General features: G+C 69.2%; 57 protein-coding genes (1 of these 57 running past the window's edge). 25 read left to right on the plus strand and 32 right to left on the minus strand.

Annotated elements, in window-relative coordinates:
* Window positions 1-315: 315 nt before the first annotated feature.
* The 3 genes from ACFPCV_RS09055 to ACFPCV_RS09065 are packed head-to-tail and all read right to left on the minus strand — an operon-like array spanning window position 316 to window position 1,422.
* Window positions 316-849: a helix-turn-helix domain-containing protein gene (locus ACFPCV_RS09055; protein ID WP_378055590.1), complete on the minus strand. Its 534-nt coding sequence runs from the start codon at window positions 847-849 to the stop codon at window positions 316-318.
* Complete coding sequence (locus ACFPCV_RS09060; RefSeq protein ID WP_378055591.1) at window positions 846-1,091, minus strand: AMED_5909 family protein; 246 nt, start codon at window positions 1,089-1,091, stop codon at window positions 846-848. Before ACFPCV_RS09060 ends, ACFPCV_RS09055 begins: the two co-directional genes overlap by 4 nt.
* Window positions 1,081-1,422, minus strand: coding sequence for a hypothetical protein (locus ACFPCV_RS09065; RefSeq protein ID WP_378055592.1), 342 nt, complete (start codon window positions 1,420-1,422; stop codon window positions 1,081-1,083). The genes ACFPCV_RS09060 and ACFPCV_RS09065 overlap by 11 nt, the downstream gene beginning before the upstream one ends.
* 421 nt (window positions 1,423-1,843) lie before the next feature.
* On the opposite strand from ACFPCV_RS09065, the gene ACFPCV_RS09070 reads away from it, so the two are divergent.
* Both ACFPCV_RS09070 and ACFPCV_RS09075 read left to right on the plus strand, forming a co-directional pair.
* The gene (locus tag ACFPCV_RS09070; protein ID WP_378055593.1) at window positions 1,844-2,731 is read left to right on the plus strand and encodes a hypothetical protein; all 888 of its coding nucleotides are present in this window, start codon (window positions 1,844-1,846) and stop codon (window positions 2,729-2,731) included.
* 19 nt (window positions 2,732-2,750) lie between these two features.
* The gene (locus ACFPCV_RS09075; protein ID WP_378055594.1) at window positions 2,751-3,236 is read left to right on the plus strand and encodes an NUDIX domain-containing protein; all 486 of its coding nucleotides are present in this window, start codon (window positions 2,751-2,753) and stop codon (window positions 3,234-3,236) included.
* Between the two features lie 13 nt (window positions 3,237-3,249).
* Here ACFPCV_RS09075 and ACFPCV_RS09080 read toward each other — a convergent pair whose 3' ends face one another.
* Window positions 3,250-5,622 (minus strand): hypothetical protein, encoded by a 2,373-nt coding sequence (locus ACFPCV_RS09080; protein ID WP_378055595.1) that lies wholly within the window; start codon window positions 5,620-5,622, stop codon window positions 3,250-3,252.
* A gap of 748 nt (window positions 5,623-6,370) precedes the next feature.
* Here ACFPCV_RS09080 and ACFPCV_RS09085 point away from each other — a divergent pair.
* On the plus strand, window positions 6,371-7,075 hold the full coding sequence (locus ACFPCV_RS09085; RefSeq protein ID WP_378055596.1) for a hypothetical protein: 705 nt from the start codon (window positions 6,371-6,373) through the stop codon (window positions 7,073-7,075).
* Between the two features lie 119 nt (window positions 7,076-7,194).
* Window positions 7,195-7,437 carry a hypothetical protein gene (locus tag ACFPCV_RS09090; RefSeq protein WP_378055597.1) on the plus strand — a complete coding sequence of 81 codons (243 nt, stop codon included), beginning with the start codon at window positions 7,195-7,197 and terminating at the stop codon, window positions 7,435-7,437.
* A gap of 31 nt (window positions 7,438-7,468) precedes the next feature.
* On the opposite strand, the gene ACFPCV_RS09095 is transcribed toward ACFPCV_RS09090, so the two are convergent.
* From ACFPCV_RS09095 to kstD, 6 genes are read right to left on the minus strand one after another with little or no spacing between them, the layout of a single operon-like run.
* Complete coding sequence (locus ACFPCV_RS09095) at window positions 7,469-7,603, minus strand: hypothetical protein (RefSeq protein WP_378055598.1); 135 nt, start codon at window positions 7,601-7,603, stop codon at window positions 7,469-7,471.
* A 60-nt stretch (window positions 7,604-7,663) separates the two neighbouring features.
* A complete protein-coding gene (locus ACFPCV_RS09100; protein ID WP_378055599.1) occupies window positions 7,664-8,524 on the minus strand; it encodes a MaoC/PaaZ C-terminal domain-containing protein in 861 nt (286 codons plus the stop codon).
* A 7-nt stretch (window positions 8,525-8,531) separates the two neighbouring features.
* The gene (locus tag ACFPCV_RS09105; protein WP_378055600.1) at window positions 8,532-9,536 is read right to left on the minus strand and encodes a 2Fe-2S iron-sulfur cluster-binding protein; all 1,005 of its coding nucleotides are present in this window, start codon (window positions 9,534-9,536) and stop codon (window positions 8,532-8,534) included.
* Window positions 9,529-9,849 carry a hypothetical protein gene (locus ACFPCV_RS09110; protein WP_378055601.1) on the minus strand — a complete coding sequence of 107 codons (321 nt, stop codon included), beginning with the start codon at window positions 9,847-9,849 and terminating at the stop codon, window positions 9,529-9,531. Before ACFPCV_RS09110 ends, ACFPCV_RS09105 begins: the two co-directional genes overlap by 8 nt.
* Window positions 9,846-10,979, minus strand: a complete 1,134-nt coding sequence (locus tag ACFPCV_RS09115; protein ID WP_378055602.1) for a Rieske 2Fe-2S domain-containing protein — start codon at window positions 10,977-10,979, stop codon at window positions 9,846-9,848. The genes ACFPCV_RS09110 and ACFPCV_RS09115 overlap by 4 nt, the downstream gene beginning before the upstream one ends.
* Window positions 10,976-12,634, minus strand: a complete 1,659-nt coding sequence (kstD, locus tag ACFPCV_RS09120) for a 3-oxosteroid 1-dehydrogenase (RefSeq protein ID WP_378055603.1) — start codon at window positions 12,632-12,634, stop codon at window positions 10,976-10,978. Before kstD ends, ACFPCV_RS09115 begins: the two co-directional genes overlap by 4 nt.
* Between kstD and ACFPCV_RS09125 the strand changes: the two genes are divergently transcribed.
* A complete protein-coding gene (locus ACFPCV_RS09125; RefSeq protein ID WP_378055604.1) occupies window positions 12,633-14,183 on the plus strand; it encodes an FAD-binding protein in 1,551 nt (516 codons plus the stop codon). The two genes, kstD and ACFPCV_RS09125, sit on opposite strands and share 2 nt — an antisense overlap.
* Here the strand turns inward: ACFPCV_RS09125 and ACFPCV_RS09130 are convergent.
* Window positions 14,180-14,524, minus strand: coding sequence for a hypothetical protein (locus tag ACFPCV_RS09130; RefSeq protein WP_378055605.1), 345 nt, complete (start codon window positions 14,522-14,524; stop codon window positions 14,180-14,182). The genes ACFPCV_RS09125 and ACFPCV_RS09130 overlap by 4 nt on opposite strands.
* 155 nt (window positions 14,525-14,679) lie before the next feature.
* Here ACFPCV_RS09130 and hsaA point away from each other — a divergent pair, with 155 nt between their 5' ends.
* From hsaA to ACFPCV_RS09155, 5 genes are all read left to right on the plus strand, one after another.
* Window positions 14,680-15,843: a 3-hydroxy-9,10-secoandrosta-1,3,5(10)-triene-9,17-dione monooxygenase oxygenase subunit gene (gene hsaA, locus ACFPCV_RS09135; RefSeq protein WP_378055606.1), complete on the plus strand. Its 1,164-nt coding sequence runs from the start codon at window positions 14,680-14,682 to the stop codon at window positions 15,841-15,843.
* On the plus strand, window positions 15,834-16,661 hold the full coding sequence (gene hsaD, locus ACFPCV_RS09140) for a 4,5:9,10-diseco-3-hydroxy-5,9,17-trioxoandrosta-1(10),2-diene-4-oate hydrolase (RefSeq protein ID WP_378055607.1): 828 nt from the start codon (window positions 15,834-15,836) through the stop codon (window positions 16,659-16,661). The genes hsaA and hsaD overlap by 10 nt, the downstream gene beginning before the upstream one ends.
* Window positions 16,661-17,563, plus strand: coding sequence for an iron-dependent extradiol dioxygenase HsaC (hsaC, locus tag ACFPCV_RS09145; protein ID WP_378055608.1), 903 nt, complete (start codon window positions 16,661-16,663; stop codon window positions 17,561-17,563). Before hsaD ends, hsaC begins: the two co-directional genes overlap by 1 nt.
* Before the next feature lie 71 nt (window positions 17,564-17,634).
* On the plus strand, window positions 17,635-18,198 hold the full coding sequence (gene hsaB / locus ACFPCV_RS09150; protein WP_378055749.1) for a 3-hydroxy-9,10-secoandrosta-1,3,5(10)-triene-9,17-dione monooxygenase reductase subunit: 564 nt from the start codon (window positions 17,635-17,637) through the stop codon (window positions 18,196-18,198).
* Between the two features lie 9 nt (window positions 18,199-18,207).
* Entirely contained in the window at window positions 18,208-19,074 is an 867-nt protein-coding gene (locus tag ACFPCV_RS09155; protein ID WP_378055609.1) for an alpha/beta fold hydrolase, read from the plus strand.
* Here the strand turns inward: ACFPCV_RS09155 and ACFPCV_RS09160 are convergent.
* Window positions 19,064-19,813, minus strand: coding sequence for a hypothetical protein (locus ACFPCV_RS09160; RefSeq protein ID WP_378055610.1), 750 nt, complete (start codon window positions 19,811-19,813; stop codon window positions 19,064-19,066). The two genes, ACFPCV_RS09155 and ACFPCV_RS09160, sit on opposite strands and share 11 nt — an antisense overlap.
* Window positions 19,810-20,346: a SigE family RNA polymerase sigma factor gene (locus ACFPCV_RS09165; RefSeq protein WP_378055611.1), complete on the minus strand. Its 537-nt coding sequence runs from the start codon at window positions 20,344-20,346 to the stop codon at window positions 19,810-19,812. The genes ACFPCV_RS09160 and ACFPCV_RS09165 overlap by 4 nt, the downstream gene beginning before the upstream one ends.
* Window positions 20,347-20,401: 55 nt before the next feature.
* Between ACFPCV_RS09165 and ACFPCV_RS09170 the strand changes: the two genes are divergently transcribed.
* A complete protein-coding gene (locus ACFPCV_RS09170; RefSeq protein ID WP_378055612.1) occupies window positions 20,402-20,746 on the plus strand; it encodes an MmcQ/YjbR family DNA-binding protein in 345 nt (114 codons plus the stop codon).
* On the opposite strand, the gene ACFPCV_RS09175 is transcribed toward ACFPCV_RS09170, so the two are convergent.
* Entirely contained in the window at window positions 20,717-21,658 is a 942-nt protein-coding gene (locus ACFPCV_RS09175; RefSeq protein WP_378055613.1) for an acyl-CoA dehydrogenase family protein, read from the minus strand. The genes ACFPCV_RS09170 and ACFPCV_RS09175 overlap by 30 nt on opposite strands.
* A gap of 113 nt (window positions 21,659-21,771) precedes the next feature.
* On the opposite strand from ACFPCV_RS09175, the gene ACFPCV_RS09180 reads away from it, so the two are divergent.
* A complete protein-coding gene (locus tag ACFPCV_RS09180; protein WP_378055614.1) occupies window positions 21,772-23,307 on the plus strand; it encodes a serine/threonine-protein kinase in 1,536 nt (511 codons plus the stop codon).
* Here ACFPCV_RS09180 and ACFPCV_RS09185 read toward each other — a convergent pair.
* The 3 genes from ACFPCV_RS09185 to ACFPCV_RS09195 are packed head-to-tail and all read right to left on the minus strand — an operon-like array spanning window position 23,285 to window position 26,122.
* On the minus strand, window positions 23,285-24,166 hold the full coding sequence (locus ACFPCV_RS09185; RefSeq protein ID WP_378055615.1) for an acyl-CoA dehydrogenase family protein: 882 nt from the start codon (window positions 24,164-24,166) through the stop codon (window positions 23,285-23,287). The genes ACFPCV_RS09180 and ACFPCV_RS09185 overlap by 23 nt on opposite strands.
* Window positions 24,163-25,293, minus strand: coding sequence for an acyl-CoA dehydrogenase family protein (locus ACFPCV_RS09190; protein ID WP_378055616.1), 1,131 nt, complete (start codon window positions 25,291-25,293; stop codon window positions 24,163-24,165). Before ACFPCV_RS09190 ends, ACFPCV_RS09185 begins: the two co-directional genes overlap by 4 nt.
* The gene (locus ACFPCV_RS09195) at window positions 25,283-26,122 is read right to left on the minus strand and encodes an enoyl-CoA hydratase (protein WP_378055617.1); all 840 of its coding nucleotides are present in this window, start codon (window positions 26,120-26,122) and stop codon (window positions 25,283-25,285) included. Before ACFPCV_RS09195 ends, ACFPCV_RS09190 begins: the two co-directional genes overlap by 11 nt.
* Before the next feature lie 41 nt (window positions 26,123-26,163).
* Between ACFPCV_RS09195 and ACFPCV_RS09200 the strand changes: the two genes are divergently transcribed.
* The 3 genes from ACFPCV_RS09200 to ACFPCV_RS09210 all read left to right on the plus strand — a co-directional run bounded on the left by ACFPCV_RS09200 (window position 26,164) and on the right by ACFPCV_RS09210 (window position 29,729).
* On the plus strand, window positions 26,164-27,306 hold the full coding sequence (locus tag ACFPCV_RS09200) for an acyl-CoA dehydrogenase family protein (protein ID WP_378055618.1): 1,143 nt from the start codon (window positions 26,164-26,166) through the stop codon (window positions 27,304-27,306).
* The gene (locus ACFPCV_RS09205) at window positions 27,303-28,043 is read left to right on the plus strand and encodes an SDR family oxidoreductase (protein ID WP_378055619.1); all 741 of its coding nucleotides are present in this window, start codon (window positions 27,303-27,305) and stop codon (window positions 28,041-28,043) included. The genes ACFPCV_RS09200 and ACFPCV_RS09205 overlap by 4 nt, the downstream gene beginning before the upstream one ends.
* Window positions 28,044-28,361: 318 nt before the next feature.
* Window positions 28,362-29,729, plus strand: a complete 1,368-nt coding sequence (locus ACFPCV_RS09210) for a WS/DGAT/MGAT family O-acyltransferase (RefSeq protein ID WP_378055620.1) — start codon at window positions 28,362-28,364, stop codon at window positions 29,727-29,729.
* On the opposite strand, the gene ACFPCV_RS09215 is transcribed toward ACFPCV_RS09210, so the two are convergent.
* The 5 genes from ACFPCV_RS09215 to ACFPCV_RS09235 are packed head-to-tail and all read right to left on the minus strand — an operon-like array spanning window position 29,730 to window position 34,118.
* Entirely contained in the window at window positions 29,730-30,773 is a 1,044-nt protein-coding gene (locus tag ACFPCV_RS09215) for an NAD(P)H-dependent flavin oxidoreductase (protein WP_378055750.1), read from the minus strand. It abuts the gene before it with no gap.
* Window positions 30,773-31,450 (minus strand): CoA-transferase subunit beta, encoded by a 678-nt coding sequence (locus ACFPCV_RS09220; protein WP_378055621.1) that lies wholly within the window; start codon window positions 31,448-31,450, stop codon window positions 30,773-30,775. The genes ACFPCV_RS09215 and ACFPCV_RS09220 overlap by 1 nt, the downstream gene beginning before the upstream one ends.
* Window positions 31,447-32,253 (minus strand): CoA transferase subunit A, encoded by an 807-nt coding sequence (locus tag ACFPCV_RS09225; RefSeq protein ID WP_378055622.1) that lies wholly within the window; start codon window positions 32,251-32,253, stop codon window positions 31,447-31,449. Before ACFPCV_RS09225 ends, ACFPCV_RS09220 begins: the two co-directional genes overlap by 4 nt.
* Window positions 32,240-32,998: an enoyl-CoA hydratase family protein gene (locus ACFPCV_RS09230; protein ID WP_378055623.1), complete on the minus strand. Its 759-nt coding sequence runs from the start codon at window positions 32,996-32,998 to the stop codon at window positions 32,240-32,242. Before ACFPCV_RS09230 ends, ACFPCV_RS09225 begins: the two co-directional genes overlap by 14 nt.
* A 1-nt stretch (window position 32,999) precedes the next feature.
* Window positions 33,000-34,118, minus strand: a complete 1,119-nt coding sequence (locus tag ACFPCV_RS09235; protein ID WP_378055624.1) for a steroid 3-ketoacyl-CoA thiolase — start codon at window positions 34,116-34,118, stop codon at window positions 33,000-33,002.
* A 106-nt stretch (window positions 34,119-34,224) separates the two neighbouring features.
* Here ACFPCV_RS09235 and ACFPCV_RS09240 point away from each other — a divergent pair, with 106 nt between their 5' ends.
* The 3 genes from ACFPCV_RS09240 to ACFPCV_RS09250 all read left to right on the plus strand — a co-directional run bounded on the left by ACFPCV_RS09240 (window position 34,225) and on the right by ACFPCV_RS09250 (window position 37,969).
* Window positions 34,225-35,442, plus strand: coding sequence for a cytochrome P450 (locus ACFPCV_RS09240; RefSeq protein ID WP_378055625.1), 1,218 nt, complete (start codon window positions 34,225-34,227; stop codon window positions 35,440-35,442).
* A gap of 281 nt (window positions 35,443-35,723) precedes the next feature.
* Window positions 35,724-36,623, plus strand: a complete 900-nt coding sequence (locus ACFPCV_RS09245) for a hypothetical protein (protein WP_378055626.1) — start codon at window positions 35,724-35,726, stop codon at window positions 36,621-36,623.
* 962 nt (window positions 36,624-37,585) lie between these two features.
* Window positions 37,586-37,969: a hypothetical protein gene (locus tag ACFPCV_RS09250; RefSeq protein ID WP_378055627.1), complete on the plus strand. Its 384-nt coding sequence runs from the start codon at window positions 37,586-37,588 to the stop codon at window positions 37,967-37,969.
* Here the strand turns inward: ACFPCV_RS09250 and ACFPCV_RS09255 are convergent.
* The 5 genes from ACFPCV_RS09255 to ACFPCV_RS09275 are packed head-to-tail and all read right to left on the minus strand — an operon-like array spanning window position 37,950 to window position 42,408.
* Window positions 37,950-38,387 (minus strand): nuclear transport factor 2 family protein, encoded by a 438-nt coding sequence (locus ACFPCV_RS09255; protein WP_378055628.1) that lies wholly within the window; start codon window positions 38,385-38,387, stop codon window positions 37,950-37,952. The genes ACFPCV_RS09250 and ACFPCV_RS09255 overlap by 20 nt on opposite strands.
* The gene (locus ACFPCV_RS09260) at window positions 38,384-39,250 is read right to left on the minus strand and encodes a TIGR03619 family F420-dependent LLM class oxidoreductase (RefSeq protein WP_378055629.1); all 867 of its coding nucleotides are present in this window, start codon (window positions 39,248-39,250) and stop codon (window positions 38,384-38,386) included. The genes ACFPCV_RS09255 and ACFPCV_RS09260 overlap by 4 nt, the downstream gene beginning before the upstream one ends.
* Window positions 39,247-40,401 carry a thiolase domain-containing protein gene (locus tag ACFPCV_RS09265; RefSeq protein ID WP_378055630.1) on the minus strand — a complete coding sequence of 385 codons (1,155 nt, stop codon included), beginning with the start codon at window positions 40,399-40,401 and terminating at the stop codon, window positions 39,247-39,249. The genes ACFPCV_RS09260 and ACFPCV_RS09265 overlap by 4 nt, the downstream gene beginning before the upstream one ends.
* Complete coding sequence (locus ACFPCV_RS09270; RefSeq protein ID WP_378055631.1) at window positions 40,401-41,414, minus strand: thiolase domain-containing protein; 1,014 nt, start codon at window positions 41,412-41,414, stop codon at window positions 40,401-40,403. Before ACFPCV_RS09270 ends, ACFPCV_RS09265 begins: the two co-directional genes overlap by 1 nt.
* Window positions 41,415-41,466: 52 nt before the next feature.
* On the minus strand, window positions 41,467-42,408 hold the full coding sequence (locus ACFPCV_RS09275; RefSeq protein WP_378055632.1) for a Zn-ribbon domain-containing OB-fold protein: 942 nt from the start codon (window positions 42,406-42,408) through the stop codon (window positions 41,467-41,469).
* A gap of 263 nt (window positions 42,409-42,671) precedes the next feature.
* Here ACFPCV_RS09275 and ACFPCV_RS09280 point away from each other — a divergent pair, with 263 nt between their 5' ends.
* Together ACFPCV_RS09280 and ACFPCV_RS09285 are read left to right on the plus strand one after the other, a co-directional pair.
* On the plus strand, window positions 42,672-43,712 hold the full coding sequence (locus tag ACFPCV_RS09280; protein WP_378055633.1) for an LLM class F420-dependent oxidoreductase: 1,041 nt from the start codon (window positions 42,672-42,674) through the stop codon (window positions 43,710-43,712).
* A 21-nt stretch (window positions 43,713-43,733) separates the two neighbouring features.
* On the plus strand, window positions 43,734-45,272 hold the full coding sequence (locus tag ACFPCV_RS09285; protein WP_378055634.1) for an acyl-CoA synthetase: 1,539 nt from the start codon (window positions 43,734-43,736) through the stop codon (window positions 45,270-45,272).
* Between the two features lie 167 nt (window positions 45,273-45,439).
* Here ACFPCV_RS09285 and ACFPCV_RS09290 read toward each other — a convergent pair whose 3' ends face one another.
* Window positions 45,440-46,210, minus strand: a complete 771-nt coding sequence (locus ACFPCV_RS09290; RefSeq protein WP_378055635.1) for a crotonase/enoyl-CoA hydratase family protein — start codon at window positions 46,208-46,210, stop codon at window positions 45,440-45,442.
* 57 nt (window positions 46,211-46,267) lie between these two features.
* On the opposite strand from ACFPCV_RS09290, the gene ACFPCV_RS09295 reads away from it, so the two are divergent.
* The 4 genes from ACFPCV_RS09295 to ACFPCV_RS09310 are packed head-to-tail and all read left to right on the plus strand — an operon-like array spanning window position 46,268 to window position 50,019.
* A complete protein-coding gene (locus ACFPCV_RS09295; RefSeq protein WP_378055636.1) occupies window positions 46,268-47,884 on the plus strand; it encodes an acyl-CoA synthetase in 1,617 nt (538 codons plus the stop codon).
* On the plus strand, window positions 47,871-48,968 hold the full coding sequence (locus ACFPCV_RS09300) for an NAD(P)H-dependent flavin oxidoreductase (RefSeq protein ID WP_378055637.1): 1,098 nt from the start codon (window positions 47,871-47,873) through the stop codon (window positions 48,966-48,968). Before ACFPCV_RS09295 ends, ACFPCV_RS09300 begins: the two co-directional genes overlap by 14 nt.
* Window positions 48,965-49,501: an NUDIX domain-containing protein gene (locus ACFPCV_RS09305; RefSeq protein ID WP_378055638.1), complete on the plus strand. Its 537-nt coding sequence runs from the start codon at window positions 48,965-48,967 to the stop codon at window positions 49,499-49,501. Before ACFPCV_RS09300 ends, ACFPCV_RS09305 begins: the two co-directional genes overlap by 4 nt.
* Complete coding sequence (locus ACFPCV_RS09310) at window positions 49,498-50,019, plus strand: NUDIX domain-containing protein (protein ID WP_378055639.1); 522 nt, start codon at window positions 49,498-49,500, stop codon at window positions 50,017-50,019. The genes ACFPCV_RS09305 and ACFPCV_RS09310 overlap by 4 nt, the downstream gene beginning before the upstream one ends.
* A gap of 66 nt (window positions 50,020-50,085) precedes the next feature.
* Here ACFPCV_RS09310 and ACFPCV_RS09315 read toward each other — a convergent pair whose 3' ends face one another.
* Genes ACFPCV_RS09315 through ACFPCV_RS09330 form a run of 4 tightly spaced genes read right to left on the minus strand, consistent with a single transcriptional unit; the run spans window position 50,086 to window position 54,219 of the window.
* Window positions 50,086-50,298 carry a DUF5302 domain-containing protein gene (locus tag ACFPCV_RS09315; protein WP_378055640.1) on the minus strand — a complete coding sequence of 71 codons (213 nt, stop codon included), beginning with the start codon at window positions 50,296-50,298 and terminating at the stop codon, window positions 50,086-50,088.
* Between the two features lie 4 nt (window positions 50,299-50,302).
* A complete protein-coding gene (locus ACFPCV_RS09320; protein WP_378055641.1) occupies window positions 50,303-51,898 on the minus strand; it encodes a long-chain-fatty-acid--CoA ligase in 1,596 nt (531 codons plus the stop codon).
* Between the two features lie 11 nt (window positions 51,899-51,909).
* The gene (locus tag ACFPCV_RS09325) at window positions 51,910-53,037 is read right to left on the minus strand and encodes an acyl-CoA dehydrogenase family protein (RefSeq protein WP_378055642.1); all 1,128 of its coding nucleotides are present in this window, start codon (window positions 53,035-53,037) and stop codon (window positions 51,910-51,912) included.
* 3 nt (window positions 53,038-53,040) lie between these two features.
* Complete coding sequence (locus tag ACFPCV_RS09330; RefSeq protein WP_378055643.1) at window positions 53,041-54,219, minus strand: acyl-CoA dehydrogenase family protein; 1,179 nt, start codon at window positions 54,217-54,219, stop codon at window positions 53,041-53,043.
* Between the two features lie 71 nt (window positions 54,220-54,290).
* Here ACFPCV_RS09330 and ACFPCV_RS09335 point away from each other — a divergent pair, with 71 nt between their 5' ends.
* Window positions 54,291-55,057, plus strand: partial view of a Zn-dependent alcohol dehydrogenase gene (locus tag ACFPCV_RS09335; protein ID WP_378055644.1) — the 5' portion only. The gene runs 316 nt beyond the window's last position; only the first 767 of its 1,083 coding nucleotides appear in the window; the start codon lies at window positions 54,291-54,293; its stop codon lies beyond the right edge, outside the window.

The raw sequence follows: 55,057 nt of genomic DNA on the forward strand, positions 1-55,057 counted from the left end.
ATAGGCAGACCAAGATCAGGCCGTCTCCAGGCCGTCAGAGGTCGGGCAGGGGTAAGAACCGACGAGAACTGTTGGAAGGCATTGAGCCAGGTCGGAGGCCGAACCATAGACCGATCGGCAGGTCGTGATCAAGACACCGCAAGATCATGGACATCTTCGAGGGGACACAGCAGATCCAGCAGCTCATCATCGCCCGCCGCCTGCTGGGAAAGACGAGCGCGCAGCTGAAGTGACTGTGGCGCCGGACCCGGCTGCCGCTGTCCATCCGGACTTGGCGGCTGGGTCCGTCGCTTCGTCCGCGTGCACCGCAGCCGTTCAGTCGCCTTTCTCCTCCTCGTCGTCGGTGGTACCGGGTGACGGCGTGAACTGTGCCAGGAATCCGGCCAGGTCCCGATGTGAGCAACCCGTGAGCAACGCGAGGTTCCGCACGACCTTGACGTCGACCTCGGCGATGCCGTGTGGGTTCTCGTTGAGGGCGTTGCCGGCCCACCGCAGCATTGCCCGGAATCTGCCCTTGCCCACGGTGGGATGGTGCAACACCGCGTACAGGTCCACGTGCAGGGTCACGCGCTCCAGATACAGCCGTGCCCGCTGAAGTCCACGCGTCACCAACACGCCGGGGTCGATGTCCAACGCCTCAGCCAGTTCCACCAACCGGGACAGGGTCAGTTGCCGCACGCCGTGTTCGTAGGCGAGCAACGTCCGGGCACCGACCCCCGAGGGCAACTGCTGCACGAACGCGACCCGCGAAACACCACGCGCCTCACGCACCGACCGCAACTCGGCACCCACCGCCCGACCGACAGCAGTACGCAGCGACTCCGCCTGCAACTCCGCCAGCTCACTCACTCGTCATCAACACCAATGCCGAGCCGGTGCTCGATCTCGCGAGCCTTGCGGATCTCCATCGCCGCCCATTGGCTCGCCTCATGCCGGTGGCGCGAATCAACCCGCGCTGTCCGCGCGTACACGTCGGCACTGTGCCGGTGGAACGCGATCCACGCCTGCGGCGCCGCATCGACGCTGGGCCGCTGGTGCACCAACGTCTCGTGTGCCAGCGCCAACGTGGAAGGCACATGATCAGACCGCATCGGGCACACCACCGTGCTTCGCGCGACGAGCCGAAACGGGATACGGCCTCGGCGGACTCGTGCCACCAACCGCGGCCGCCTCCCTGCTGTGCCGCGCACGGGCCGACCAGTCACGCGACTGGTACTCGAACGCCTGCGCCGCCGCACCCAACCCCGCGACGAACCACCACGGCAACTCCGGCTCGTCCGCCATCTCCCGCCACACGACCGCGACAGCCTGCGAGGCTCGCGCCATCCGCTCAGCCATGGCCACGTCACCGGGAACCGACGCGTTCAGCCGGTCCGAGACCACGCCGTACTCGCGATACGCGGTCTCCCAGAGAGCAACCAACCTCTCCGACACCATCACCACTCCAGCGCCTTCCCGCCACGGCATGGCCGAAGGTCGACCAGCAGGCGCAGGCCCACCGGTCAGCACTCCCGTCCCGCCACACCCGGCACGCATCTCGTGCCTCACGCGGCCTTGCTCGACGACTCGGACACCTTGTGGGCACCACTCGCAGCCTCAGTCACGCGGAAACCGATAGCCCGGAACATGTACGACTGGAACGCGTCCGCGAACTCGACCGGGAACCCGTGTCCCCTGGTAATCGCCATCTGTGTGAACCCTTCTTGTCGTGCGGCTCCGTCGAGCCGCGTTAGGTCCACATTCGGCGATCTTGAGTCTCTTCCAGATGCCCTTGAAGTCCCGTCTCGGACTTCCGTCCATCATCTGGTCTCATCTAGTCTCTTCTGCGTGCTACTCTGCTCGCGTGACCAGCGGAAACGGGGAATCCAGCGTCAGGTCGACCCTGCTCAAGGTGCTGCTCAAGCAGAAGCACCTACAGGCCCACAGCGCCTTCAAACGGGAGTACGACAAGGTTGCGGCGAAGGTCGACCGGGAACTGGTGGGCAGAGGCCCGGCGAAGGCCCAGTTCTACCGGTGGCTATCCGGGGACCTGACCGGCCTGCCGTACCCGCACCACTGCCGCGTCCTGGAGGCGATGTTTCCCGACTGGTCAGTCGAGCAACTCTTTCAGCCATACACCGGGAGCCTTGAGTTCTTCCCCGAGCCCGCGGCTTCCAGACCAGGCATGGCTGGGAGAGAGGCAGAGGCAGTCCAGATGAGCAATGGCACAGACGAGATCGTCGGTACGTACCCCTACCGATCGCGCTTCCCGTCCGAGAAGTGGTGGGAGCTGTTCTCCAACGCCACCGAGCACATCGACCTACTCGGGTACACGCTCTACTTCCTGCCGCTGGAGCACCCCGGCCTGGTCGACCTCCTGCGAAAGAAGTGCGAGAGCGGCTGTGTCGTCCGCGCCGCCATCGCCGACCCGGAGTCATCGCACGTCGCGTACCGGGACAGCGAGGAGAAACAGCCGATCACGCTCGTCGTCCGGATCCACTCGACGTTGCAGCACTTCGCACCACTCGCCGACTGCGAGAACTTCCAGTTCCGCTACCAGGACATCCCGCTCTACAACTCGGTCTTCCGCTTCGATGACCAGATGCTGGTGACGCCGCACTTGTTCGCCACGCCGGGGTCAGCCGCGCCGCTGATGCACCTACGCCACCGCAGCGACGAGGGCCTGTTCTCCAGGTTCATGGATCACTTTGAAAGCGTCTGGACCACCACGAAGGCCATCGAGCGGCTCTGACCAGTAGGGAGACCCAACCGTGGCCCGCAAGGACTATTACGACGACCCCAACGCACCCGCGCCCAACTCGATCGTGGCCGCAGCCTCAGCCATTGTCACCAACGACAATGGGGAAATTCTCGTACATCGCCGTGCCGACAACGACATGTGGGCGCTTCCAGGTGGAGGTATGGAATTTGGCGAATCCATCGCAGGTACGGTTATACGAGAAGTTCACGAGGAGACTGGCCTGCGGGTAAAGCCGAGTTATGTAGTCGCGGTCTATTCCGATCCCAAGCACGTCTTCGAGTACACAAATGGTGAGGTACGGCAGGAGTTCTCGGTGTGCATCGCGTGCGAAATTATCGAGGGCGACCTTAATGTTAGCGACGAATCGAAGGAAGTGAAGTTTGCTTCTCCAGATGAAATTACGGAACTTGCAATGCACCCGCGTATACGCGCCAGAGTTGAGGACTATCTTCAGAAAATGCGTGGCGGCCTAAATCCTGACGGACGAGCCACCTGAATATCTAAGTTACTCACTCAAGCGCGTCCGCGCTCTGAAGTCCAGCATTTTTTACAGGCGGGCGCTTGGGGAAGTCGTTCCACCGGTTTTGATAGGTCGAGTCGACCTTCCAGGTGAAACGAAGTGGTTCGCCAGTATTTCCTAAGCGGGAGCCGACAATCACAGACTGAGCCGAAGCAAGACGCGGGAACCCTGTGCGGTCCAGCCCGTTGGGTCTCACCAGGGTCACTTCTGGCCCATCTGCGGAAGTCAGTAACACACGTCTGCGTCCGTAACTATCAGACTCGGAACTCGCGATCCTATATACCAATGGATATAGACCGTTGCTTGCCAGTTCCGTGATCCTAGCTTCCACTGAATTAAGCGCATCGCCAATGATCGTACTATCGGGAACGTTTGGGGTGTGATGCATCAATCCGTTTCGGACCTCCAGCACCTTATCGCTGCTGAACGATGATGCTACGGCGGCCACAAGGCGAACGAGGTGCTCGCGAGACCTCTGGTCAAGATCGAGAAAAGGGTGCGTGTGCCGAAATGGAAAGTTGAAAGGATTGTCGTCTACAAGTCGAAAAGACCGAGGCAACGAATCCTTTGAACGTAGGAAGACTTCTGGCTTGTCGCCGATTTTGACGAGGTGCTTGCCAAGTGTGCCGAAGCACTCCATGAGGTCACCAAGTGCAAACTTATCAATATTTACCCCCGAAGCCTTCATGCTTTGCTTCTTTAGCCAGATAGTAAAGAACTCTGAGGCGCGGTTCCGCGAGTACTCTAGTCGGTAGCCATTCTCGAAGTGGTCATGCAAGAGTGTGTAGCAGATGAACGTAACCGCATGCTTGAGAACCTCTTCTAGATTAACAAACAAATCACTGGAAAGTTGTCTGATTTGGCTCAATGCGGCAGGTCCAAGGCTGCCCTCTGGTAGACCTCGAATGATTCGCTTCAGCGTGGCAAGATCATGAAGCAACTTGCTTAGTTCGGTGCTTCCTTCTGCAAGCGTGAAACCGATATGCCAACTGATCAGACGCGCGATCTCATCATCGGAAGAATTTAGGTGCGCATCATCGGGGATCGACAGTTCTCGCAGAGTAATACGATAGGCTTGCTCGTCAGGCGCGAGCAAGCGTTTCGTCGTGCTAAGCGGGTCTTCGTTGGTTAGCGCGTGTTCAAGCTTTCCGGCAGGTGACTCGCCATCAATTTCTCGCAGGAGCCACTTCAGTCGCTCTTGCCGTTCCGAATTATTGATTGGATAGCAGTGGTCGATAATACCTCGCATGCGTATTTGTGCTAACGCAGCTCCAGGTGTGTACCGCACGCCGAGGTGTGATGCTTCCATTCGTACGCCGAACGGACCCGTGCCAGCGTTGAGGATCTTCGTGGTTCGAATCTCACCTTCAGGTACCTGCACCTGCCCGGCCCAGATCATCTCGTTGAGAGTGCGGTGAATATCATTGTCCGAAACCAGTAGAAGAATCTGCAAGACTTCGGCATTGGACAGACTTGCCGCGAACTTCTCGGCACTCTGCACGGTTAGTTCTAATTCAGAGCATCGGTTGCGCAGCTTAGAACCGGGACCATTCATGAGCCGTACTAGCAGCGCTCGAATGTCAGAATCGTCAAAGCAATCGAATAAGAAGAAGGGTAAAGAGCGGCTGTCTGCCCAGGAGAATGGTGGATTCTTCTTGGCTTGAAATCTGACAACGGCGTCGGTGTACTTGACGTCCTGTGTATGTAATTTGGCTATTCGACGTCTGATCACTGAACGCGCCTTGGTCACGCCGTTCTCCCCTGGCGTGAGGTGTACTCCGTGTACTCTGTGGCAGTCCACTTCATCGCAGTGAAAACCCGGCACTACCAGATTGGGAGATATTAGTCGCCAGTGATCCGACTCTATCAACCCATACGGCCCGCAGACGTATGGGCCTAATTGAAACACGCCAGAGTGGAGTTTTTCGAGCAACTGAAAGGTCTCTTCATAGCTAGGATGCGGGTCGCCGTGGAACGTTGATTCCGCTATGGCATCATACAAAGTGCGACCATATATCCAAGGATATTTTATCTTTCCGCGCTTTATCTCTCCCGATATCAAGTCGCGGACGCCGTCAAGTTGCGTTTTTTCGGGATCAACGAGAAGCTCGTCACCGGCCCACATTGTCAGGAATGTCGCCAGGTGCGCCTCGAAGGGACTAACTCCATCTCCCTTACCGTGACTGGCAAGTGTCTTCCCCTTGGAAGTCAACGTAATTAGCGTGGCGATCGATGGCGGTGGCTTGTACTTGTCCTCTACAAAGCACTCCGAGAGAAAATCGGCCAAGTAGTAGCACCTAAGCAACGCTTCGACCAAGGCGTCCTCTGTAACCTCATCGCTGGCTGCGGCAACGCTACTCATACACCCTCCATGACGGTCACTGGTACATGTCCCTAATCGTCATCACCAGTCGAGTGTTACATTGTGTCAGCGACTATTGGTGCGCCGGGTTATGATGCTGCTGCCGAATCCGGCTCTATGGGATCAAGGCGCGCCGCCGGTGGCGGCGCGCGAGGCCCGCTCTGTTGGCGACGTGGTCCGCACCCATCGCGGCACGGGCGGCTGCCGCTCCGCTCACGCCGCCCGGCCCGCGCGGCGCAGTCCACGGCCACGGGTCGGCAGCGCCACCACCGGCGGCGCGACATGAACCACACGGGGCAGCTCCCTCAGCCTCCATCGTCGAACGCCGGGCCGACGGCATCAAGAGCGCTCCGCGTCGCTGACGCGATGGCCGCAAGCGACCACTCTTGACACCGCCGACCCGGCGCACGAGACGGCCTATACGAGGGAACGGGGCAGGTGTAGGCAGACCAAGATCAGGCCGTCTCCAGGCCGTCAGAGGTCGGGCAGGGCCGAGAACCGGCGAGAACTGTTGGAAGACGTTGAGCCAGGTCAGAGGGCCTACTGCGCGTCGATCGGCAGGTCGTGATCAAGACGCCGCAAGATCATGGAAATCTTCGAGGGCACCCAACAGATCCAGCAGCTCATCATCGCGCGTCGGCTGCTGGGGAAGGCGTCCGCACAGCTTAGGTGACCTGCGGAGACGGGCCTGGCGGCGGACTTCGTGGCCAGGTTCCCGCGACCCGCGGTGTGGTGCCATGATCGGCCGATGCTGATCCCCGGTTATGAGGGCGGTCCGTTGATCGACGGCTCGGACTTCCTCAGCGAGCTCTTGTTCTGGCCCAACCATCTTGGTTCCTGTTTGAGGGGCGAGGAGTCCCAGGCCCTTGCCTTCGGGCCGGACTGGGACGCTGCCAAGGACGTCTACCGGCGGGTCTCGGACGGGGAGCGCTGGCCGGTGTTCTCCGTGCACCTTCTCGCTGGCCCGGTGATCCACGTGGTCTACCGGAACCTCGACGACGACATCGGCGTCGACTACCTGGTCCATCACCCCGAATGGGGGGACGCGGTGCCGGTCGCCGTCGATGACGGTCACTTCATGGGGCCGGGGCTGTCCTGGCGAGAGCTCGTCGCCGTTGCCGACCAGCCGGTTTCCGGTGGCGTCGCCGACGCCGACGCGCGGCTTCTGCTGCTCTTCCCCATGCTCGGCGACGCGGATGTGCCGGAGGCCGCCGCGGCCCGCCTCGCCTCGGCGTTGTCGACGCTGACCGTCGTCGAGGAACCTGCGGAGCTGGCCGTCCTGCTTCTGCGGAACCAGGGGCAGTGGGAGCAGGCGAACTGGCGCCAGGGCAACGGTGTCTGGGTGTGCGACGGCCGGCACAGCTGCCGCAACCCGAGCAGCGGCTTCGCCCTGCCCGCACCACGCATGGCGCAGATCAGCAACGCATTGAACTCGCCGTTCGGCGTCGGGTGAGACCGACGACGCCCACTGGTAGAACCCTCGCGTGACATACCGATTCATGGCGGAGGTCGCTGTCGAGTTCGATGACGCGGACGAGGACGACTGCGAGCTGGCGGGCGGGTTGAAGTCCCATGACGTTCGCGGTCGAGTCGATGGACCGGTCCGGTCGCACGCTGGTCGTGTCGTTGCCATGGGCGCACCCGGGCAACTGGATGGGGAAACCGACCGGCGCTGTCCGCCCCGCCGTGGTCGCTCGCGCCATCCAGCACGCGCTGGATCGCGGATGGCGACCCGCCGCCCCAGCTTCGGCCTTCGCGCTCGACCTGCCCGCCGACTCGCCCGTCCTCGTCACGCCCACCGGACCCGGCAACTGATACTGAGTCGGGAGCTTTCGCTCCGCTGCCGTCACCTCGACCGCACGTGTTCGATCAGGCCACCCAGGACGACTCCCGCCAGTAGCGTGGTGATCAGCAACAGCGCCAGCATCGGCCAGGTGAACAGCACCCAGCCGGTGCTCTCAGAGTCGTGCATGGTGTCCATCGCCGACCTCCGTTCGTGCGTCAGCGATCACGTCGGCTGATCGGCATTCGGCGTTACCTTTCACCGGATCGTCAGCATTGTTTCGTCCAGCACCACTGTGTCGTTGCGGTTGATGGATGTGGTGATGGCCTGGTAGCCCTTGTCCGTCTCCCACATGCGGACTCGCAGTGTCTCGCCGGGGAAGACCACGCCGGAGAAGCGGGCGGAGAACGAGCCGACCGCGGTCACGTCGCCTTTCAGCATCTCGTCCACCAGGGCCTTGCAGACCATGCCGTACGTGCACAGGCCGTGCAGGATCGGGCGGTCGAAGCCCGCTTTCTCCGCGAACTCCGGGTCCGCGTGCAGTGGGTTGCGGTCGCCGCACAGGCGGTAGAGCAGTGCCTGCTGTGGCAGCGTCGGCAGTTCCACCACCAGGTCCGGGTCGCCTACCGGTGGGGGGAGGCGCAGTGCGGGGCCCCGGGAGCCGCCGAAGTCGCCTTCGCCCCTGGCGAAGATGCCCGTCGTCGTTGTCCACAGTGGAGTGCCCGCCAGGTCGACCACCTCGGCCTCCTGGACGATGACCGCCGCCTTGCCCTTGTCCCACACGTCCGCTATGCGGGCGCGGGAGGTGGCGCGGCCCGCGATCGGGATGCGGGCGTGGACGGTGATCGACTGGGTGCCGTGCAGGACCTTCGACAGGTCGATGTCGATCCCGGGGAAGGACACCGCGGGCGGCTCGAACATCCGGAAGTTGGGGGCGACCACCCCGAAGGTCGGCAGGACCTGGAGTCTGTCCTCGAGAACGTACTTCAGCTCGGAGGTCTCCGTCGGGTGCCCGCCCGCGCCCACCGCCAGGTGGTACAGCAGCACGTCCGTGCTGGTCCACGCGAACTCGGTCCTCCCAAGGTCCGCTCCGACGGCGACCTCCGGGTCGATGGGCATCGGCACCTCATTCGTAGCTGATCTCGACCTCGTCCGTCACCGGCAGGGACTGGCACGCCAGCCGGATGCCGTCCGCGAGGTCCTCGTCCTCGAGAACGTCATTGTTCAGCATTTTGACCTCGCCCGACACCAACCGACACGCACACGCGCTGCACGCACCCTCCCGGCACGAGTACGGCGCGTCCACCCCGCGGTCCAGAAGCAGGTCGAGCAGCTTCGTCTCGGCGGGCCAGTCGAACCGGTGTTCGGTGCCGTCGATGGTGACCTTCACCGCCGCCGTGCGGGTGCTGGTCACCGGCGCCGCCTCCTCGAACGGGTTCGCACCGAGTGAGACGAACCGCTCGACGTGCACCCGCGTCCGCGGCACGTCCAGAGTGGACAGCGCGTTGCGGGCCGCGGTCATGAACGGGGCCGGGCCGCACACGAACGCCTCGTGCGCCGCGTACGGCCTGGCCAGCTCGGCGAGGGCTGCCGGCCGGGGCAGGCCCTGCACCGACTCCAGCCAGTGGACCACCACCAGCCGCGTGGGATGCCGCGCCGCCAGCGCCGCCAGCTCGCGCGCGAAGATCACCGACTGCTCGTCCCGGTTCGCGTACCCGAGCACGACCCGGCCGGTGCCCACGGCCAGCACCGACTTCACGATCGAGAGCACCGGGGTGATGCCGCTGCCCGCCGCGAACAGCAGCAGGTCCCCGTCCAGCGACGACGGGGTGAAGATCCCCGCCGGCGCCAGCGACTCCAGCTCGTCGCCCGCCGCCACCGAGTCGCAGAGCCAGTTCGAGCCGTAGCCATCGGCCGTCCGCTTGACCGTGACCTGCGGGAACTCGTCGGTGTGCGGTGAGCTGGACAACGAGTAGCACCTGGCCACCGAGCCGCGGCGGTCGCTGGGGATCCGCAGTGTCAGGAACTGTCCCGGCCGGTAGCGCAACCCCGGCGAGTCGAACACCAGCGAGCACGCGTCCCCGGTCTCACGCACCACCTCCCGCACCCGCAGGCGAAAGGACTCAGTCATCCGGCACCGCCAGCGCACCAGCCGCGACCGCCTCCTCGATCGCCTCCCGCAACCGCGGGCACGTGTCGATCCGCGCGGACAGCTCACCGGCCGCGACACGCGCCGCGAACTCCGGGCACGAGTCGGCGGGCGAGGACCGCCACTGGATGCTCGTCTGCCTCCGGCTCGCCTTGCGCACCAGCACCTCCGTCGTGCACGCCGCGCACGCGACCTGCGTCAGGCCCGCGGTCAGGAACTCGTGCTCGTCGGCCAGCGTGCCGATCGGGTCGGTGTGCGGCGGTGCCTTCGCCCACGAAGCGGCCCAGGACGTCATCGCGCCTCCTGCTTCGCCAGGTTCGCCGCGACCTCCTGCTCCCACACCTCGTTCGCGCGGGTCGTGTCGACCTCGAACTCGAATCGCCGGGTCATCTCCTCGGTCACGTCCGCGACGTCGACGTAGAACTGCTCGTACCACCGCCGCAGCTGGTAGACCGGGCCGTCCTCCTCGCACAGCAGCGGGTTGTCGATGCGGGTCTTGTTCCGCCAGATCTCCACGTCCTGGAGGAACCCGACACCGAAGCTCTTCGCGAGCTTCGCGGCCACCTTGTCCGCCTTCTCCTCGGGCAGGCCGGGCAGCTTCTTCACGCTCACCCCCCACTGCAGCACGAACGCGTCCGCGCTGACCGGGTAGTGGCAGTTGATCAGCACGGTCTCGATGGTCGTGCCGTGGTAGTCCTGCCAGAGGTCGTTGATCATGTAGGACGGCCCGTAGTACGACGCCTCCGACTTCAGCGTCACGTCGTCGGCCGAGTACGACCCGGCCGAGACGTCCGGGCGGCCGCGCGAGTTCAGGTACTGGGTGGCGACGTGGCCGTCGAACACGTTCTTGAAGTACGTCGGGAACGCGAAGTGGATGTAGAAGAAGTGGGCCATGTCCACCATGTTGTCGATGATCTCGCGGCAGTTGGAGCCGTCGATCCGCACGGTGTCCCAGGTCCACTCGCTCCACTCCGGACCGGACGCGCCGCGGGCCGCCGGGATCACGACGTCCTCCGGTGGCGGGTTGCCCTCCGGGTCGTGCCACACGAACAGCTGCTTGTTGCGTTCGAGCGTCAGCCACGAGCGGGTCCGCGCACGCAGCGGAATCCTTTTGGCGTAGGGGATCTGCACGCACTTGCCGTTGCCCGCCCAGCGCCAGTCGTGGAACGGGCACGCGATGGCCGCACCCTTGACCGTGCCCTGCGACAGGTCACCGCCCATGTGCCTGCAGTACGCGTCGAGCACGTTCAGGGTGCCCTCCCCGGTCGCGAACACGACGAGCTTCGTGCCGAACGCCTCGATCGCGTGCGGCTTGCCGTCGCGGAACGGTTCCGCGAGCCCGAGGCAGTGCCACCCCCTGGCGAACCGCTCCCTCGGCGCGCCGACGTCGATCGTGCGGAAACCACTGGTCGCTCCGGTTGTCATCGCTTCGCTCCCATGTCGAGTGCCGCCAGGTACCCGAACACCATCGCCGGGCCCAGCGTCGCGCCCGGTCCCGCGTACGTGCGTCCCATCACCGGCGCGCTCGCGTTGCCCGCCGCGTACAGGCCGTCGATCACCGTGCCGTCCTCCCGGAGTACCCGCGCCGAGGTGTCGGTACGCAGGCCGCCCTTCGTGCCGAGGTCGCCGGGCACGACCCGGACCGCGTAGAACGGCCCCTTCGCGATCGGCGCGAGGTTCGGGTTCGGCCGAATGCGCGGGTCGCCGTAGTAGCGGTCGTAGGCGCTTTCGCCGCGGTGGAAATCGCTGTCCACACCGGACTCGGCGAAGCCGTTGAACCGGGACACGGTGTCGCGCAGGGCGTCCGGTGGCACCTCGATCTCCTTCGCCAGCGCGGCCAGCGTCGGTGCGCGCCGCACGGTGCCCGTCTTGTACCACCGGCCGGGGAAGGGCTGGCGTGGCCCGAGTCCCGCGAAGATGTACCGGTTGCGGTAGGTCTGGTCGGCGATCAGCCACGCGGGCACGCTGCCGGTCTCGTACATCGCGTGCACGGCGTCCACGTACGGCGCGGCCTCGTTCACGAACCGCTCGCCCCGCTCGTTGACGAGGACGCAGCCGGGCAGGCTGCGCTCCGCGAGGCAGAAGTACGGACCGCGCGGCAGCATGATCGACGGGCCCCACCACGCGTCGTCCATCAGCGTGACCGCGGCGCCGAGGCGCATGCCCGCCTCGATGCCGTCGCCGGTGTTCTCCTCCGCCCCGACCGTCCACTCGGTACCGATCGGGGCTTGCTGGTACTCCTTGCGCATCCGCTCGTTGCGCTCGAACCCGCCGGACGCGAGCAGCACACCCCTGGCCGCGCGGAGCGGGCCGGTCCCGGTCTCGACGCCGACGACGCGGTCGTTCTCGACGACCAGCCCGGTGAGCGGTGTCGACAGGAGCACCGGAACATCCTTGTCGGACAGTCCGGCGCGCAGCCCGGCCGAAAGTGCCTGTCCCATCGTGAGGAGCTGTCTGCGCATAGCGAGGGAGAGCATGCGGCGACCGGCGACCCTGGCCGTGCGGAGCATGCCGCGCGGGTGCCGTGCGACGAGGTTCATCCACCGGTAGTCGGCCTGCGTGACCGCGATGCCGGTGGGCGCCCTGAGGTAGGGCTGCGCGAGCCGGGGCAGCTCGTCGCCGAGCACGGCCGCGTCGAGCGGGCGCGGTTCGAGCGAGCGGCCCATCGGCAGCCCGCCGGGTGCCTCGGGGTAGTAGTCGGCGTACCCGGTGACCCAGCGCATGCGCAGCGGCGTGTTGGCGAGCACGAACCGCAGCATCGCCGGGCCGTGCTCCAGGAACGCCGTGCGCATGGCGTCGTCGACGGAGTCGCCCGTGATGTGGGTGAGGTAGGCGCGCGCCTGCTCCGGCGTGTCGGGCACGCCCTCGGCGCGGAGCACGTCGTTGCCGGGGATCCACACCCCGCCGCCGGACCGCGCGGTCGAACCGCCGAAATGCGGCGCCTTCTCGATGAGCACGGTGCGCAGGCCGTGGTGCGCCGCGGTCAGCGCGGCGGTCATGCCGGCCGCTCCACTGCCGACGACGACCACGTCGTACTCGTTCATGGCACCCATACTAGAACAGGTTATAGTTTTTGCCATGCCCTTGGAGCGGGACGAGCAGGCCGACCGGGACGTCGACGTCGTCGTGGTGGGGTTCGGCGGTGCGGGTGCGTGCGCCGCACTGGAGGCCGCGCGGTCGGGTGCCTCCGTGCTGGCCGTCGACCGGTTCACCGGCGGCGGCGCGACGGCGATGTCGGGCGGAATCGTCTACGCGGGCGGCGGCACGTCGGTGCAGAAGGCGGCCGGGGTGGTCGACACGGTCGACGACATGGTCGCCTACCTGCGGCAGGAGACCGGCGACGTGGTGTCGGAGGAGACGCTGCGGGAGTTCTGCGCGACCAGTGCCGAGATGGTCGAGTGGCTGGCCGACGCCGGTGTGCCGTTCGACCCGTCGGTGTGCCCGTTCAAGACGTCCTACCCGCCGAACGACTACTACCTGTACTACTCGGGCAGCGAGAACGCGTGGCCGTACCGGTCCGCCGCGACACCCGCGCCACGCGGGCACCGGACCCACGGCCGGGGGACCTCGGGCCGGGCGTTCTTCGCGGCGCTCGCGTCGGCGGCACGGGCCGCCGTGCGGGTGCTGCCACAGACGACGGCGACGTCGCTGCTGGTGGAGGACGGCCGGGTGGTGGGGGTCGAGTGCCGGACGCTGCGGTCGAGGTGGCACACGGTGCTGCACCGCTACGCCACCAGGCCCGGCCTGTACTTCCCGGGTTTCGCGCGGGTTCTGCACCGGCGGATCGCGGCTCTGGAGACGGCGCGCGGACGCACGGTCCGGATCCGGGCACGCCGCGGGGTGGTGCTGTCGGCGGGCGGGTTCGTGCACAACCGGGAGATGCTGCGTGCGCACGCCCCCGAGTTCCGCGGCGGCCTGCCGCTGGGCACGCAGGGTGATGATGGAAGTGGCATTCGCCTTGGCGAGTCGGTCGGCGGCGTGGCCGATCGGATGTCGTCGGTGTCGGCATGGCGTTTCCTGACGCCGCCCTCGGCGTTGCTGCGCGGGGTGCTGGTCGACGAGTCGGGTTCTCGCTTTGTCGACGAGTCGTCGTATGGCGCGGCGATCGGGTCGAAGCTGGTGCTGGAACGCGGCGGCAAGGCGTGGCTGCTGGTCGACGAGACGATCCTGCGGGCCGCCAGGCGCCAGATCCGGCGGGAAACCCTGTGGTTCCAACGGCTTTCAGCGCACTACCTCCTGCGAGTCGCGCTGGTTCGCGGACCATCGGTGGAGGAGGTGGCGCGCCGGTCGGGCGTCGACCCCGCCGGGCTGGCGGCGACGGTGGCCGCGTACGGGCGGGGGGAGGACGCGTTCGGAAAGGCCGCTGAGCTGGTGGCGCCGTTGACCGGGCCGTACGCGTTGATCGACTGCTCGTACGGACCGCGGCTGGGCTACCCGTGCCCGGTGCTCACCCTTGGCGGGCTGCGTGTCGACGAGAAGACGGGGCAGGTTCTGGACGTGCCGGGCCTCTACGCCGCGGGCCGCACCGCGGTCGGGCTCTGTTCGAACTCCTACGTGAGCGGGCTGTCCTTGGCGGACTGCGTGTTCTCAGGCCGCCGGGCAGGCCGTCACGCCGCGGCGAACCTCTAGTCCGTCGCGGGATCCTTTCCGATGGCGATGTTCAGCAGGGCCGTCATCTCGGCCATGCCGAGGCCGATCTTCGTGAAGCCTTCTCGCATCTCGGCAAAGCCGGTGTCGACGTCCTGACGGAGACCGTCGACGTCCTGACGGAGACCGTCGACGTCCTTGCGGAGTCCGGTGATGTCCTTCTGCATCTCGCGCTGGTTCTCGTGGAGGGCTTCCAGGGTGTTGACGTGTGCGCGAAGTGTTGCCTGCACAGTGGCGACATCCTCGTGCGCTCCGCTGGCCAGCTGACGGACTTCGTTCATCTCACGCTCCAACTTGGCGACGCGGACTTCGAGCTTGGTCACGAACGATCGATCCTTCCTGTGAAGAGTAGGTGGTGCGGCGCAAGCCTGCACCAGGCGGGACCGGATACCCAAACGGTTGTCCACAGGCTCGTCACAGTTGTCCACAGGCGGTGTCAGGATCGACAGAAACGAGAACGTGTTCTAGTCTGGGTGGCGTGAGCGAACAGGTGCTTGACGCCGTGCGGGAGCTCCTTCCGGTGTTCCGGGAGCGGGCCCAGGACACCGAGGACGCGCGCCGGATCTCCGAGGAGTCGGTCAAGGCCCTTCAGGAGGCCGGGTTCTTCAAGCTGCTGCAACCCGCCCGCCACGGCGGGTTCGAGGCGCACCCCAACGACTTCTACCGCGCCGTGCGGATGGTCGCGTCCGCGTGCGGGTCCACCGGGTGGGTGGCCGCCGTGCTCGGGTGTCACCCGTGGCAGCTCGGCCTCTTCGACGACCGGGCCCAGCAGGAGGTGTGGGGCGAGGACGACGACACCCGCGTCTCGTCGTCGTACGCGCCCATGGGGCGGGCGACGCCGGCCGAGGGCGGGTTCGAGTTCACCGGGCGCTGGAGCTTCTCGTCCGGGTGTGACCACGCCACCTGGGTCTTCCTCGGCGGCCTCGTGCTCGGCGAGGACGGGACGCCGACCGACTTCCGCACGTTCCTGCTCCCGCGCGCCGACTACCGCATCGACGACGTCTGGGACACCATCGGGCTGCGGGGCACCGGCAGCAACGACATCATCGTCGAGAAGGTGTTCGTGCCCGAGTACCGGACGTTGAGCTTCATGGACACCGGGAAGTGCCGGGGGCCGGGTCAGGCCGTCAACACCGGGCCGCTGTACCGGCTGCCGTTCGCGTCCGTCTTCTCCTGTTCCATCGCCGTGCCCGTGGTCGGGATGGCCACCGGCGCGTACGACGCCTACGTCACCCACACGCGGGAGCGGGTGCGGGCCTCCACCGGTGGGCGCGCCGCGGAGGACTCCTTCAACCAGCTCCGCATCGCCGGGGCCGCGAGCGACATCGACGCCGCCGTGCTGCAGATCGAGCGGAACATCGACGAGGAGATGCGCTACGCCACCGCGGGCGAGAAGATCCCCTTCCCGCTTCGCGTGCGGACGCGGCGGGACCAGGTCAACGCCACCAGCGCCGCGATCACCGCCGTGGACCGGCTCTTCGAGAGCGCGGGCGGGCGGGCGCTGAAGGTCGGCACGCCGATCCAGCGGTTCTGGCGGGACGCGCACGCGGGGCGGGTGCACGCCATCAACGATCCGGAGAAGGCTCTCGTCATGTACGGGCAGGAGCAGCTCGGGCTGAAGGTGCAGGACGCGTGGATCTGATCACAGAGGACACTCGCGCTGGCCTTCACTACTACGAGGCGGGCGAAGGCGAGATCGTCGTCATGCTCCACGGCGGTGGGCCCGGCGCGTCCGGCTGGAGCAACTTCGGGCGCAACCTGCCCGTGTTCGCGCGGCGCTACCGCACGATCGTCGTGGACCAGCCGGGGTTCGGGGCGTCGGACAAACCCGAGATCACGAGCCAGTACTTCACGTTCTCCGCCGACGCGCTGCTGAAGTTCCTCGACGAGCTGGGTGTCCAGAAGGCCCACTTCGTGGGGAACTCGCTCGGCGGCGGCACCGCGGTCCGGTTCGCGTTGCGCCACCCCGACCGCGCTGGGCGGCTCGTGCTGATGGCGCCGGGCGGGCTGGGGCTCAACGTGTTCGCGCCGGACCCGACCGAGGGCATCAGGAAGCTCTACCGGTTCGCCGCGCCGCCGGGGCCGTCGAAGGAGAAGCTCGCCGACTTCCTGCGCACGCTGGTGTACGACGCGTCGCTCGTCACCGACGACCTCGTCGACGAGCGGTACGCGGTCGCGAGCGACCCGGACTCGTTGCGGGCCATGGCCTCCATGGGCGCGTCGTTCGCGGCCGACCCCGAGGAGGGCATGCTCTGGCGGGAGGCGCACCGGCTGCGGCAGCGGGTGCTGCTGGTGTGGGGACGCGAGGACCGGGTCAACCCGCTGGACGGCGCGCTGACCGCCCTCAAGCTGATCCCGCGCGCGCAGCTGCACGTGTTCGGCCGATGTGGACACTGGGCGCAGCTGGAGAAGTTCGCCGAGTTCAACCGCATCGCCATGGACTTCATCGGGAGCGAGTGATGGGTATCCGGTCCCTTGCCTACCTGCGCGTCGAGGCAACCGACATCGAGGCGTGGCGGGTGTTCGGGCTCAAGGTCCTCGGCATGGTCGAGGGCAGGGGCACCCGCGACGACGCGCTCTACCTGCGCATGGACGACTTCCCCGCCCGCCTCGTCATCCTGCCCGGCGAGGCAGACCGGCTGTCGGCGTCCGGCTGGGAGGTCGCGAACGTCGCCGAGCTGGGCGAGGTCTGCGGCAGGCTGGAGGCCGCGGGGGTGGCGTACAAGGAAGGCACGCGGGAGGAGAGGAAGGACCGGCGGGTCGACCAGCTGATCACGTTCGAGGACCCGTCCGGCAACACACTCGAGGTGTTCCACGGCGCGGCACTGGAGCACCGGCGGGTCGTCAGCCCATACGGGCACCGGTTCGTCACCGGCGAACAGGGCCTCGGTCACGTCGTGCTGTCCACACAGGACGACGCGGAGGCACTGCACTTCTACCGTGACGTACTGGGTTTCCGGCTCCGCGACTCGATGCGCCTGCCACCGCAGCTCGTCGGCAGGCCGGAGGGCGGCGAACCGGCGTGGCTGCGGTTCTTCGGCTGCAACCCGCGCCACCACAGCCTCGCGTTCCTGCCGATGCCCACCCCGTCGGGGATCGTGCACCTGATGGTCGAGGTCGAGAACACCGACGACGTCGGCCTGTGCCACGACCGCGCGCTGCGCCGCGAGGTGCCCATGTCGGCGACGTTGGGCAGGCACGTCAACGACCTGATGCTGTCGTTCTACATGAGGACACCCGGCGGGTTCGACGTCGAGTTCGGCTGCGAGGGCCGCCAGGTCGACGACGAGGCGTGGATCGCGCGGGAGAGCACCGCGGTCTCGTTGTGGGGCCACGACTTCTCGATCGGCGCGCGGGGATGAGCGCCCGGACCGGGGGTCTGGGGGATCGCTCCCCAGAAATCACCGGGGGTCTGGGGGATCGCTCCCCGGAAATCACCGGGGGCCTGGGGGATCGCTCCCCGGAGGTTCCCGCGCGGTTCCGCAAGGCGCTGGGCAACTTCTGCACCGGCGTCACCGTCGTGACCGCCATGCGGGACGCCGAGCCGGTCGGGTTCGCGTGCCAGTCGTTCGCGGCGCTGTCGCTCGATCCGCCGCTCGTGCTGTTCTGCCCTGGGCGAACCTCACGCACGTGGCCGCACATCCAGTCGTACGGCCACTTCTGCGTGAACGTGCTCGCGCACTCGCAACAGGACGTGTCCGCCACGTTCGGGAAAGCGGGCACCGACAAGTTCTCGTGCGTGCCGTGGGCACCGGCCCCGTCCGGCGCTCCGATCCTCGCAGGGGTCCTGACCTGGCTCGACTGCGTGGTGGAGAGCGTGCACGACGGCGGCGACCACCACATCGTCGTCGGCCGGGTCACCACGCTCGGTGACCAGCGTGACGAGCGCCCGCTGCTGTTCCACCGCGGCGCGTACACCGTCACCCAGCCCGCCGAGCCGACGCCGGGCATCCTCGACAACCTCATCACCTGGTCCCGGCACGACGACTGGATCTAATCTCGACGCGTGCGGATCCAGGAGATCGTCATCAGGACCGACCGGTTGGACTTTCCCGCGCTCACGGCCGGTGACGGGCCGGTCGTCGTGTGCTGGCACGGCTTTCCCGACCACCCCATGACCTTCGCGCCGCTCGCACGGCACCTCGTGACGTACGGCAGGCGCGTGGTCATGCCGTTCCTGCGCGGGTTCCACCCGGCGACCGTCGACGCCCTGCACTACTCGGACAGCATCACGCTCGCCGCCGACGCGGCCGCGGTCGCGCAGGCGCTCGGCGAGCCGGTCGACATGATCGGCCACGACATCGGCGCCGGCATGGTGGGCCGGGTCGCCGCGGCATGGCCCGACCGGCTGAACCGCGGTGTCACGCTCGCCGTTCCGCCACCCGCGGCGCTGGCGAAGGTGTTCGAGGACCCCGCGCAGTTGCAGCGCCTGTTCCACATGTTCCTGTTCGCCGTCGACGGGGTCGCGGAGGCGGTGCTCAACACCGATCGCAGGCTCGTCGACTACCTGTGGGCGACGTGGTCGCCGCGCCTTGTGCTCGACGCCGAGCACAAGGCGCGGATCCACGCGATGTACGGCGACGAGAAGTACCTCGACAACGTGCTGAAGATCTACCGCGCGAACTTCGACCCGAGCCGGTTCGACCCGGCACTCGTCGACCGCGGCGGCCGCACCGAGGCGGTGGCGTCGAAACCGTTGCTGGTGCTGGGTGGCGGGGACGACGGCTGCCTCGACCCGCGCCACTTCGCCGGACCCCACGACGGGCTCGCGCCGGGATCCGAGGTGGAGGTCCTGCCCAGGGTCGGGCACTTCCTCCACCTCGAACAACCGGACACGGTCGCGGAACGGGTCCTCGACTGGCTCAGTAGGTGAACGCGGTCGCCAGCCGCTGCAACTGCTCCTCGGTGAACGGTGGTGCGGAGGGGTCCCCGACCCAGATGACGTTGAGGATCACGGAGGTGCCGCCGGGCCGGAACGCGGACATCAGCTGGCTGGCCACGCCCTCCTCGGCGAAGGCGGGGTCGTAGTAGGGGATCGGCTCCGCACCCATCATCCTTATCCCTGGCGCGGTGTGGGTGCCGAACCGGGTCCTGTCCGGCAGGATTCTGCTGATCGTCCGGTCGTCGGAGGGAACGCTGACCATGGTGCCGCCGCCGGAAAGCACCTGGATGGCGACGCCTACCCGGGTCCCTCCGTCGTCGAACTGCCCGATCGCCTGGCAGACCTGCCTGTCCAGGGACGGATCCCGCTCCCCGCACTCGAACGTGAGCGGCTCGTCTCCCGCGAGATCGCCCCCCAGCGGGTTGTGCACGTCGGCGGGAAGCAGGCGCCAGTCCTCGGGTACCGCGTCGGCCCTGACGTCGGCCAGCTGCTGGTTCAGCCGTTCGGCACGGTCGGCGGGCGGGGCACCCACCTGGACCGGCTGACCGGTGCCGCTGGTCAGTCCGATCGCCAGCGCGCCGATGGCGGTGACGGCGAACGCGGTGGCCGTGGTGGCGCGCCGGTTACGGGTTCGTGCTTTCGCCCTCGCGATCACGGCGTGGGTGTCGATGGGCGTGGCTTCCGCCTCGTCGGCCAGCAGTGTCAGGCCGCGGGTGATGTCGTCGGTCATGAGTTCAGCTCCTCGAGCGCCTCGGCGCCCAGTCCGGCCAGTGCCACACGCAGGGCGGCGAGCCCTCGTGCGGACTGGCTCTTCACGTTCCCTTCCGAGCACCGCAGGATGGCGGCCGTTTCGGTCACGGTGTGCTGTGACCAGTAGCGGAGCACCACCGCGGCGCGTTGGCGAGGCGGGAGCTTCGCGAGAGCGACCCGGATGACCTCCTTCTGGTGCACGACCCCGGCGGGGTCGCGCTCCGGCACCGGCGTGTCGGGGACGAGACCGTCCCGCGACTCGGCGCGGCGCCACGGCCGGCGCCGCTCGTTCAGCCAGCACCGCAGCAGCACCTTCCTGGCGTACGCGTCGGCGGCGTCCTTGTCCCGCACCTTCGGCCACGCCTGGTACAGCCTGATCAGGCAGGTCTGCACGAGGTCGTGCGCGAGGTGCTGGTCGCCGCAGAGCAGGTAGGCCAGACGTGTCAGCGACGCCGTGGACCGGGTCGCGAACACGTGGAAGCGCTCGTCGTCGCTTCTGTCGCGCGGGCTCATACCCCTCACACACGACGCGGGCGCGAGCGGTTGCACGCGCGAGCAGACTGGGCACATGGTGTCCGAGAACGACGTGCGCGGAATCGCTTTGTCGCTGCCAGGGACCACCGAGAAGCCGTCCTACGGTACGCCCGGGTTCCGGGTGCGGGACAAGCTTTTCGCGCGGATCCGTGAGGAAAGGGACATGCTGCTGGTGTGGGTGGCCGGTGAGGGCGAGAAGCGCGGGCTGCTCGCCGCGGAGCCGGGGAAGTTCTTCACCACCCCGCACTACGACGGGCACCCGACGGTGCTGGTCCGGTTGGCCGCGGTCGACGCGGAGGAAGTGCGGGAGCTGCTCACCGACTCCTGGCGGCTCCGCGCGCCCGCGCGGCTAGTGGCCCAGTTCGACGCCGAGGCGTGACACGTGCTCGCGGGGTGAGCCGAACAGGTGCGTGTTGCCGTGCGCCCGTTTGAAGTACAGGTGCGCGTCGTGTTCCCAGGTGATCGCGATGCCGCCGTGCAGCTGGATCATCTCGGCCGCGACCTGGGAGAACGCCTCGGTGCACCACACCTGTGCGGTCGCGGCGGTGTGTGCGAGGTCCTCGCCGGTCACCACGGCCGTCGCCGCCGCGAGTGCCGCCGACTCGGCCGTCTCCACCAGCACGTGCAGGTCGGCCATCCGGTGTTTCAGCGCCTGGAACGACCCGATCGGGCGGCCGAACTGGGTGCGCTGCTTCGTGTGGTCGACGGTCAGTTCAAGGCAGCGGGCCGCGGCGCCGGCCGACTCCGCGCACAGCGCCGCGGCGGCGACGTCCCGCACGCGGGCCAGGTCCGGCACACCGAGGAACCGGCCGGTGCCGACCGGGGACACGGTCGCCAGCCTGCGGGTCGGGTCCATGCCGCCCACCGGGGTGACCGTCACCTCCGAACGTGACAAGGCATACAGTCCGTCGGCCCGTGGCAGCAGGAAAACGTCCGCGACCTGGGCGTTCAGTGCGTACGGGCCCCAGACGGGCGTCACGGTCGCACCGTCGGCGATCTCCGCCAGCAGCTCGTCCGAGCCCGCCGACTCGACCGCCGCGGCCGCCACCACCGAGCCGAGGAACGGTCCCGGCGTGAGAAACCGGCCCAGCTCCGAGAGCACCACGCCGGTCTCGAGGAACGTGGCGCCGCAGGTCGACGGGGCCGCCAGCGCGGTCAGCCCGAGGGCGGTCAGCCGGGCCCACAGCTTCTCGTCGTGGCCGGGCGACGACGTCATCGCCGCCCTGGTGTCCGACTCGCGGGTGAGCAGCCTGCGGAGGGTGCCGCGCAGTTCGTCCTGCTCGGAAGTCACCCGGCAATTCAACCAAACAGTTGCTTGGTTGCCTAGGAGGTAGCTCGATCAGGTGGATTCGATATCCTCAGGGCTCAGGTCGGGGGCCTGGTCCGAATCCACACGAGGAGTCGTTGGTCATCGAGAAGGGTGCACTGGTCGCCGGGCGCTACCGACTGATCGAACAGGTCGGCAGTGGAGCCATGGGCGTCGTGTGGAAGGCGCAGGACGAACGGCTCGGTCGCACGGTCGCGATCAAGCGGCTGGTCGTCCGCTACGCGCTCTCCGAGTCGATGACGGAGGAGACCCGCAGGCGCGCCATGCGCGAGGCCCGGATCGCGGCCCGCCTCCAGCACCGCAACGCGATCGCCCTGTTCGACGTGGCCGAACACGAGGGCGACCCGATCCTGGTCATGGAGTTCCTGCCGTCCAAGAGCCTGTCCGCGGTGATCGAGGAACGCGGCACCCTCTCACCCAACGAGGCAGCGGAGATCGGCGCGCAGGTCGCGGAGGCCATCGCCGCCGCGCACGCCGTCGGCATCGCGCACCGCGACATCAAGCCGGGCAACATCCTGCTCGCCGAGAACGGCACGGTGAAGATCACCGACTTCGGCATCTCCCGCGCACTCGACGACGGCACGGTCACCACCCAGACCGGCATGCTGGCGGGTACCCCGGCCTACCTCGCGCCGGAGATCGCCCGCGGCGACGAGTCGTCCCGCGCCTCCGACGTGTTCTCCCTCGGCTCGACGCTCTACCACGCGATCGAGGGCCGCCCGCCGTTCGGCACCAACACCAACCCGCTCGCGCTGCTGCACGCGGTCGCGTCCGGCAACGTGCCGCCGCCGCGCAACGCGGGCCCGCTGGCGCCGACGCTGATGAGCCTCATGCGGGTCGACCCGGGCGAGCGGCCGAGCATGGAGGAGGTGGCTGCCGCACTCGCGGGCATGACCACGGAGCCGGTGCCCGTCCTGTCCGCCCGCACCGGGCCGAGGACCCCGCCCCGGCCGGTGATCCCGGTGAACCCCACCCCGCCGCGGCCGACCGTGCCCGCGCAGCCGACCGCCGCGTTCCAGAAGCCGGCGGCGCAGGCGGCGCAGGCCGGGCCGTCGCGGAAGAACCTGGTGATCGTGGGCGCGGTCGCCCTGATCGTGCTGGCAGGAACGCTGTTCACGGTGCTCATGCTGAACAGCGGCGACGAGCCGGGCGGCACCCGCCAGGCGGGCGGCACCGGGCAGAACGGTGGCGGCACCAGCCAGTCGGCCCCCGGCTCGAGTGAGTCGAGCGAGCCGCCGGACGACTCGGCCACCGGGCTGCCCGATCCCGGCCCGATGCCCGCCGACCCCGGCGGGCCCATCGGCTACACCGACGCGGGCCTGCGCGTGATCGCCTACTTCGCCGACGTCCAGAACGCGGCCGGGCGCTGGGCGATGCTGTCGCCGCACGCGCAGGCGCTGTTCGGCAGCCAGGAAGCGTTCAACGAGTACTGGTCGCGGTTCAGAAGCGTCTCCGCCGCCGATGCGAACGGCGTGACCCCCAACGCCGACGGCTCGGTGAACGTGCCCGTGAACGTCACCTACACCACCGAGGCCGGCTCGACCACCGAGCCGAGGACGGTCCGGGTGACCAGGCTCAACGGCCAGCTGCTCATCGACTCCGAAGCGAAGTGAGCACGCGGCGCCGGTGCCAGGTTTGCGTGCCCCATGCCGAGCGCAGTGCGTGGGCCTTCAGCAGCGCCCACGACATGGCGTGCTCGCGGGTGTAGCCGATCGCACCGTGCACCTGCAGCGCGGCCCGCGCGGCGAGCTGGGCGGCGTCGGCGGCGGCGACCCGCGCGGCCGAGACGTCGCGGGACTCGCCGGTGACCGCGGCCGCGTGCACGAGCGGGCGCGCGAACTCCAGCGCCACCAGCACGTTCGCGAGGTGGTGCTTGACCGCCTGGAACTCGCCCACGGGACGGTCGAACTGCCGCCGCCTCGTCACGTACTCGCTCGCCAGGTCGAGCAGCCCCCGGCCGAGGCCGACGAGCTGGGCCGCCTGGCAGAGCACACCGGCGTCGAGCACGTCCGCAGGCGCGGTGCCGACCCACTCGCCCGGCCGCACCTCGAACAGCCGCCGCGCCGGGTCGACCGAGGTGAGCAGGGCACCGGTCTGCGCCCGGCAGACCGCGTCGCCGTCGACGACGTACGGGGTGGCGACGTCCGCGTCCAGTGCGTAGGGCACGTGCGGCGGCAGGGCGACGGTCGCGAGCTCGTCGGCGATGCCGAGGGCCGGGGCGACGGCGTAGGACTCGACCAGCGGGCCCGGCACCGCGTGCCTGCCCAGCTCCTCGAACACCACGACCAGCTCGACCGGGAACTCCGCCAGCTCGGTCACGCCGATCTTGGCGAGCCTGCGCAGCAGGTCGAGGCCGGGGCCGTGGTCGCCGGTGCGCCACGCCTGGTTGACCGAGGGCACCTCCGCGGCGGACAGCAGCGCGTGCACCGTCGCGGCCAGCTCCTTCTGCTCGGTGCTCAGCGCGAACCTCACCTGGCCCCCCTCGGCAGGCCGAGCACCCGCTCGGCGACGACGTTGCGCTGGATCTCGTTGGTACCGGCGTAGATCGGGCCGGACAGGGCGAACAGGTGCCCCGACTGCCACGGCCCCGCCAGCTCGCCGTCCGCGCCGAGCAGGTCGAGCGCGGTCTCGTGCAGCGCCACGTCCAGCTCGGACCAGAACAGCTTGTTGACGCTCGACTCGGCCCCGAGTGCGCCGCCCTCTTCGAGGACGCTGATCGTGCCGAGCGTGTACAGCCGGTAGGCCCGCGCGCCGATCCACGCGTCGGTCACCCGGTCGGCCACCCTCGGGTCGGGGTTCGCGTGCCACAGGTCGACGAGCCGCTCGGCGGCCGCCGTGAACCGGCCGGGGCTGCGCAGTGTCAGGCCGCGTTCGTTGCCCGCGGTGGTCATCGCGACCCGCCAGCCGTCGCCCGGGTTGCCGAGCACGTCGCCGTCCGGGACGAACACGTCGTCGAGGAAGATCTCCGCGAAGCCCGGGACCCCGTCGAGCTGCTCGATCGGCCGGACGGTCACCCCGTCGGCCCGGAGATCGAACATGAAGTACGTGAGCCCGTGATGCCGCTGCGCGTCGGGGTCGCTGCGGAACAGGCCGAACGCGCGGTCGGCGTGGCCCGCCCTGGAACTCCACGTCTTCTGGCCGCTGAGCAGCCAGCCGCCGTCGGTCTTCTTCGCCCTGCCGCGGACCGCGGCCAGGTCGCTGCCCGCCTCCGGCTCCGACCATGCCTGCGCCCAGATGTCGTCCGCGCGGGCCATGCGCGGCAGGATCCGGTCGCGCTGCGCGTCGGTGCCGAACGCGAACAGGGTCGACGCGAGCAGCGCGATGCCGTTGGCGCTGACCCGCGCCGGTGCGCCCGCGGCGTAGTACTCGTCCTCGAAAACCAGCCACTCCAGCAGCGACGCGTCGCGGCCGCCGTACTCGTGCGGCCAGGTCACGGCGGACAGGCGCGCGTCGGCGAGCGTGCGTTCCCATGCCCGGTGCAGGGGAAAACCCTCCTCGGAGTCCATGGGTGGCAGCGGCTCGCGTGGCACGTGCGCGGCGAGCCAGTCCCGCACCTCGTCGCGGAAGGCGAGGGTCCGCGCGTCCAGGTCAAGATCCACTGGCGTTCCTCATCGACCGGGCGTCCAGGCCGCCGAGCGAGTCCGTGGACGTCTCGGCGTTGTGGGCGTGCGCGAAGTGGTGCAGGCCGAACACCGAGTCCATGCCGGCCCGCAGGCCCATCTGGTCCTCTGCCTGGTTCACCGCGCGCTTCGCGAGCGCGAGCCCGAAGCGCGGCATGGCGGCGATCCGCGCCGCGACCGCTTCGGTCTCTTTGCGCAACTCGTCGCGCGGCACGACCTTGTTGACCATGCCCAGCTCGTAGGCGCGCGCCGCGCCGAACCGGTCGCCGGTGAACAGGAACTCCTTGGCGGCCCGCGGCCCGAGGACCCACGGGTGCGCGAAGTACTCCACGCCCGGGATGCCCATGCGCACCACCGGGTCGGAGAAGAACGCGTCGTCGGCCGCGACGATCAGGTCGCACACCCACGCGAGCATCAGCCCGCCCGCGATGCACGCGCCGTGCACCATCGCGATCGTCGGCTTGGGGATCTCCCGCCAGCGGCGGCACATCCCCAGGTAGACCTCCATCTCGCGGGCGTAGCGCCCGTCGCCGCCCGGCTTGCCGACGTGGTCCCACCACATGACGGCCCTGCGGTCGAAGGTGGTGTCCACGTCGCGGCCCGGCGTGCCGATGTCGTGGCCTGCCGAGAAGTGCCTGCCCTCGCCGGCCAGCACGATGACCTTGACCTCGTCGTCGTCGACGGCTCGGGTGAACGCGGCGTCGAGCGCGTAGGTCATCGCGGAGTTCTGGGCGTTGCGGTACTCGGGGCGGTTCATGGTCACGGTCGCCACGGGCCCGGCGACCTCGTAACGGACTACGTCGGTCACGCTGCCTCCTACCAAAGCAATTGCTTGGTAGGCTAACACTCGTGAGGGCGCTGGAGGAGTTCCGCGCGACGGTGCGCGAATGGCTGGCCGACAACCTGTCCGGCGACTTCGCGGCGCTCCGCGGGCTCGGCGGGCCCGGCCGCGAACACGAGGCCCACGACGAGCGCGTCGAGTGGGACCGGCACCTGGCGGCCGCGGGCTGGACGTGCCTCGGCTGGCCGGTCGAACACGGCGGCCGCGGCGCGTCGATCGAGGAGCGGGTCGTCTTCCACGAGGAGTACGCCCGCGCCGCCGCGCCGGCACGGGTGAACCACCTCGGTGAGGAGCTGCTCGGCCCGACACTGATCGCGCTCGGCACACCTGAGCAGCGGCAACGGTTCCTGCCGCCGATCAGGCAGGTGACCGAGCTGTGGTGTCAGGGCTACTCGGAACCGGGCGCCGGGTCGGACCTGGCGGCGGTGTCGACCTCGGCGGTCCGCGACGGCGCGGAGTGGGTGATCACCGGGCAGAAGGTGTGGACGTCGCTCGCGCACCTGGCGCAGTGGTGCTTCGCGGTGGTCCGCACCGAACCGGGCTCGAAGCGGCACGCAGGCCTGTCCTACCTGCTGGTGCCGATGGACCAGCCGGGCGTCGAGGTGCGTCCGATCGAGCAACTGACCGGTGGCTCGGAGTTCAACGAGGTCTTCTTCGACGGTGCCAGGACGGCGGCGTCCCTCGTGGTCGGCGACGTGGGCGACGGCTGGCGGGTCGCGATGACGACGCTCGGCTTCGAACGCGGCGCCGCCACACTCGGCCAGCAGGTCGGTTTCCGCCGTGAACTGGACGCGCTGATCACGCTCGCCCGCGACACCGGCGTGCTCGACGACCCGGTCATCCGGGAGAAGCTGACGAGGGCCCGCATCGGCCTCGACGTCATGCGCTGGCACGCACTCCGCACCATCGGCGCCGACGGCGCGGGCGCGTCGGTCACGAAGCTGGTGTGGGCGACCTGGCACCGCGGCCTGGGGGAGCTGGCGATGGAGGTCCTCGGCGCGGCGGGCATGGCCACCGGCGGTGGGCTTTCCGAGTGGCAGCGGCTGTTCCTGTTCAGCCGCGCGGACACGATCTACGGCGGTTCCGACGAGATCCAGCGCAACATCATCGCCGAGCGGGTGCTCGGCCTGCCGAGGGAGGCACGCGCGTGAGCGGCCACGACTTGTTGCGGGACAAGGTCGTGGTGGTCACGGCCGCCGCGGGGACCGGCATCGGCTCCGCGGTGGCGCGCCGGTGCGCGGAGGAGGGCGCGCGGGTGGTGATCAGCGACTGGCACGAACGGCGGCTGGCGAAGACCGCGGCGGAACTGGGCACCCACGCGATCCCGTGCGACGTGACGGACGAGGACCAGGTGCGGGCGCTGGTCGAGGGGACGGTCGCCGAGTACGGCCGCCTGGACGTGATGATCAACAACGCGGGCCTCGGCGGCACCCGCTCCATCCTGGACATGCCGGACGACGAGTGGTCCAGGGTGCTGGACGTGACGCTGAACGGCACGTTCCGGTGCACCCGCGCGGCGCTGCGGCAGATGGTGGCGCAGGGCAGCGGCGCGGTGGTGAACAACGCGTCGGTGGTGGGCTGGCGCGCACAGGAGGGCCAAGCACACTACGCGGCGGCGAAAGCAGGAGTGATGGCCCTGACCCGCTGCGCCGCGATGGACGTGGCGGCACACGGCATCCGGGTGAACGCCGTCGCGCCGAGCCTGGCGGCGCACCCGTTCCTGGCCAAGGTGACGAGCGAGGAGCTGCTGGCGGAACTAGCCTCGAAGGAGGCCTTCGGCCGCGCGGCGGAACCCCGGGAGGTCGCAAACGTCATGGTGTTCCTGGCAAGCGACTACGCGTCCTACCTAACAGGAGAGATCATCTCAGTAAGCAGCCAACACCCCTGACCCCCCGCGAGTCCCCCATTCAGAACCCGCGAGTCCCGCGTTCAGAACCCGCGAGTCCCGCGTTCAGAACCCGCGAGTCCCGCGTTCAGAACCCGCGAGTCCCGCGTTCAGAACCCGCGAGTCCCGCGTTCAGAACCCGCGAGTCCCGCGTTCGGGACCCGCGAGTTGCCCGTTCGCGACACGCGGGTTTGCGGTCGAGTGGTCGCCAACCGGCAACTCGGGGGTTCTGAAGCGGGGACTCGCGGGTTCCGAAGCGGGGACTCGCGGGTTCTGAACGGGAGACTCGCGAGGGGTTAGGGTTTGGACAGGAGGTTCCCGATGGCGATCATGCCGGTGACGGATTCGATGTTCCTGCTCGCTGAGTCGCGCGAGCACCCGATGCACGTCGGCGGGCTGCAGCTGTTCGAGTTGCCCGACGGCGCGGGCCCCGACTACGTCAGCGAGTTCCACCGGCAGCTGCTGTCGCTTGTGGACGTCCGACCGCTGTTCCGCCGCCGGCCGCGTGGCCCGGTCGGCAGCGTCGGCCAGTTCGCGTGGGCCGACGACGACGATCTCGACCTCGAGTACCACGTGCGGCTGTCCGGGCTGCCTAGGCCGGGCCGGGTGCGTGAGCTGCTGGAGCTGACGTCGCGGCTGCACGGCTACCTGCTCGACCGGCACCGCCCCATGTGGGAGTTCACGGTGATGGAAGGCTTACAGGGCAACCGTTTCGCGACGTACACGAAGGCACACCACGCGCTGCTCGACGGGGTGTCGGCGCTGCGGCTGCTGCAGGCGTCCCTGTCGGAGGACCCGTCGGACACGTCGGTCCGTCCGCTGTGGTCCCCACGCGTGCGCTCCGACGTGTTCGGCGCCACGCCCCGCGACCACGACTCGACGTTCGACCCGGTCCGCGCGATCACCGAGCTCGGCAAGGAGCTCCGCGGCTTCGGGTCCGCGACCGTCAAGCTCATCAACGAGGCGTTCCGCGAGCAGTCGGCGACCCTGTCGTTCCAGGCGCCGAGGTCGATGTTCAACGTGCCGATCACCGGCGCGCGCCGGTTCGCCGCGCAGGGCTGGCCGCTGGACCGCATCAAGGCGGTCGGCAAGGCGGCGGGCGCGACGATGAACGACGTCATGCTGGCCATGTGTTCGGGCGCGCTGCGCCGCTACATGCTGGACCTGGGCACGCTGCCGGACAAGCCGCTGGTGGCGGCGATCCCCATGTCGTTGCGCACCGACCGGTCCGTTGGCGGCAACGCCATCGGGCTGATCCTGTGCGACCTCGCCACGAACCAGGCGGAGCCCGCGGACCGCCTCGCGACCATCCACGACTCGATGCTCAAGGGCAAGCAGGTGTACCACGGGATGAGCCGCCTGCAGATCACCGCGCTGTCGGCGCTGCCGCTGCTCCCGCTGGCCGTCGGCACGATCCCCGGCATGACCCGGATCACACCACCCGCGTTCAACGTGCTGATCTCCAACGTCCCCGGCCCGAGGAAACCGTTGTACTGGAACGGCGCGCGCATGCAGGGCATGTACCCGCTGTCGATCCCGTACGAGGGGCAGGCGCTGAACATCACGGTGACCAGCTACGCGGGCAGCCTGGAGTTCGGCCTGACCGGCTGCCGTCGCACCGTGCCCCACCTGCAGCGACTGCTCGGCCTGCTGGAGGAGTCCCTCGAAGAGCTGGAGAAGGCGGTCTGATCAACGTGGCAGGCGGGCGATCACGTCCGCTGCCTCGGTCACGATCCGGGTGATCAGCTCCGCGCACGTCGGCAGGTCGTCCAGCGCGCCGACGACCTGCCCGGCGGCCAGCACCCCGGCGTCCGTGTTGCCCTTCACCAGGCCCTCGCGCAGCAGCATCGGCGTGTTCGCCGCCATGACGAGCTGTGACCACGACAGCTTGCGGGTGCGCCGCATGGTGCGTCCCTCACGCACCACCGACGACCACGACAGCCTGGTCAGCCTGCGGAAACGGTTCGCGTTGCGCACCGCGCGCAGCAACCCGGTCGCCCGGTTCGCCTTCTCCAGCCCCGCGACGAGGTCCGTGCGCAGCACCCGGTGCGGCACGCCGTCGACGCTGGTCGTGACCACCGTGTCCGACAGGCCGCGCGCCAGGTACGCCTCCTTCACCGCCCTCGGCACCGTGCTCTCCTCGGTCAGCAGGAACCGGGTGCCCATCGCGACCCCGGCCGCGCCGTACGCGAGCGCGGCCACGAGCCCCCTGCCGTCGTAGAAGCCGCCCGCCGCGACCACCGGGATGTCCACGGCGTCCACGACGGACGGCAGCAGGACCGTCGTCGCCACCTGCCCGGTGTGGCCGCCGCCCTCGCCGCCCTGCACCACCACGGCGTCCGCGCCCCACGCCGCCACCTTCTCCGCGTGCCGCACCGCGCCGACCGACGGGATCACCACCACGCCCGCGTCCTTCAGCGTCTCGATCAGTGCCCGCGACGGGGCCAGCGCGAACGACGCCACCCTGACCCGCGCGTCGATCAGGAGCCGCACCCGCGCCGCCGCGTCGACCGCGTCGGCACGCAGGTTCACGCCGAACGGCTGGTCCGTCCGCTCCCGCACCTCGTCGACGGCGGTCCGCAGCTCGTCGAACGTCATGGTCGCCGAAGCCAGGATGCCCAGCCCGCCCGCGTTCGCCACCGCCGACACCAGCCGGGGTCCCGCTACCCAGCCCATCCCGGTCTGCACCACCGGGTGCCGGACACCGGTCAGCTTCGTCAGCGCGGTCTCCATCACCACCCCGGATCCAGCTCGCGGATGATCGCCAGCTCCTCGGCCGTCGGTTCGCGGGTCACCGGCGGGTCGTCGACCACCAGCGGGAACCCGGTCTGCTCGACGACTTCGCCGACCGGTACCCCGGGGTGCACCGACACGACCCGCATCGCGTGGCCGGGGCCGCCGAAGTCCAGCACGCACAGGTTCGTCACGACCCGGTACACGTCGTGGAACCGGCCGCCGTCCCGGTCGTAGCCGACGCCGGACACCACGTCGACCGCGGGCACGAACACACGCGGCGAGTGCTTCGGCACCCAGTAGCTCGTGCGGTGGTTGACGGTGTTGCCCGGCGCGCCCCGCACCCCGAGCAGCTGACGCTTGGGCGCCTGGTGGGGGCCGATGCACGAGATGTTCTGGTTGCCGTACCGGTCGATCTGGTTCGCGCCCATCACCACGTGCCGCCGCCCGTTGGCGACCACGTCGAACACCGCGCGGTAGGGCAGCCAGCCCTCAGGGGTGCCCTCGGCGGTGAGCAGCGTGGCCTCGCCGTCGGACAGCACGAGGTCCGGTTCGAACGTCCGCCGCGCGAGCCGCGCACCGAGCGACGGGACCGGTCCCATGGGGCTGGCCAGGATCTCGCCGTCACCGCGGAACAGCTCGGCGCACGCGATCACGCACACGTCCATGCGGTTCATGCGACTGCCTTCTGGTAGGTGGCCTCGTCGCCGCTCAGGTACCGGTCCGCGAACGACTCCCACGCGGTGGTGGCGTAGGTCTCCTGGAACGCCTCGTCGCGGCCGTAGTCCGGCACGCAGCTGGTGAAGTGCGCGCCGCGCGGCGTCGCCACCACGCCGTCGACCATCATCCTGTTCAGCAGCAGCGTCTGCGGCGGTCCGTCCGCGCCGATGTCGTCCACAATGGACTCGCAGGAGACGTACCGTTTCTTCGCGGCGAGGCAGAACAGGTCGTCGAAGTACGGGTCCGGGCCGAGGTAACGCGCGTTGCCGCGCCGGTCCGCGCGGTTGAGGTGCACGAGCGCCACGTCCAGGTGCAGCGCGGGCATCGCGACCAGTTCCTCGCCGTCATCGTACGGTGACCGCACGGTCCTCAGCGACGGGTCCAGCGTGAGCACGTCCGACCCGAGCCCGGCGCGGATCGGCAGGAACGGCAACCGGTGCGCGGCGGCACGCAGTCCACATTGGAGCATTCCCTCGTCGAACTCGCGCACCTCGATGGCGCCGGACTCGCGGGCCGTGCGGAAGTGCGGGTCGTAGGGGATCGAGTCCAGCGACACGAACCCGTACACCGCCGTGCGTACCTTGCCCGCCGCGCACAGCAGACCCAGGTCGGGGCCGCCGTAGCTGACGACCGTCAGGTCCCTCAGCCCGGACCGCAGGATCGCGCGCACCAGGGCCATCGGCTTGCGCCGCGACCCCCAGCCGCCGATCCCGACGGTCATCCCGTCCTCCAGTGTGGACACCACCTCATCCGGTGTCATCCGCTTGTCCACGTACCCACCCCCGATCCCTGACCTCGTCGGCCGTCCCGGTCAGGTTCAGCTCGAACGTGAAACCCTGCTCGTACCGGTAGCTTCGGTGCACGTCCTGCGGGTCGATGCCGTTGATGGCCTTCTTCGCCGCCCGGGTCACCCGAGGGTCCTTCGCCGCGATCTGCTTGGCCACCTCGAGTACGGCGCCCGCCAGCTCGTCCGGCGGCACCACCCGGTACACCGACCCGAAGTCGTGCAGCTGGTACGCGTTGACCGTCGACGCCGTGTAGTACATGGCCCGCATCAGGTGCTGCGGCACCAGCCGCGCCAGGTGGGTCGCCGCGCCGAGCGCTCCTCTGTCCACTTCGGGCAGTCCGAACGTCGCGTCGTCGGCGGCCACCACCACGTCCGCGTTGCCGACGAGCCCGATGCCGCCGCCGAGGCAGAACCCCTGCACGGCCGCGATCACCGGCACCTCGCAGTCGTACACCGCGCCGAAGGCCGCGTGGCAGCCGTTGTTCGCGCCGACGAGCGCGGTGTGCCCGTCGCGCTGGATCTCCTTGATGTCCACGCCGGCGCAGAACCCGCGGCCGGCGGCACGCAGCACCACGACGTGCGTGCCAGGGTCGCGGCCCGCGTCGCGGACGGCGTCGGCGAGCGCGAACCAGCCCGCCACCGGCAGCGCGTTCACCGGCGGGTGGTCGACGGTCACCACGACGACACCCGGTTCGGCGGTCGAGGTCGAGACGCTCATGTCAGACCCGCTCTATGATCGTGCCCGTCGACAGCGCGCCGCCAGCGCACATCGTGATCAGGGCGGTCGCCGCACCGCGCCGTTCCAGCTCGTGCAGCGCGGTCGTGACCAGCCGTGCGCCGGTGCTGCCGACGGGGTGGCCGAGCGCGATCGCGCCGCCGTTGACGTTCACCAGGTCCGGGTCGGGTTCGTGCACGGCCTGCCACGACAGCACGACCGACGCGAACGCCTCGTTGACCTCGAACAGGTCCAGGTCGGCGATCGTCATGCCGCTGCGGGCGAGCAGCCGCGCGGTGGCGTCGACCGGGCCGTCGAGGTGGTAGTACGGGTCGGTGCCGACCAGGCACTGCGTGACGATCCGCGCCCGGGGCACGAGCCCTGCGTTCCGCGCTGTCGCCTCGTCCATCAGCAGCACGGCCGCCGCGCCGTCGGAGATCTGCGACGACGAGCCCGCGGTGTGCAGACCGTCCTCGAGCACCGGTCTCAGTCGCGAGAGCGCGTCCATGCTGGTCTCGCGCAGCCCCTGGTCGCGGGTCACGGCACCGACGGGCACGACCTCCCGGTCGAAGTGCCCGGCGTCCCACGCCTTGCCTGCCTTCTGCTGCGACAGCGCGCCGAACCGGTCGAGGTCCGCGCGGGACAGTCCTCTGCGGACCGCGATCCGCTCGGCGGCGCCGAACTGGTTGGGCAGGTCGATCGCCCAGTCGTCGGGTCGCGGTGTCCCGACGTCCACGCCGACGTTCGAACGCAGCGGCACCCGGCTCATGGCCTCGACCCCGCACGCGATGCCGACGTCGATGGCGCCTGCCGAGATCTGCGCGGCGATCAGGTGCGTGGCCTGCTGCGCGGAGCCGCACTGCGAGTCGAGCGTCAGGCAGCCGGTCTGGTACGGGAGGCCCGCGTACAGCCAGGCGGTGCGCGTGATGTTGCCGGACTGCTCGCCCGCCTGCGTGACGCAGCCGCCGAACACCTGCTCGACCAATGCCGGGTCGATGCCGGCGCGGTCGACGACCGCACGCTGGGCCACGCCGAGCAGGTCGGCGGCGTGCCTGCCGGACAGGTCACCACCACGTTTGCCGATGGGGGTCCGCGCTGCCGCCACGATCACCGGGTTTCCCATGAACACAAACTAGAACGCGTTCCGCGCACAGGCAAGCAGGCGCTTGGTTTGTGGTGAGCGCGTGTGCTTCAATCGACTAGAACGTGTTCCATATCTGCGGGAGGCCATGGTGATCCCGGACGGCTTCGACTTCACCGACCCCGACCTGTACGAACAGCGGATACCGGTCCAGGAGTTCGCCGAGCTGCGCCGCACCGCCCCCGTGTGGTGGAACGCGCAGCCACACAACCTGGCCGGCTTCGAGGACGACGGGTACTGGGTGGTGAGCCGGTACGCGGAGGTCAAGGAGGTCTCGCGGAACAGCGAGGTCTTCTCGTCGGCCGAGAACACGGCGATCATCCGGTTCAACCCGGACATGACCCGCGAGAAGATCGAGGCCCAGCGGCTGATCATGCTCAACATCGACCCGCCGCAACATTCCAAGGTGCGCGGCATCGTCTCCAGGGGCTTCACCCCGAAGGCGGTGAACCGCCTGCGCGAAACACTGGCCTCCCGGGCCGAACGCATAGCCACCGAGGCCCGCGCGAAGGGCGGCGGCGACTTCGTGACCCAGGTGGCGTGCGAACTCCCACTCCAGGCGATCGCCGAACTGCTCGGTATCCCGCAGGACGACCGGCACAAGGTCTTCGAGTGGTCCAACCAGATGGTGGCCTACGACGACCCGGAGTACTCGATCAACCCGGAAGCGGCGTCGGCGGAGCTGCTCGGCTACGCGTGGGCGATGTCGGAAGAACGCAAGAAGTGCCCGATGGACGACATAGCCACCACCCTGGTCAACGCGGACATCGACGGTGAGTCACTTGGCTCGGACGAGTTCGGCTTCTTCGTGCTGCTGCTGGCGGTGGCGGGGAACGAGACGACCAGGAACGCCATCTCCCACGGCATGCACGCGTTCCTGAGCAACCCGGAACAGTGGGACCTGTACAAGTCGAACCGCCCGGAAACCGCCGCGGACGAGATAGTCCGCTACTCGACCCCGGTGATGTCCTTCCAGCGGACGGCGATGTCCGACATCGAGTTGGGTGGCGTTCCCGTCAGGAAGGGTGACCGGGTGGGCATGTTCTACAGCTCGGCCAACTTCGACGCGGAGGTGTTCGCCGAACCGGAGAAGTTCGACATCCTCCGCGACCCGAACCCCCACCTGGGCTTCGGCGGCACCGGCGCCCACTACTGCGTTGGCGCGAACCTGGCCAGACTGGAAATAGACCTGATCTTCAACGCCATAGCCGACCACATGCCCGCCATCCGACAGGCCCAACCCCCAAGACGCCTACGCTCCGGCTGGCTGAACGGCATCAAAGAACTACAGGTCACCTACACCTAACCCCGCGAGTCCCCGGTCCAGAACCCGCGAGTCCCCGGTTCAGGACTCGCGAGTCCCCGGTTCGGAACCCGCGAGTCCCCGGTTCGGAACCCGCGAGTCCCCGGTTCGGAACCCGCGAGTCCCCGGTTCGGAACCCGCGAGTCCCCGGTTCGGGACCTTCGAGGTGCCGGTTCGGAACAGGCGGGCAGCGTCGCCGACGAGTTGTCCACAGGTGCTCGAGTTATCCACAGACCGCGCTTCATCGGTGGGAGAACCGTCTGCGAACAGGCACCGTGTCTCCCATGTTCGAACTACCTGAAGGCCTGCACGGCGCGCATCGGCGGGAGGACCTGCGTCGCGAGGTCGGTGCCATGCACCTCCGGAAGATCATCCGGGAAGGGCGGCTGGTGTCCTTCTCCCGGAAGGTCCTGGTCGAGCGTGCCCGGCAACTGACCCTGCCTACGCGCGCCGCGGCCGCGTTGTTGCTCGCTGGACCTCGCGCTGTGCTCACCGGCCACACCGCCGCTTTCCTCCACGGCTGTACCGCCGCCGACACGGGGCGCATACACGTGCTGGTCGACTACCACCTGAAGGTTCCGTGCGTCCCCGGAGTGGTCGTCCATCAGGGGCTCTTCGACGAGCAGGACGTGGTCACAGTCGATGGGCTCAGGGTGTTCGTGCTCGAGTACGCGATCACCGAGTTGTTGTGCCGAGAGGCCCGACGGGTCGCGCTGGCATGTGCGGACCAGGCACTCGCGCTGACCCCGCCTGAGCTGCGGGCGGAGTTCCGGGCGGAGGTACTGCACCGGATCGGCGCGCGACGTGACTCTCGTGGGCGGCGACGGTCGCAGATCCTGCTGGACCTCGCGACCGGGCGCGCCGAGTCGCCTGCTGAGAGCTGGCTGTTGCTCAGCTTCTTCGACGCGGGGTTCTCCGTTCCTGACCAGCAGTTTTCGGTTCTCGACATCAAAGGCCGGGAGATCTACCGGCTCGATCTGGCGTGGAAGGAGCCGATGGTCGCGGTCGAGTACGACGGCTACGCGGCACACGTGGACCGGATCGAGCGAGACGCGGCGAGGGACGAGGACCTGCGACGCCGTGGCTGGCTGGTCCTGCACGCCGATGCCACGGACCTGAGCGATCCGTCTCGGCTCCACGCTGAAGTCCGGCGGGCATTCTGGCGACGACGGTTCGCCGCCTAGCGGATTGATTACGTAAAGCTCATGTGAAGTGACTTCGGTGTACGAACACGTCACCAGGCACAACACCCACACCCCGACGGGCGCCCGCAGGGGCGCCCCGACGCCGTGAATGGCGCGTTCACGGCACAACTGGTGCCGTGAATGGCACATTGACGGCGTTGAGCGCCGTGAACGGCCCATTGACGGCATTGCGGATGCCGTGAACGCGCCTTTCACGGCACCGGTCCGGGCGCTACGCGCCCGGCCCGCGAAGCGGGCCCCAGCACAGCAAGTCCGGCACAGCAAGTCCGGCACAGCGAGCCCGCGAAGCGGGGCAGCAGCCCCGCGCAACCCTGACGGTGGCGTAAGCCCACCCCATAGGGGCTCCCTGCCATCCCGTCGACCTGGCAGCGCCCGATCACGCCGTGTCAAGGGGGGCCGAAAGCCCGAATCACATCATGCGGAAATAGGCCCCCCTTGGCGCGGTGTGATAGCCCGTAGGGAGGTTGACGGGATGGCAGGCAGACCCGAACCCAACCGCAGCTGACATGCCCCCTCCGTCACCCCCGAGACCTGCCCGTCCGGCGAGGACAAACCCACCCACGACGTCACCCCCGAGACCTACCCGCCCGGCGAGGACAACCCACCACAACGCGAACCGAAACCAGGCAACCCACCCGACCGAAAACCGAGCCGACCCGACTAGCACACGACGACCGACCGCCCACCCACGCCAACTTCACGGATCGATCGTCTAGCGGCAGGAGTGTCCGAACCGTCAACTCAGCGGTCCTGAACCGGGGACTCGCGGGTTCTGAACGGGGGACTCGCGGGTTTTGGACGGGGGACTCGCGGGTTTTGGACGGGGGACTCGCGGGTTTGGGTGCGGCTTGGTGGGGGTGCCCTTTTGGGTGGGTGGGGTGGCCTTTTTGGTGTCCTTTCGGGGGGAGGGGGGCGGGGGTTGTGCGGGCACCCTGGGGCAGGTGTTGTGCCGTCGTTTTGTTGTCGCCGTCCTGCTGCTGGGGGGTGTGCTCACGGCGTGTTCCGGCAGTAACCCGGCTGAGCACTTCTGTGACGACTACGGTGACGCGGTCGGCAAGCTCTATGTCGCGGCCGGTGACTACGCGGTCGCGCCGGACCAGTTCGCCGCGGTCGCCAGGTCCACCATGGACGAACTGTCCAGGGTGCGGGCCGGTGCGCCCAACGACGACCTGCGTCGCGCCTTCGACTCCGCCTACTTCTCCATGACCGTGTTCAGTGAGGACGACGGGCTCGCCGACTTTCTCGTGCGCACCGACTTCGCGCACGACGACGTCGTGAAGGCCTGCGCCGAGTACGGGATCGAGCTCAGACCTGACGCAGCGTAGCCATCGCGCGCTCGGTCTCCCAGAACGCACGCATCGACACGATCAGCCCGTCCTCGTTCACCCGGTACACGAACACGCCCTCGGTGTCCACTCTGGACCCGCCGGGCAGGAACGTGGTGATCGTGCCGACGTTCGCCACCTCGTTGCCCGCCGCGAACGAGTCGCGGATGTCGAACTCGAAGCGTTCGACGTTCGCGATCGTCATGTCCCAGAACGCGGCGATCGCCGCGTGCCCGCGGTGCCCGTTGCCAGTCGGGTCGAACATCGACACACCGACCGGGTCCTCGACCACGCCGTCCTCCGCGAACAACGTCAGCCACTCCTCCTTGGCGCCGCGGGACACCGCGTCCATCGACCGGCGCGACGCGGTGCGCGCCGGGTGCGTGGTTTCCGGGCCACTCCAGGTAACCGCTGTCATAGCTGCCCCATGATCTCGTCGGCGAACCGCTTCATGCCGTCCTTCTTGGCTTCCAGTGGCCCGTCCAGGCCGACGCCGTAGAACACCCACGGCACCACGATCGCGTCGGTGACCCCCGCTTCGGCCTGCTGCCAGTAGCCGTCCACGCCGAACCGGTCGACGCACACGGCCTGGATCTCGAACGGGCCGCTCCGGTCGTACTCGGCGCGCAGCGTGGCGAGCCGGTCGATCACGTCCCGCAGGTCGTCGAACCTGATCATCGCCGATGTCCAGCCGTCACCGACACGGGCCGCCCGGCGCAGCGCGGCCTCGGTGTGCCCGCCGACGTACACGGGCACCGGTTCGCTCGGCGCCGGTGACATCCGCAGCTTGCCGAACTCGTAGTACTTGCCCTGGTAGGACACCATGCCGCCGCCCAGGATCAGCTTGAGCACGTCGATGGCCTCGTCGGCGCGGGCACCGCGGTGGTCGAAATGACCGCCGCACCACTGCGACTCCTCCGGCGACCAGCCCAGCCCGACGCCGAGCCCGAACCGGTTGCCGGTCATCACCGCGACCGAACCGATCTGCCTTGCGAGCAGCACAGGGTTGCGCGGGTTGAGTTTCAGTACCTGTGTATAGAAACGGATCCGGGACGTGACCGCGCCCATCGCGGCCGCCGCGACGAACGGGTCGACCCACGGGGTGTCCTCGTCCCAGAACCGGTTGCCGTCCGGGGTGTACGGGTAGGACGCCGACACCTCTTCCGAGAAGAACAGCGAGTCCGGCAACGCGACCGACGAGTAGCCGCACTCCTCCGCGGTCTTCGCCAACTCGGGCAGCTGGTCCAGCGGACTCAGCGCGACGCCCACCGTGAACTTCATGGTTTCTCCGCTCCGACCACCCACATCGAGAAGTACTGCGAGCCGCCGCCGTACGCGTGGCCAAGCGCGATCCGTGCGCCGTCCACCTGGTGCTCGCCCGCGCGTCCCATCACCTGCATCGCCGCCTCGCCGAACCGCAGCATCCCCGACGCGCCGATGGGGTTCGACGACAGCACGCCGCCGGACGGGTTGACCGGCAGCCGTCCGCCCAGCTCGGTCTCACCGGCCTCGGTGAGCTTCCAGCCCTGGCCTTCCTCGGTGAACCCCAGGTTCTCCAGCCACATCGGCTCGAACCACGAGAACGGCACGTAGATCTCCGCGGCGTCCACCTGCGACAGCGGGTCGTCGATCCCCGCCTCCCGCCACAGGGCGGCGGCCGCGTCCCGGCCCGCCCTGGGGTTGACCTGGTCGCGGCCGGCGAACGTGGTCGGCTCGGTGCGCATGGCCGTGGCGTGGATCCACGCGGCGGTGCGGCCCTGGGCTGCGGACTCGTCACCGAGCACGATCGCGCACGCGCCGTCGGACGACGGGCACGTCTCGTCGTAGCGGATCGGGTCCCACAGCATGGCCGAGGCCTGCACCGACTCCAGTGTGATGTCGGACTGGCGCAGGTGCGCGTACTGGTTCCGCGCGCCGTTGCGCCGGTCCTTCACCGCGACGAGCGCACCGATGTGGCCGGGCGCGCCGGAGCGGCGGAGGTAGGAGCGGACGTGCGGGGCGAAGTAGCCACCCGCGCCCGCGCCGACCGGCATGTGGAACGGCACCGAGATCGACAGCGCCCACATGGCGTTGGACTCGGACTGCTTCTCGAACGCCACGGCGAGCACGCGCGAGTGCTCACCGCCCTGCACGAGACTCGCCGCGACGTTCGCCGTCGAGCCTCCGACCGACCCGGCGGTGTGCACGCGCAGCAGCGGCCTGCCGGTCGCGCCGAGCGCGTCGGCGAGCATCAGCTCGGGCATCATGACGCCCTCGAACAGGTCCGGCGCCTTCCCGAGCACGACCGCGTCGATGTCGGCGAACGTCAGGTCCGCGTCGGCGAGCGCGCGGTCGATGGCCTCCCGGCACAGCCCGGCCATGGTCACGTCGAGACGTTTGCTGCGGTGGTGGGTCTGGCCGACGCCCAGGACCGCGGCGCGTCGTTTCGCCATCAGTCGGCCTCCAGTACGCACACGAGGTTCTGCTGGAGCGCTGGTCCGCTGGTGGCGTGCGCGAGTGCGCGCTCACCTGGGCGGATGCGCGTGGCGGCCTCGCCGATGCGGGCGAGCCCGGCCGCGAACATGGGGTTGCCCGCGAGCGGCCCGCCGGAGGGGTTGACGCTGACCTCGTCGCCGAGCCCGAGTGCCTGCCGCAGCAGGATCTCCTGGTGGCTGAACGGGGTGTGCAGCTCGGCGAGCGTGACACCGTCGGCGCCAGCGGCCTTGGCGGCGGCCACCGTGGACGGTGAGGTGGTGAGGTCGCGGGCGCCGAGGTGCGGGGTCTCGACGCGGTGGTGGATGCTCGTGATCCGCGCGGGCCGGTCGGTGAGGTCGCGGGCCCGGTCGCCGCGGGCGAGGACGACGACCGCGGCGCCGTCGGTGACCGGTGCGCAGTCGTGCCTGCGCAACGGGTCGGCGAGGTACGGCCGCCGGAGCAGGTCGTCCGGGTCGCCGCCGCGGCTGCGGGCGGCGACCCCGGCCATGTCGCGTTCGGTCCACAGGCCCGCGTCGAGCCCGAACCTGGCCTGCAGGCCCGCGATGCTCACCGCGTCCGGCCACAGTGGACCGACGGTGTACGGGTCGAGCTGCATGGCGAGCACGCGCCGCAGCTGACCGGCGGAGGACTTGCCGAAGCCGTACACGAGCGCGGTGTCCACCTCGCCGGTGCGGATCTTCACCCACGCCTCGTAGAGCGCCCACGCGGCGTCGGCCTCGACGTGCGACTCGTTGATCGGCGGGAACGCGCCGATGGCGTCGACGGCGGCGATGAACGAGAACGCGCGGCCCGCCAGGTAGTCGGACGAGCCGGAACACCAGAACCCGATGTCCTTCTTGGACAGACCGACGTTGTCGAGTGCCTCTTTCAGGATGGGCACGAGCATCTCGACACCGTTGGTGGTGCCGTGGGTTTCGCGCACGTTCGGTGCCTGCGCGAAGGAGACGATGCTGACGCTGACGCTGTTCATGCCGCCCCCTCGAAGGCTCCGTGGCGCCGCAGTGCCCGGTGGTTCGCTTCGCTCACAGGTGTCCCGAATAGGAGTCGTAGGGCGCGTCCGGTTCGCCGGTCGGCTGGAAGTGGTCGATGTTCTCGAGTGTCGTGCCCCATTCGGCGCGCGGCCGCCACACGGCCTCGACCCGCATGCCCATCCGGACCTCGTCTGCGGCGCAGCCGAGGACGAGGTGGAGGAACGCGATGTCGGCGCCGTCGAGGAGGATGTACGCGGCGACGTACGGGGGTTTGATGCGCTGGCCGAGGAACGGGACGTTGACGATGCAGAACGTGGTGACGATGCCTCGGTCGGGTAGCTCGATCTCCTCCTCGGTCGGCACCCCGTCGGTCGGGCACGCCCCGCGCGGCGGGATGTAGACCTTGCGACAGGCCGGGCAGCGCTGGCCGAGCAGCTTGCCGTCGGCCAGGCCGCGCAGGTACCGGCTTTCCTCCGGGGACGCCGAATGCCGGTAGCTCAGGTGGATCGGCGTCGTGAGCATGCTGATGTCGTCGGCCTCGCGTGGCTCGACCGGCGTTTCGCCGTCCTCTGGTCCGAAGCAGACGATGTCCCGCACGCCGTTGCCGCCGGTCTCCGCCCAGCGCGCGCGGACCCGCATGCCGGTGTGCACGGTGTCCGCGTCGACCGCGTGCAGCATCGGCGTGTCGGCCCCGTCGAGCTGGACGAACGCCCACGTGAACGGTCGCTGGAGTGGTTGACCGGCAAGGGGTTCTGGCTGCCTGCACCAGGATGTGACGGTGCCGGTGTGCGCTACTTCGACCAGTTCGGTGAGCGGTTCGCCGGTCACGGGGTCGTACTCGGGCGGCGGCACGTGGACGCGGCCGTCAGTGCCACGTGCTCCCAGAATCCGGCGTCGGGCCAGTCCGGTGACGAACCGGCTCAGCGTCGGGCCGAGTGACCGGGTGTAGTCGAACCCGATGTCGAGCGGTGCGGACAACGGTGCCTGCGTCACGTCCTGAGTGAAACACGTTCTACTTTACTGGGCAAGTCTCCCTGTCGGTCGCGGTGGATCAGGCTCGGGTTCGCCCGTGCGTAAGCCCCTCTCGACGCGAGCGAGCGGCTGTCGATGCCCGTCGGGGTCGAGGTGTGCGGTGATGGCGGTTCTGATCTCTTCCATGCCCAAAAGCTAGCCGACGTGCGGGTAGTCGTCACGATATCGAACGGGTGGTCTATTGGTGACACTGATCGGGTGAGGACTAGTTCTACGATCACTGCATGAAACTTGGTCTGCAGCTGGGGTACTGGGGCGCGGGGATGCCGCCCAACGCCGCCGAGATGGTCGTCGCCGCGGATGAGGCCGGTTATGACGCTGTGTTCACGGCCGAGTCGTGGGGGTCGGACGTGTTCACGCCGCTTGCCTGGTGGGGGTCGGCGACCCGGCGCGTCCGGCTCGGGACGGCGGTCGCGCAGTTGTCGGCCCGCACGCCGACCGCGGCGGCGATGGCGGCGCTCACCCTCGACCACCTCTCCGGCGGGCGGGCCGTTCTCGGCCTCGGGGTGTCGGGGCCGCAGGTCGTCGAGGGCTGGTACGGCGCGCCGTTCGGCAAGCCGCTCGCCCGCACCAGGGAGTACGTCGACATCGTGCGCAAGGTGCTCGCGCGGGAGGCGCCGGTGACCAGCGACGGCCCGCACTATCCGTTGCCCTACACCGGGCCGGGTGCTGACGGGCTGGGCAGGCCGCTGCGGGCGATCACCCACCCGCTGCGCGCGGACGTGCCCGTCTGGCTGGGTGCGGAAGGGCCGAAGAACGTGGCGCTCGCCGCCGAGATCGCCGACGGCTGGATCGCGGTGTACTACTCGGAGAAGCTCGCCGACCAGTACAACTCCTGGTTGGACGAGGGGTTCGCGCGGCCCGGCGCACGACGGTCGCGGGCCGACTTCGAGGTGGCGGCGAACGTGTCCGTCACCGTCACCGACGACCCCGCCGCCGCGTACGACCGGCACCGGCCGGTGATCGCGCTGTACGCGGGCGGAATGGGGGCCGAGCAGAAGAACTTCCACGCCGACCTGTTCCGCCGCATGGGGTACGGCGAGGTCGTCGACGAGGTCACCGCGCTGTTCCGTGCCGGGCGCAAGGCGGAGGCCGCCGCCGCGGTGCCGGACGAGCTGGTGGCCGAGACCGCGATCATCGGCACCGCCGAGCAGGTGCGCGCGCAGGTCGGGCAGTGGGGCGACCGTGGCGTGACCATGCTGATGGTGGGCTGTCAGGACGCCGAGCAGGTGCGGGCGGTCGCGGCGGTTCTTGCCCAGAACTGAAACACGTTCTAGATTGGTGGGGTGGCCTCGACCGGACTGTGGAACATCGCCCGTGAGCAGCCTGACCTGACCGCCGTGGTCGACCCGGACGGCAGGCAGGTGACCTACGCCGAGCTGGCCGCGGCGGCCGACCGCTACGGCCGCGGGTTCCAGGCCATGGGGCTGGCGCCCGGTGACAGCGTGGTTCTGTTGCTGCCCAACGGCGTCGACCTGGTTTCGGTCTACTTCGGCGCGTTCCAGACCGGGCTGTACGTGGTGATGGCCAACTGGCACCTGGTCGGCGCCGAGGTCGCGTACCTCGTCGAGGACAGCGGCGCGAAGGCGTTCGTCGCGGACTCGCGTTTCGCGGACACGGCGCGGGACGCGTTGTCGCGCACCGGGGTCGCCGGGTTCGCGGTCGGTGACGTGCCGGGGTTCGCGCCGCTGTCCACGCTCGGCGCCGGTGAGACCGGGCGGCCGGACGTGCGGACCGCGGGGTCGCCGATGCTGTACACCTCGGGGACCACCGGGCGGCCGAAAGGGGTGCGGCGACCGCTGACCGGCGCCGACCCGGACGTCGTGCCGCCTGCCGCGTCGTGGTTCTTCGGGATCTTCGGGCTCGGGCCCTTCGACGGGCACGTGCACATCTGCGGGTCGCCGCTGTACCACACGGCGGTGCTGAACTTCGTGGCCAACTCCATCCAGTTGGGACACGCGGCGGTACTGATGGACCGCTGGCGGCCGGAGGAGATGCTGCGGCTCATCGAGAAGCATCACGTCACGCACAGCCACATGGTTCCCACACAGTTCCACCGGTTGCTGGAGCTTCCCGAGGACGTCCGGTCACGTTATGACGTCTCCTCGCTGCGGTGCATGATCCACGGAGCCGCGCCGTGCCCGCCCGAGGTCAAGCGGCGGATGCTGGACTGGTGGGGCCCGGTGGTGACGGAGTACTACGCGGCGACCGAGGGTGGCGGGACGGCGATCTCGGCGGAGGAGTGGCTGGCGAAGCCCGGGTCGGTGGGGCGTGCGTGGCCGGGGTCCGAGGTGGCGGTGCTCGACGACGCGGGCGAGCCGGTGCCGACGGGGACACCCGGTCTGGTGTACATGCGAATGGGTGACTCCACGTTCGAGTACCACAAGGACGCGGACAAGACCCGTGCCGCGCGGGTGGGGAACCTGTTCACGCTGGGCGACATCGGGTATCTCGACGAGGACGGGTACCTGTTCCTGTGCGACCGGAAGGCCGACCTGATCATCTCCGGCGGCGTGAACATCTACCCCGCGGAGATCGAGAACGAGCTCGCGGTGCACCCGAAGGTGGCCGACGTCGCGGTCTTCGGCGTACCGAACGACGACTGGGGCGAGGAGATCAAGGCGGTCGTGCAGCCGGCGGCGGGGGCCACGCCGGGACCGGAGCTGACGGAGGAACTGCTGGCGTTCGCCCGCGACCGCCTGGCGAAGTTCAAACTGCCACGCACGGTCGACTACGTCGACGAACTGCCACGCGATCCGAACGGCAAGCTGTACAAGCGAAAGCTGCGCGACCCGTACTGGGCGGACCGCGAACGGGCGATTTGAGGGGTTGGCCTCCGGCCCCCGGTTGCCAGCCTACCGGGCAGGGGTGACAGTTCCGGCGCGTGAACGTCGTTGTGTGGACAACTCCCCGAGCGGTGGACAACCCGGCGGTCGCGGGCCTTCGTTGTCGGTGGTTGCCGCTACGCTGGAAACCGGGGGCCGGAGGCCGCCTACCGGCCCTGGAACCGTGGTGGGCGCTTTTCCGCGAACGCTTTCGGGCCTTCCTTCGCGTCCTCGCTCGCGAAGACGCGCAAGCCGATCTCCGCGTCGTGGGTGAACGCCTCGTTTTCGTGCATGCCTTCCGTCTCACGGATCGTGCGGAGGATCGCCCGCACCGCGACCGGGCCGTTCGCCGAGATCGCCCGCGCGAGTTCCATCGCCTTCGGCAGCGCCTGGCCGTCCGGGACCACGTGACCGATCAGACCGATCCGCTGCGCCTCCTCCGCGCGGACGTGCCTGCCGGTCAGCAGCAGGTCCGCCGCCACCGTGTACGGGATCTGCCTCGGCAGGCGCACCGCTGAGCCGCCAAGGGGGTACAGGCCCCAGCGTGGTTCCGACACCCCGAAGCGCGCACTTTCGCCCGCCACCCGGATGTCCGTCGCCTGCAGGATCTCCGTGCCGCCCGCGATGGCCGGGCCCTCGACCGCCGCGATGAGCGGTTTGGTCAGGCGGCGGCCCTTCAGCAGGGGCTCGATGACCGCGGCGTCGAACCGGGTCTCGCCGGGGTGGTTGGCCGTCATGGCCTTCAGGTCGGCACCCGCGCAGAACGCGCCGCCCGCCCCGGTCAGCACGCAGCAGCGCACCGCCGGGTCCTCGTCGACGCGGTCCCACGCCTCCCGCATGATCTTCATCATCTCCGAGGAGAGCGCGTTGCGGGCCGCCGGGCGGTTCATCGTCACGACGAGTACGTGCTCGTCCTGTTCGACGAGGCAGTCCGCCATTCGTTCACCTCCGCCTTGACCATTGCCAGGAACGATAACACGTTCTAGTTTAGTTCCGTGGCCCTCAACATCGCGGACCTCTTCGAGCATGCAGTCGACGCCTTTTCCGACCGGATCGCGATCGCGTGCGGCGACCGCGCGGCGACCTTCGCCGATCTGGAGGGGCGTGCCAACCAACTTGCCCATCACCTGGCCGAACAGGGCATCGGGCGCGGCGACCACATCGGGCTCTACAGCCGCAACTCCATCGAGGCCATCGAGACCCTGCTCGCCGCGTACAAACTGCGCGCGGTGACCGTCAACGTGAACTACCGGTACGTCGAGAACGAGTTGCGATACCTGTTCGACAACGCGGACCTCGTCGCCGTCGTCCACGAGCGGCGCTACTCCGACCGGGTGGCCGCGGTCCTGCCCGGCACCCCCGGGGTGCGGCACACGATCGTCATCGACGACGGCACCGACCTGCGCAGCGACAGCACCGGGTACGAGGCGGCGCTCGCCGCCCGGTCGACCGCGCGGGACTTCGGCGAACGCAGCCCCGACGACCTCTACATCCTCTTCACCGGCGGCACCACCGGCTACCCGAAGGGCGTGATGTGGCGGCACGAGGACGTGTGGCGCACCCTCGGCGGCGGCATCGACTTCTACACCGGTGAGGCGCTGCCAGACGAGTGGGCGCAGTCGCGGCGCGGCCGCGAGACCGGCGGCATGACCCGGTTGCCGTGCGCGCCGCTGATCCACGGCGCCGCCCAGTGGGCGACGCTGCCCGCGCTGTTCTCCGGGGACACCGTGGTGCTGCTGCCGCAGTTCGATCCGCACGAGGTGTGGAAGGCGATCGACCGGCACCAGGTCAAGGTCGTCACGATCGTCGGCGACGCGATGGCGCGGCCGCTGCTCGCCGCCTACCAGGAGGGCGGCTACGACGCCTCGTCGGTGATCGCGTTCTCCAGCCACGCCGCGCTGTTCTCGCCGTCGGTGAAGGAACAGATCCTCGAGGCGCTGCCGAACGCGGTCATCACCGACGCCATCGGCTCGTCGGAGAGCGGGTTTCAGGGCATGGGCGTCATCCTGAAGGGCAGCAAGCCGAGCACCGGCGGGCCGAGGGTGAACGGCGGCCCGAAGACCGTCGTGATCGACGAGGACAACCGCCCGGTCGCGCCGGGGGAGACCGGCAGGCTCGCGCGCGGCGGGCACGTGCCGATCGGCTACTACAAGGACCCGGAGAAGACCGCGTCGATCTTCGTCGAGGTCGGCGGCGAACGGTACGTCGTCGCGGGCGACTACGCCCGGCTCGAGGAGGACGGCACGATCACCTTGCTCGGCAGGGGCAACGTCTCGATCAACACCGGCGGGGAGAAGGTGTTCCCCGAGGAGGTCGAGGCCGCGCTGAAGTCGCACCCGGACGTGTTCGACGCGCTCGTCGTCGGGGTGCGCGACGAGCGGCTCGGGCAGCGGGTCGCCGCGCTCGTGCAGCCGTGGGCGGGCCGCGCGGTCGACTTCGCGGCGCTCGACGCGCACGTGCGGGAACAGCTCGCGGGCTACAAGACACCGCGCAGCATCTGGGTCGTCGAGCAGGTCGGCCGCGCACCGAGCGGCAAACCCGACTACCGCTGGGCGAAGACCTACACCGAGGAGCACGAACCCATGTGGAAGGCGGCCAATGTCGGGGTCTGAGGCGCTGTGCGAACGGCTGGGCATCCAGCACCCGATCTTCGGGTTCACCCCGTCCGAGCACGTGGCCGCGGCCATCAGCCGGGCGGGCGGGCTCGGCGTGCTCGGCTGCGTGCGGTTCAACGATCCGGCCGACCTCGACACCGCACTGTCCTTCATGGACGAGAACACCGGCGGCCGCCCGTACGGGGTGGACATCGTGATGCCCGCGAGGATCCCGACCGAGGGCACGCAGAAGGACCTGTCCGCGCTGGTGCCCGAGGGGCACAGGGAGTTCGTCGAACGGACGCTGCTCAGGCTCGGTGTGCCGCCCCTGTCCGGCGCGTCCGCCGGTGACGCCGGGGTACTCGGCTGGCTGCACTCGGTCGCACGGGCGCACGTGGACATCGCGCTGCGGCACCGGATCTCGTTGATAGCCAACGCGCTCGGCTCACCGCCGGTGGACGTCATCGAGCGTGCGCACGCGGCCGGGGTGCCGGTCGCGGCGCTCGCGGGCACCGCGGCACACGCCAGGCGACATGTCGACAACGGGGTGGACATCGTGGTGGCGCAGGGCTACGAGGCGGGCGGGCACACCGGTGAGATCGCGTCGATGGTGCTGGTGCCCGAGGTCGTCGACGCGGTCGGCGACCGGGTGCCGGTGCTCGCGGCCGGTGGCATCGGCAGCGGCAGGCAGGTGCTCGCGGCACACGCGCTCGGGGCGGCGGGCGTGTGGATGGGCTCCTACTGGCTCACCACCGCCGAGTACCAGCTGGGGGAGAGCGCGATCCAGACGGCGCTCGTGCGGGCCACCTCCAGTGACACGGTCCGGTCGCGGATCTACACCGGCAAACCCGCGCGGCTGCTGAAGAACAAGTGGACACAGGCGTGGGCGGAACCGGACGCGCCGGAACCGCTGCCGATGCCGCTGCAGAACATGCTCGTCGGGGAGGCGCACCAGCGGATGTCGAAGGGCGGCGACCCGGACGTGGTCGCGATGCCCGTCGGGCAGATCGTGGGCCGGATGAACGAGGTCCGCCCGGTCGCGGAGGTGATGGCGAGCCTGCTGGCCGAGATCGAGGAGGCGCGCGCCAGACTGAAGGCGTGAGCATCAGGACGCTTTCTTCGCGGATCGTGTACGCCAACCCGTGGCTGACGCTGCGGGAGGACGAGATCGAGCACGCGGACGGGACCCGCGGCATCTACTCGGTGATCGACAAACCGGACTTCGCGCTGGTCATCCCGTTCGAGAACGACGGGTTCCACCTGGTCGAGGAGTACCGGTACCCGCTGCGCGAACGCCGCTGGTGCTTCCCGCAGGGCGCGTTCCCGCAGGGGGTCACGGGCACCCCGGAGGAGCTGGCGGCCGCCGAACTGGGTGAGGAGACCGGGTTCACCGCCGCGCGGCTGGCGCGGCTCGGCCACCTCAACGGTGCGCACGGCATCACCGGGCAGAGCTACCACGTGTTCCTGGCGACGGACCTGACGCCGGGCCCGCCGCGGCGGGAGGTCACCGAGCAGGACATGCGGCAGGAGTGGTTCCCGCGTGCCGAGGTGGAGCGGATGATGCGCGACGGGGTGATCACCGACGACTCGTCGCTGGCCGCGTACCTGCTGTTCACCCTGGTGGGTGGGACGTGAGGCAGCTGTCGTCACGGTTGGTGTACGTGAACCAGTGGCTGTCGCTGCGGGAGGACCAGGTTTCGCGGGCCGACGGGTCGCGGGGGATCTACTCGGTGGTCGACACGTCGGACTTCGCGCTGGTCATGCCGCTGGAGAAGGACGGGTTCCACCTGGTCGAGCAGTACCGGTACCCGGTGGGGGCGCGGTCGTGGGAGTTCCCGTCCGGCGCGTTCCCGGCCGGGGTGACCGGGACCGTCGAGGAGCTGGCGGCCGCCGAACTGCGGGAGGAGACCGGGTTCACGGCGGGGCGGCTGGAGCCGATCGGGTACCTGAACCCGTCGAACGGCATCTCCGGGGTGGGTTGTCACGTGTTCCTGGCGACGGACCTGACGCCGGGCCCGCCGCAGCGGGAGATCACCGAGCAGGACATGCGGCAGGAGTGGTTCCCGCGTGCCGAGGTGGAGCGGATGCTGCGCGACGGGGTGATCACGGACGGCCCGTCGATCGCGGCGTACCTGCTGCTCGGCCTGCGGTGAGACTGCCCTGAAAGGCGCGTTCAGGGCAGTCAGCGCCCGCAACGCGCCTTTCAGGGCACCGGCCGGTCAGCCGCTCTTGCGGCGGAAGGTCCGCTTGGCGGCCGCGGGGCCCTGGGCGTTGTCCACCTTGGAGCGGGCGTCCGCGTGCTCCTGGCCCTTGCGGTTCTGCGCCTGCTTGCGCTCCAGGGCCGCGCGGAATGCGGCCTTCACATCCTGCTGCTGGGGCTCTTCCGCCTCAGCCGGCTCGGGAGCGGGCGCGGGTTCCGGTGTGTCAGGCATGGGCTCAGGGTCGCACGGACCGGGCGCCCCAGTCGAGCCGGATTGGGTCGCACGACGCGGTCAGCGGTTCGAACATCAGTTCGCGGCCTGGGCGCCACCACACGGTGTCCGGGGTGCGCCAGCGTTGCGCCGACAGTGTCCGCTTCAGCACCTTGTAGGTGGCGGTGCGCGGGAGCCGCGCCGTGATGCGGATGAACCTCGGGACCTGCTTCGGGCTCAGGTCGGTCTGGGCCGCCAGGAAGGCCGCGTACTCGTCCGGGTCGAACTCGCCCCGGACCACCAGGGCGGCCATCACCTGGTCGCCCGTCGATTCGTCCGGGACGGCGTAGACGGCGGCCTCGCTCACCGACGGGTGGCGGAGCAGGATCTGTTCGATCGGCCTCGCGCCCAGGTTCTCACCGTCCACGCGTAGCCACTCCGAGGTGCGGCCCACGAAGAACAGGAAGTCGTTCTCGTCGCGGTAGACCAGGTCGCCGCTCCAGAACCTGCCGTCGCGCAGCCGTTCCGCGTCCGCGGCCGAGTCCTTGTAGTAGCCGGCGAACTGGCCGATGCCGCTCGTGTTCACCAGCTCGCCCACCTCGCCGGGCGGGCACGGCGCACCCGAGGGGTCCAGCACCGCAAGGCCGCCTTCCAGATGGCCGAGGGAGCCCGGCGGTGTTCCCGGTGGCCGGGGCACCACGATGCCGCCCTCCGTGGAGCCGTACGCGTCCACCACCTGGCAGCCGAACCTGGTCGCGAACGCCTCGACGTCCCGCGGGTTGGCCTCGTTGCCGAACATCACCCTCAGCGGGTTGTCCGCGTCGTCCGGCTTCCCGGGGGTCGACAGCACGTAGGACAGCGGTTTCCCGACGTAGTTGGCGTAGGTCACCGCGTAGTCCCGCACGTCGGTCAGGAAGCCGGACGCCGAGAACCGGCGTCGCAGTGCGATCCGCGCGCCTGCCGCCAGGCCGACAGCCCAGCCCGCGATGATCGAGTTCGAGTGGAACATCGGCATCGAGACGTAGGTGGTGTCGCCTCGGCCGAGGTCGTACCGGCAGGCCAGCATCGCGCCGGGGCCCGCGATCTTGCCGTGGGTGCAGCGCACCGCCTTCGGGTCGCCGCTGGTGCCGGACGTGAAGATTAGCATCAGCAGGTCGTCCGGCGCGGCGGGCACGGTCTCGAGTGGTGAGTACTGGTGGCGGTACGCGATGACGTGCCACGCCGCCGAGTCGACGTCCAGTACCCGGGCGCCGATGTCCAGGCCCTGCAACAGTTCCACGTACCGGCTGTCGGTCAGCACGACCTGGCAGTCGGTCAGCCGGATGTCGCGCACCAGCGCCTCGCCGCGCCTGCTGGTGTTGAGCCCGACGAGCACCGCGCCCGCGAGCGCGGCGCCACCGAGCAGGAACGAGAACTCCGGCACGTTGTCCATCAGCACGCCGACGTGGAACGGGCCGGGCCGCCGCAGCGACCGGAGCAGGGCGGCGCGGTCCGCGCACTCCTGCAGGTGCTCCGCCCACGTCCACTCCCGGTCCTCGAACACGAGACCGGGGTTCGCATCGTCCGCGCGTGCGAGCAGCAGCTCGGTGACGGTGGGGATCTGCTCCCCCTGCGCGGTCATGCGAAACCTCCTCAGGCCGGCTCCTCGGCCAGTGCGTTACCGATGCGGCGCAGTTGCGTGGTGGCGCCGCCAAGACTGAACTCGATGCGTTTCGTGGCCACAAAATATCGGTGCAACGGGTAGTCCACGTCAATACCCACTCCGCCGTGAATGTGTACCGCGGCATGGGCTATGCGGTGGCCGCCATCGGCGGCCCAGAACTTCGCGGTCGCTATCTCGTTGTGGGCAGCGAGATTTTTGGACACTCGCCAAGCAGCCTGCCACAGTGTCAGGCGGATCGCCTCCGCGTCGATGTAACAGTCGGCGAGTCGCTGTCCCACTGCCTGAAATGTCGCGATCGGGCGATCAAATTGCACTCTGCTGGTTGCATACGTGGCCGTCATCTGCAGACATTCGGCGGAAACACCTGCCTGGAGTGCGCACAGGCCGACCGTGCCGCGATTCGCGAGCCACTCGACGACCGCCGCGCCACCGCCTGGCTCGCCGAGCACGCGGTCGTCGCCGAGAACGACGTCGTCGAGTTCGAGCAATCCCTCGGCGTCGCCGTCGACGATCTCCTGGCGCCGCACGGTCACGCCGGAATCCTTTGGAGTGATAAGGAACACAGTCAGACCGAGCGCCGTTTCCGCCGGTACGAGAAACAGATTCGCGACAGTTCCGGCCTGCACGGCGACCTTCGAACCGTGCAGATGCCATGTTGCAGATGCACTTGCACGCTCGGCGGTGGTCGTCGGCCGCGCCGGGTCGTCACCGACCTCTTCGGACAGAGCGGCGGTGAGCACCAGCTCACCCGTCGCGGCGGGCATCGCCCAGGTGGCGCGCTGCTCGCCGGTGCCGAACTCGACGAGCGCCGACGCCGCCTGCACGATCGAGCACAGGTAGGGCACGGGTGCGACCGCGCGGCCGAGTTCGACGAGCACCCCGCACTGTTCGAGCAGCCCGAGCCCGCTGCCGCCGACCGGCTCCGGCAGCGCGGCGGCCAGCACGCCCGCCTTCGCCAGCTCCGTCCACAGTGCACGGTCGAACCGGTCGCCGCCCGCCTCGACCTCGGCGAGCCGGGCCGGGGTGGCGTGGTCGGCCAGGATCGTCCTGGTCAGCTCCGCGAGGTCGGCGAACTCGTCACCGAAGGAGAAATCCATGGCTCACCTCTTCGCAGGGGGCAGGCCGAGTCCGACCGCTGCCACGATGTCGCGTTGCACCTCGTTGGTCCCGCCGCCGAACGTCAGGATCAGCGACGCCCGGTGCATCCGCTCGACCCGGCCGCGCAGCACCGCGCCGGGTGAGCCCGCCCGCACGTACGCCTGCGGGCCGAGTACCTCCATCAGCAGCCGGTATGCCTCGGTCGCGAACTCGGTGCCGAACACCTTGGTCGCGGACGCGTCGGCCGGGCTGAGTCCCCGCTCGACCCCCCACGCGATCTTCCAGTTCACCAGCTTCAGGAACTCGGCCTTGGCGTACACGCGGGCCAGGTGGATCCGCACCCACTCCTGGTCGATCACCCGCCTGCCGTCGGGCAGTTTCGTGGCCTGCGCCCACTCCCGCACCTCGCGCAGCGCCTCGCGGACCGGCGCGGACGACGTCAGCGCGACCCGCTCGTGGTTGAGCTGGTTGGTGATCAGCGGCCAGCCGCGGTTCACCTCGCCGACGAGCGCGTCGGCGGGCACCCGGACGTCTTCGTAGTAGGTAGCGCTCGTGGTCGGCCCGGAGACCGTGCGGACCGGTGTCCACGAGAAACCGTGCGCGTCGGTCGGGACGATCAGGATCGACAGGCCCTTGTGCTTGGGCGCGTCCGGGTCGGTGCGGCACGCGAGCCACACGTAGTCGGCGTAGGAGATCAGCGACGTCCACATCTTCTGGCCGTTGACCACCCAGTCGTCGCCGTCGCGCACGGCGCGCGTGCGCAGCGACGCGAGGTCGGTGCCTGCCTCCGGTTCGGAGTAGCCGATCGCGAAGTGCAGCTCCCCGGCGGCGATGCGGGGCAGGTAGAACCGCTTCTGTTTCTCGGTCCCGAACCGCATGATCGTCGGGCCGACCGTGTTGATCGTCAGGAACGGGACGGGTGCCCCGGCGACCGCCGCCTCGTCGGTGAAGACGAGCTGGTCGATCATGGGCCGGGCCTGTCCGCCGTACTCCGCCGGCCAGCCGAGCACGAGCCAGCCGTCGGCCCCCATCTGCCGCACGACCTCCTTGTACACCGCGCCGTCCCCGTAGTCGCCGCCACCGGCGAGCGCCGCGCGTCGTTCGGGGGTCATCAGCTCGGCGAAGTACGCCCGCAGCTCGCGCCGCAGTGCCTCCTGCTCCGGGGTGTACGCGATGTGCATCCGGACTCCTCGGCTACTAGAACACGTTCTAAGAATGTACTAGAGTCCTGGCCAAACGAGGAGGTCCGGCAATGAAGGCGGCGGTACTCAACCAGATCGGGGACACCGAACTCGAGCTGCGGGACGACGTGACGACGACCGACGTCGGGCCTGCGGAGATCCGGATCCGGGTGCGTGCCACCGGCGTGTGCCACAGCGACATCTCCGCGATGGACGGCACGCTGCCCGCGCTCGCACCGGGCATCCTCGGCCACGAGGGCGCGGGCGAGGTCGTCGAGATCGGCGGCGCGGTCGACCAGTTCGCGGTCGGCGACCACGCGGTGCTCACGTTCGTGCCGCCGTGCGGCACCTGCGTCAACTGCGTCGGCGGCAGGCCGCACCTGTGCGCGATCCACTCGATCGCCGCGTTCATGAACCCGAGGTTCGTGGTCGGCGGCAATCCGGCCTTCGGCTACGCGGGCACCGGCACGTTCGCCGAGGAGCTGGTCGTCCCGGCCGCAGGCGCGGTGCAGATCGGCGCCGACATCCCGTTCGAGATCGCGGCGCTGGTGGCGTGCGGCGTGATGACCGGCGTCGGCGCCGTGCTGAACACCGCGAAGGTGACCCCCGGCTCGACGGTGCTGGTGCTCGGCTGCGGCGGCGTCGGCATCTCCGTGATCCAGGGCGCGCGGCTGTCCGGCGCGGCGCAGATCGTCGCGGTCGACCCGGTGGTGGACAAGCACGAGATCGCCAGGCACTTCGGCGCCACGCACGCCGTCACCCCGGAGCAGGTCGCCGGGCTGCACCAGTCGCTGACCGGGAGCCAGGGCTGGGACTACGCCTTCGACGTGGTCGGCGC

The organism is Actinophytocola glycyrrhizae, from assembly GCF_042653545.1.
GTDB classification, from domain to species: domain Bacteria; phylum Actinomycetota; class Actinomycetes; order Mycobacteriales; family Pseudonocardiaceae; genus Actinophytocola; species Actinophytocola glycyrrhizae.

Bases quoted from the DNA above. Each gene is read 5' to 3' on its own strand.
- ACFPCV_RS09095 (WP_378055598.1), bottom strand. From the start codon at position 7,603: ATGGACACCATGCACGACTCTGAGAGCACCGGCTGGGTGCTGTTCACC.
- hsaC (WP_378055608.1), top strand. From the start codon at position 16,661: ATGGGTATCCGGTCCCTTGCCTACCTGCGCGTCGAGGCAACCGACATC.
- ACFPCV_RS09230 (WP_378055623.1), bottom strand. From the start codon at position 32,998: ATGAGCGTCTCGACCTCGACCGCCGAACCGGGTGTCGTCGTGGTGACC.
- ACFPCV_RS09300 (WP_378055637.1), top strand. From the start codon at position 47,871: ATGTCGGGGTCTGAGGCGCTGTGCGAACGGCTGGGCATCCAGCACCCG.
- ACFPCV_RS09325 (WP_378055642.1), bottom strand. From the start codon at position 53,037: ATGGATTTCTCCTTCGGTGACGAGTTCGCCGACCTCGCGGAGCTGACC.
- ACFPCV_RS09105 (WP_378055600.1), bottom strand. From the start codon at position 9,536: ATGACTGAGTCCTTTCGCCTGCGGGTGCGGGAGGTGGTGCGTGAGACC.
- ACFPCV_RS09260 (WP_378055629.1), bottom strand. From the start codon at position 39,250: ATGAAGTTCACGGTGGGCGTCGCGCTGAGTCCGCTGGACCAGCTGCCC.
- ACFPCV_RS09060 (WP_378055591.1), bottom strand. From the start codon at position 1,091: ATGCGGTCTGATCATGTGCCTTCCACGTTGGCGCTGGCACACGAGACG.
- ACFPCV_RS09315 (WP_378055640.1), bottom strand. From the start codon at position 50,298: ATGCCTGACACACCGGAACCCGCGCCCGCTCCCGAGCCGGCTGAGGCG.
- ACFPCV_RS09100 (WP_378055599.1), bottom strand. From the start codon at position 8,524: ATGCCCATCGACCCGGAGGTCGCCGTCGGAGCGGACCTTGGGAGGACC.
- ACFPCV_RS09330 (WP_378055643.1), bottom strand. From the start codon at position 54,219: ATGCACATCGCGTACACCCCGGAGCAGGAGGCACTGCGGCGCGAGCTG.
- ACFPCV_RS09080 (WP_378055595.1), bottom strand. From the start codon at position 5,622: ATGAGTAGCGTTGCCGCAGCCAGCGATGAGGTTACAGAGGACGCCTTG.
- ACFPCV_RS09225 (WP_378055622.1), bottom strand. From the start codon at position 32,253: ATGACACCGGATGAGGTGGTGTCCACACTGGAGGACGGGATGACCGTC.
- ACFPCV_RS09255 (WP_378055628.1), bottom strand. From the start codon at position 38,387: ATGACAGCGGTTACCTGGAGTGGCCCGGAAACCACGCACCCGGCGCGC.
- ACFPCV_RS09270 (WP_378055631.1), bottom strand. From the start codon at position 41,414: ATGAACAGCGTCAGCGTCAGCATCGTCTCCTTCGCGCAGGCACCGAAC.
- ACFPCV_RS09170 (WP_378055612.1), top strand. From the start codon at position 20,402: ATGGTGTCCGAGAACGACGTGCGCGGAATCGCTTTGTCGCTGCCAGGG.
- ACFPCV_RS09280 (WP_378055633.1), top strand. From the start codon at position 42,672: ATGAAACTTGGTCTGCAGCTGGGGTACTGGGGCGCGGGGATGCCGCCC.
- ACFPCV_RS09320 (WP_378055641.1), bottom strand. From the start codon at position 51,898: ATGACCGCGCAGGGGGAGCAGATCCCCACCGTCACCGAGCTGCTGCTC.
- ACFPCV_RS09220 (WP_378055621.1), bottom strand. From the start codon at position 31,450: ATGAACCGCATGGACGTGTGCGTGATCGCGTGCGCCGAGCTGTTCCGC.
- ACFPCV_RS09245 (WP_378055626.1), top strand. From the start codon at position 35,724: ATGTTCGAACTACCTGAAGGCCTGCACGGCGCGCATCGGCGGGAGGAC.
- ACFPCV_RS09290 (WP_378055635.1), bottom strand. From the start codon at position 46,210: ATGGCGGACTGCCTCGTCGAACAGGACGAGCACGTACTCGTCGTGACG.
- ACFPCV_RS09110 (WP_378055601.1), bottom strand. From the start codon at position 9,849: ATGACGTCCTGGGCCGCTTCGTGGGCGAAGGCACCGCCGCACACCGAC.
- ACFPCV_RS09235 (WP_378055624.1), bottom strand. From the start codon at position 34,118: ATGGGAAACCCGGTGATCGTGGCGGCAGCGCGGACCCCCATCGGCAAA.
- ACFPCV_RS09240 (WP_378055625.1), top strand. From the start codon at position 34,225: ATGGTGATCCCGGACGGCTTCGACTTCACCGACCCCGACCTGTACGAA.
- ACFPCV_RS09215 (WP_378055750.1), bottom strand. From the start codon at position 30,773: ATGGAGACCGCGCTGACGAAGCTGACCGGTGTCCGGCACCCGGTGGTG.
- ACFPCV_RS09165 (WP_378055611.1), bottom strand. From the start codon at position 20,346: ATGAGCCCGCGCGACAGAAGCGACGACGAGCGCTTCCACGTGTTCGCG.
- kstD (WP_378055603.1), bottom strand. From the start codon at position 12,634: ATGGCAAAAACTATAACCTGTTCTAGTATGGGTGCCATGAACGAGTAC.
- ACFPCV_RS09115 (WP_378055602.1), bottom strand. From the start codon at position 10,979: ATGACAACCGGAGCGACCAGTGGTTTCCGCACGATCGACGTCGGCGCG.
- ACFPCV_RS09085 (WP_378055596.1), top strand. From the start codon at position 6,371: ATGCTGATCCCCGGTTATGAGGGCGGTCCGTTGATCGACGGCTCGGAC.
- ACFPCV_RS09090 (WP_378055597.1), top strand. From the start codon at position 7,195: ATGACGTTCGCGGTCGAGTCGATGGACCGGTCCGGTCGCACGCTGGTC.
- ACFPCV_RS09265 (WP_378055630.1), bottom strand. From the start codon at position 40,401: ATGGCGAAACGACGCGCCGCGGTCCTGGGCGTCGGCCAGACCCACCAC.
- ACFPCV_RS09160 (WP_378055610.1), bottom strand. From the start codon at position 19,813: ATGACCGACGACATCACCCGCGGCCTGACACTGCTGGCCGACGAGGCG.
- ACFPCV_RS09210 (WP_378055620.1), top strand. From the start codon at position 28,362: ATGGCGATCATGCCGGTGACGGATTCGATGTTCCTGCTCGCTGAGTCG.
- ACFPCV_RS09125 (WP_378055604.1), top strand. From the start codon at position 12,633: ATGCCCTTGGAGCGGGACGAGCAGGCCGACCGGGACGTCGACGTCGTC.